The 51,151-nt window shown below is 26.2% G+C and carries 51 protein-coding genes and 1 riboswitch; of the genes, 38 read left to right on the top strand and 13 right to left on the bottom strand.

What is annotated here, in order from left to right; genetic code table 11:
- Window positions 1-373 precede the first annotated feature (373 nt).
- Window positions 374-1,111: an NAD-dependent protein deacylase gene (locus CSGHG_RS18640; RefSeq protein WP_010299562.1), complete on the top strand. Its 738-nt coding sequence runs from the start codon at window positions 374-376 to the stop codon at window positions 1,109-1,111.
- 355 nt (window positions 1,112-1,466) lie between these two features.
- Here CSGHG_RS18640 and CSGHG_RS18635 read toward each other — a convergent pair whose 3' ends face one another.
- Window positions 1,467-2,450 (bottom strand): phosphotransferase, encoded by a 984-nt coding sequence (locus tag CSGHG_RS18635; protein ID WP_010299559.1) that lies wholly within the window; start codon window positions 2,448-2,450, stop codon window positions 1,467-1,469.
- Between the two features lie 44 nt (window positions 2,451-2,494).
- Window positions 2,495-2,950 carry an Lrp/AsnC family transcriptional regulator gene (locus tag CSGHG_RS18630; RefSeq protein ID WP_010299548.1) on the bottom strand — a complete coding sequence of 152 codons (456 nt, stop codon included), beginning with the start codon at window positions 2,948-2,950 and terminating at the stop codon, window positions 2,495-2,497.
- Between the two features lie 149 nt (window positions 2,951-3,099).
- Here CSGHG_RS18630 and CSGHG_RS18625 point away from each other — a divergent pair, with 149 nt between their 5' ends.
- Complete coding sequence (locus CSGHG_RS18625; RefSeq protein ID WP_010299545.1) at window positions 3,100-3,933, top strand: aldo/keto reductase; 834 nt, start codon at window positions 3,100-3,102, stop codon at window positions 3,931-3,933.
- 99 nt (window positions 3,934-4,032) lie between these two features.
- On the opposite strand, the gene CSGHG_RS18620 is transcribed toward CSGHG_RS18625, so the two are convergent.
- From CSGHG_RS18620 to CSGHG_RS18605, 4 genes are read right to left on the bottom strand one after another with little or no spacing between them, the layout of a single operon-like run.
- Complete coding sequence (locus tag CSGHG_RS18620; protein ID WP_010299544.1) at window positions 4,033-4,359, bottom strand: CGGC domain-containing protein; 327 nt, start codon at window positions 4,357-4,359, stop codon at window positions 4,033-4,035.
- A gap of 60 nt (window positions 4,360-4,419) precedes the next feature.
- A complete protein-coding gene (locus CSGHG_RS18615; RefSeq protein ID WP_010299543.1) occupies window positions 4,420-5,184 on the bottom strand; it encodes an ABC transporter ATP-binding protein in 765 nt (254 codons plus the stop codon).
- Window positions 5,185-5,190: 6 nt separating this feature from the next.
- Window positions 5,191-6,270 (bottom strand): FecCD family ABC transporter permease, encoded by a 1,080-nt coding sequence (locus tag CSGHG_RS18610; RefSeq protein ID WP_010299542.1) that lies wholly within the window; start codon window positions 6,268-6,270, stop codon window positions 5,191-5,193.
- 7 nt (window positions 6,271-6,277) lie between these two features.
- Entirely contained in the window at window positions 6,278-7,333 is a 1,056-nt protein-coding gene (locus CSGHG_RS18605; RefSeq protein ID WP_010299537.1) for an ABC transporter substrate-binding protein, read from the bottom strand.
- A 109-nt stretch (window positions 7,334-7,442) separates the two neighbouring features.
- Window positions 7,443-7,597: riboswitch (cobalamin riboswitch) on the bottom strand.
- A gap of 660 nt (window positions 7,598-8,257) precedes the next feature.
- Between CSGHG_RS18605 and CSGHG_RS18595 the strand changes: the two genes are divergently transcribed.
- The 13 genes from CSGHG_RS18595 (at window position 8,258) to CSGHG_RS18530 (ending at window position 18,481) form a co-directional block, all read left to right on the top strand.
- Window positions 8,258-8,629: a GntR family transcriptional regulator gene (locus tag CSGHG_RS18595; protein WP_010299533.1), complete on the top strand. Its 372-nt coding sequence runs from the start codon at window positions 8,258-8,260 to the stop codon at window positions 8,627-8,629.
- A gap of 14 nt (window positions 8,630-8,643) precedes the next feature.
- A complete protein-coding gene (locus CSGHG_RS18590) occupies window positions 8,644-9,513 on the top strand; it encodes an ABC transporter ATP-binding protein (RefSeq protein WP_010299529.1) in 870 nt (289 codons plus the stop codon).
- Between the two features lie 36 nt (window positions 9,514-9,549).
- On the top strand, window positions 9,550-10,191 hold the full coding sequence (locus tag CSGHG_RS18585) for an ABC-2 transporter permease (RefSeq protein WP_010299526.1): 642 nt from the start codon (window positions 9,550-9,552) through the stop codon (window positions 10,189-10,191).
- 12 nt (window positions 10,192-10,203) lie between these two features.
- Window positions 10,204-10,881 (top strand): ABC-2 transporter permease, encoded by a 678-nt coding sequence (locus tag CSGHG_RS18580; protein ID WP_010299523.1) that lies wholly within the window; start codon window positions 10,204-10,206, stop codon window positions 10,879-10,881.
- A gap of 18 nt (window positions 10,882-10,899) precedes the next feature.
- Window positions 10,900-11,274, top strand: coding sequence for a GntR family transcriptional regulator (locus tag CSGHG_RS18575; RefSeq protein ID WP_010299521.1), 375 nt, complete (start codon window positions 10,900-10,902; stop codon window positions 11,272-11,274).
- Between the two features lie 49 nt (window positions 11,275-11,323).
- Window positions 11,324-12,175: an ABC transporter ATP-binding protein gene (locus tag CSGHG_RS18570; RefSeq protein ID WP_010299518.1), complete on the top strand. Its 852-nt coding sequence runs from the start codon at window positions 11,324-11,326 to the stop codon at window positions 12,173-12,175.
- Window positions 12,176-12,201: 26 nt separating this feature from the next.
- Entirely contained in the window at window positions 12,202-12,840 is a 639-nt protein-coding gene (locus CSGHG_RS18565; RefSeq protein ID WP_010299515.1) for an ABC-2 transporter permease, read from the top strand.
- A 289-nt stretch (window positions 12,841-13,129) separates the two neighbouring features.
- A complete protein-coding gene (locus CSGHG_RS21465; protein ID WP_010299511.1) occupies window positions 13,130-14,176 on the top strand; it encodes a hypothetical protein in 1,047 nt (348 codons plus the stop codon).
- A 25-nt stretch (window positions 14,177-14,201) separates the two neighbouring features.
- Window positions 14,202-15,089 carry an ABC transporter ATP-binding protein gene (locus CSGHG_RS18550; protein ID WP_010299508.1) on the top strand — a complete coding sequence of 296 codons (888 nt, stop codon included), beginning with the start codon at window positions 14,202-14,204 and terminating at the stop codon, window positions 15,087-15,089.
- Between the two features lie 20 nt (window positions 15,090-15,109).
- Window positions 15,110-15,895 carry an ABC transporter permease gene (locus CSGHG_RS18545; protein WP_010299505.1) on the top strand — a complete coding sequence of 262 codons (786 nt, stop codon included), beginning with the start codon at window positions 15,110-15,112 and terminating at the stop codon, window positions 15,893-15,895.
- A gap of 21 nt (window positions 15,896-15,916) precedes the next feature.
- Window positions 15,917-16,123 (top strand): zinc ribbon domain-containing protein, encoded by a 207-nt coding sequence (locus CSGHG_RS18540; RefSeq protein ID WP_010299503.1) that lies wholly within the window; start codon window positions 15,917-15,919, stop codon window positions 16,121-16,123.
- A gap of 210 nt (window positions 16,124-16,333) precedes the next feature.
- Window positions 16,334-17,053 (top strand): response regulator transcription factor, encoded by a 720-nt coding sequence (locus CSGHG_RS18535; protein ID WP_010299500.1) that lies wholly within the window; start codon window positions 16,334-16,336, stop codon window positions 17,051-17,053.
- Window positions 17,054-17,056: 3 nt separating this feature from the next.
- Window positions 17,057-18,481 (top strand): HAMP domain-containing sensor histidine kinase, encoded by a 1,425-nt coding sequence (locus tag CSGHG_RS18530; RefSeq protein WP_010299488.1) that lies wholly within the window; start codon window positions 17,057-17,059, stop codon window positions 18,479-18,481.
- Between the two features lie 91 nt (window positions 18,482-18,572).
- Here the strand turns inward: CSGHG_RS18530 and rlmD are convergent, their stop codons facing one another.
- Window positions 18,573-19,928 carry a 23S rRNA (uracil(1939)-C(5))-methyltransferase RlmD gene (gene rlmD, locus CSGHG_RS18525; RefSeq protein ID WP_010299487.1) on the bottom strand — a complete coding sequence of 452 codons (1,356 nt, stop codon included), beginning with the start codon at window positions 19,926-19,928 and terminating at the stop codon, window positions 18,573-18,575.
- Between the two features lie 11 nt (window positions 19,929-19,939).
- Window positions 19,940-20,383 carry an RDD family protein gene (locus CSGHG_RS22255; RefSeq protein WP_010299486.1) on the bottom strand — a complete coding sequence of 148 codons (444 nt, stop codon included), beginning with the start codon at window positions 20,381-20,383 and terminating at the stop codon, window positions 19,940-19,942.
- Window positions 20,384-20,747: 364 nt separating this feature from the next.
- Here CSGHG_RS22255 and ucpA point away from each other — a divergent pair, with 364 nt between their 5' ends.
- The 4 genes from ucpA (at window position 20,748) to CSGHG_RS18500 (ending at window position 24,324) form a co-directional block, all read left to right on the top strand.
- A complete protein-coding gene (ucpA, locus tag CSGHG_RS18515; protein WP_010299484.1) occupies window positions 20,748-21,539 on the top strand; it encodes an SDR family oxidoreductase UcpA in 792 nt (263 codons plus the stop codon).
- A gap of 234 nt (window positions 21,540-21,773) precedes the next feature.
- Window positions 21,774-22,820, top strand: coding sequence for a helix-turn-helix domain-containing protein (locus CSGHG_RS22250; RefSeq protein WP_010299481.1), 1,047 nt, complete (start codon window positions 21,774-21,776; stop codon window positions 22,818-22,820).
- Window positions 22,821-23,067: 247 nt separating this feature from the next.
- On the top strand, window positions 23,068-23,502 hold the full coding sequence (locus CSGHG_RS18505) for a MarR family winged helix-turn-helix transcriptional regulator (protein ID WP_010299480.1): 435 nt from the start codon (window positions 23,068-23,070) through the stop codon (window positions 23,500-23,502).
- Between the two features lie 45 nt (window positions 23,503-23,547).
- Window positions 23,548-24,324, top strand: coding sequence for an EFR1 family ferrodoxin (locus tag CSGHG_RS18500; RefSeq protein WP_010299479.1), 777 nt, complete (start codon window positions 23,548-23,550; stop codon window positions 24,322-24,324).
- A gap of 129 nt (window positions 24,325-24,453) precedes the next feature.
- Here CSGHG_RS18500 and CSGHG_RS18495 read toward each other — a convergent pair whose 3' ends face one another.
- Window positions 24,454-24,804 (bottom strand): winged helix-turn-helix transcriptional regulator, encoded by a 351-nt coding sequence (locus tag CSGHG_RS18495; protein WP_010299478.1) that lies wholly within the window; start codon window positions 24,802-24,804, stop codon window positions 24,454-24,456.
- Window positions 24,805-24,932: 128 nt separating this feature from the next.
- Here CSGHG_RS18495 and CSGHG_RS18490 point away from each other — a divergent pair, with 128 nt between their 5' ends.
- The 3 genes from CSGHG_RS18490 (at window position 24,933) to CSGHG_RS18480 (ending at window position 26,548) form a co-directional block, all read left to right on the top strand.
- Window positions 24,933-25,433 carry a nitroreductase family protein gene (locus CSGHG_RS18490; protein ID WP_010299477.1) on the top strand — a complete coding sequence of 167 codons (501 nt, stop codon included), beginning with the start codon at window positions 24,933-24,935 and terminating at the stop codon, window positions 25,431-25,433.
- 156 nt (window positions 25,434-25,589) lie between these two features.
- Complete coding sequence (locus tag CSGHG_RS18485; protein WP_010299476.1) at window positions 25,590-26,219, top strand: flavodoxin family protein; 630 nt, start codon at window positions 25,590-25,592, stop codon at window positions 26,217-26,219.
- A 41-nt stretch (window positions 26,220-26,260) separates the two neighbouring features.
- The gene (locus CSGHG_RS18480) at window positions 26,261-26,548 is read left to right on the top strand and encodes a putative quinol monooxygenase (RefSeq protein WP_010299475.1); all 288 of its coding nucleotides are present in this window, start codon (window positions 26,261-26,263) and stop codon (window positions 26,546-26,548) included.
- 122 nt (window positions 26,549-26,670) lie between these two features.
- On the opposite strand, the gene CSGHG_RS18475 is transcribed toward CSGHG_RS18480, so the two are convergent.
- A complete protein-coding gene (locus tag CSGHG_RS18475) occupies window positions 26,671-27,111 on the bottom strand; it encodes a hypothetical protein (RefSeq protein WP_010299474.1) in 441 nt (146 codons plus the stop codon).
- Between the two features lie 186 nt (window positions 27,112-27,297).
- Here CSGHG_RS18475 and CSGHG_RS21450 point away from each other — a divergent pair, with 186 nt between their 5' ends.
- The 4 genes from CSGHG_RS21450 to CSGHG_RS18445 all read left to right on the top strand — a co-directional run bounded on the left by CSGHG_RS21450 (window position 27,298) and on the right by CSGHG_RS18445 (window position 31,406).
- Window positions 27,298-28,410, top strand: a complete 1,113-nt coding sequence (locus CSGHG_RS21450; protein WP_081496356.1) for a serine/threonine protein kinase — start codon at window positions 27,298-27,300, stop codon at window positions 28,408-28,410.
- Window positions 28,411-28,532: 122 nt separating this feature from the next.
- On the top strand, window positions 28,533-29,219 hold the full coding sequence (locus CSGHG_RS21445; RefSeq protein WP_010299472.1) for a hypothetical protein: 687 nt from the start codon (window positions 28,533-28,535) through the stop codon (window positions 29,217-29,219).
- 26 nt (window positions 29,220-29,245) lie between these two features.
- The gene (locus CSGHG_RS18455) at window positions 29,246-29,599 is read left to right on the top strand and encodes a hypothetical protein (protein ID WP_010299471.1); all 354 of its coding nucleotides are present in this window, start codon (window positions 29,246-29,248) and stop codon (window positions 29,597-29,599) included.
- A 259-nt stretch (window positions 29,600-29,858) separates the two neighbouring features.
- The gene (locus CSGHG_RS18445) at window positions 29,859-31,406 is read left to right on the top strand and encodes a chitinase (RefSeq protein WP_010299469.1); all 1,548 of its coding nucleotides are present in this window, start codon (window positions 29,859-29,861) and stop codon (window positions 31,404-31,406) included.
- A gap of 558 nt (window positions 31,407-31,964) precedes the next feature.
- Here the strand turns inward: CSGHG_RS18445 and CSGHG_RS24480 are convergent.
- Both CSGHG_RS24480 and CSGHG_RS23795 read right to left on the bottom strand, forming a co-directional pair.
- Window positions 31,965-32,234 carry a hypothetical protein gene (locus CSGHG_RS24480; RefSeq protein ID WP_235700179.1) on the bottom strand — a complete coding sequence of 90 codons (270 nt, stop codon included), beginning with the start codon at window positions 32,232-32,234 and terminating at the stop codon, window positions 31,965-31,967.
- Window positions 32,191-32,949 (bottom strand): hypothetical protein, encoded by a 759-nt coding sequence (locus CSGHG_RS23795; protein ID WP_207635881.1) that lies wholly within the window; start codon window positions 32,947-32,949, stop codon window positions 32,191-32,193. Before CSGHG_RS23795 ends, CSGHG_RS24480 begins: the two co-directional genes overlap by 44 nt.
- A 1,111-nt stretch (window positions 32,950-34,060) precedes the next feature.
- Between CSGHG_RS23795 and CSGHG_RS22245 the strand changes: the two genes are divergently transcribed.
- From CSGHG_RS22245 to CSGHG_RS18370, 12 genes are all read left to right on the top strand, one after another.
- Window positions 34,061-34,648 (top strand): transposase, encoded by a 588-nt coding sequence (locus CSGHG_RS22245; RefSeq protein WP_010299464.1) that lies wholly within the window; start codon window positions 34,061-34,063, stop codon window positions 34,646-34,648.
- Window positions 34,617-35,543 carry a hypothetical protein gene (locus tag CSGHG_RS21430; protein WP_010299463.1) on the top strand — a complete coding sequence of 309 codons (927 nt, stop codon included), beginning with the start codon at window positions 34,617-34,619 and terminating at the stop codon, window positions 35,541-35,543. Before CSGHG_RS22245 ends, CSGHG_RS21430 begins: the two co-directional genes overlap by 32 nt.
- 298 nt (window positions 35,544-35,841) lie before the next feature.
- The gene (locus tag CSGHG_RS18415) at window positions 35,842-36,063 is read left to right on the top strand and encodes a type I restriction-modification system subunit M N-terminal domain-containing protein (protein WP_010299462.1); all 222 of its coding nucleotides are present in this window, start codon (window positions 35,842-35,844) and stop codon (window positions 36,061-36,063) included.
- Between the two features lie 215 nt (window positions 36,064-36,278).
- Window positions 36,279-38,252 carry an HsdM family class I SAM-dependent methyltransferase gene (locus CSGHG_RS18410; protein WP_010299461.1) on the top strand — a complete coding sequence of 658 codons (1,974 nt, stop codon included), beginning with the start codon at window positions 36,279-36,281 and terminating at the stop codon, window positions 38,250-38,252.
- 2 nt (window positions 38,253-38,254) lie between these two features.
- Entirely contained in the window at window positions 38,255-39,529 is a 1,275-nt protein-coding gene (locus CSGHG_RS21425; protein WP_010299460.1) for a restriction endonuclease subunit S, read from the top strand.
- A gap of 4 nt (window positions 39,530-39,533) precedes the next feature.
- Window positions 39,534-42,590, top strand: coding sequence for a DEAD/DEAH box helicase family protein (locus CSGHG_RS18400; protein ID WP_010299457.1), 3,057 nt, complete (start codon window positions 39,534-39,536; stop codon window positions 42,588-42,590).
- 211 nt (window positions 42,591-42,801) lie between these two features.
- Window positions 42,802-43,227 (top strand): IS200/IS605 family transposase, encoded by a 426-nt coding sequence (tnpA, locus tag CSGHG_RS21420; protein ID WP_235700178.1) that lies wholly within the window; start codon window positions 42,802-42,804, stop codon window positions 43,225-43,227.
- Between the two features lie 506 nt (window positions 43,228-43,733).
- Window positions 43,734-44,423 carry a response regulator transcription factor gene (locus CSGHG_RS18390; RefSeq protein ID WP_010299454.1) on the top strand — a complete coding sequence of 230 codons (690 nt, stop codon included), beginning with the start codon at window positions 43,734-43,736 and terminating at the stop codon, window positions 44,421-44,423.
- Window positions 44,420-45,487, top strand: coding sequence for a sensor histidine kinase (locus tag CSGHG_RS18385; RefSeq protein WP_010299452.1), 1,068 nt, complete (start codon window positions 44,420-44,422; stop codon window positions 45,485-45,487). The genes CSGHG_RS18390 and CSGHG_RS18385 overlap by 4 nt, the downstream gene beginning before the upstream one ends.
- 233 nt (window positions 45,488-45,720) lie before the next feature.
- Entirely contained in the window at window positions 45,721-46,395 is a 675-nt protein-coding gene (locus CSGHG_RS18380; RefSeq protein WP_010299449.1) for an ABC transporter ATP-binding protein, read from the top strand.
- 5 nt (window positions 46,396-46,400) lie between these two features.
- Entirely contained in the window at window positions 46,401-48,992 is a 2,592-nt protein-coding gene (locus CSGHG_RS18375) for an ABC transporter permease (RefSeq protein WP_010299445.1), read from the top strand.
- A gap of 328 nt (window positions 48,993-49,320) precedes the next feature.
- Window positions 49,321-50,088: a sugar phosphate isomerase/epimerase family protein gene (locus tag CSGHG_RS18370; protein WP_010299442.1), complete on the top strand. Its 768-nt coding sequence runs from the start codon at window positions 49,321-49,323 to the stop codon at window positions 50,086-50,088.
- A 118-nt stretch (window positions 50,089-50,206) separates the two neighbouring features.
- Here the strand turns inward: CSGHG_RS18370 and CSGHG_RS24475 are convergent, their stop codons facing one another.
- Window positions 50,207-50,803 carry a YdcF family protein gene (locus CSGHG_RS24475; protein ID WP_235700177.1) on the bottom strand — a complete coding sequence of 199 codons (597 nt, stop codon included), beginning with the start codon at window positions 50,801-50,803 and terminating at the stop codon, window positions 50,207-50,209.
- Window positions 50,804-51,151 lie beyond the last annotated feature (348 nt).

The raw sequence follows: 51,151 nt of genomic DNA, 5'->3' as shown, positions 1-51,151 counted from the left end.
TGTTATATTTATTAATTTATTTAAAAAAATTTTGTTGAAAAATTTTAAATAATTACTGTTTGATTTTAAGAATTTATGGATTATAACCCATAGAAAGTTTTTTAGATTAATGAATAAGATGAGTAATAAAATAAATAATAAGTATATGTAGATTTTAAATTGAAATTTTAATTCAAATGAAAATTTTATATTCATGTTAAATAGAATATATTAATTTAGAAATTTGGAATGCATAAAAGACCTTTGGATGTAATTTATATTAAATAAAATTTAAAAATATTAATAGAAATTGATGCATAATTTTATTTGGTTATATATAATATTTATATATTAAATTCTAATTTGATATATAAAAAATTTGAGTGAGGGTTTTATGGATAAAATAGAATTATTAAAAGATATTATAAAAAATAGTACTAACATTGTATTTTTAGGAGGAGCAGGAGTTTCAACGGAAAGTAATATTCCAGATTTTAGATCTAATCAAGGAATATATAACTCTAAAAATAAATATAATTACCCACCAGAAGTAATGCTTAGTCATAGCTTTTTTAAGAGTAATACTGAGGAATTTTTTAGATTTTATAAGGATAAAATGATTTTTAAAGATGCCAAGCCTAATTTAGCACACAAAGCATTAGCTAAACTAGAAGAAGTAGGAAAGCTAAATGCTATTATAACTCAAAATATTGATGGGTTACACCAACTAGCTGGATCTAAAAATGTTTTAGAGCTACATGGTTCGGTTCATAGGAATTACTGTATGGGATGTAATAAATTTTACAACTTGGATTATATGTTAAAAAGTAATAATAACATACCTGTATGTAAGGTTTGTGGTGATACTGTTAAGCCAGATGTAGTTCTATATGAAGAAAGTTTAGATAGTGATATTTTAAGAAAGTCGATTTTATCAGTATCACAAGCAGATACATTTATTGTAGGTGGAACTTCTCTAGTTGTGTATCCAGCAGCAGGATTATTGGAATATTTTAAAGGAAAAAATTTAATTCTTATAAATAAAGAAGCCACACCATATGATAATAAAGCTAATTTAGTTATAAAGGATTCTATTGGAAAAGTATTAAGTGAAGCTTTAAAAGAATTGTAATAGAAATTTGATAAATGGATTTAAATTTGAGCTTGTTTTCTTATGGAATAATTAAAATTAATATTAAATACATACTAAGTATTTTATAAATATTTAGTATGTATTTAAGTTTATAAAATATAAAAACTATTTGTAATTATTGTACTTATTTTCTTTTGATTGTTCACAGATTCCTATTAGTTCATATACATTTTCATGTAAGACAGAATTAAAATATTATGTTCAGAACGTAATTTAATTTATCATAAAAAAATAAAAATAATATGGTTATAATAGTACATATTAATAAAACTTTGATTTACATAAAAATATTAGGTTCAATAAATATAGAATACTACTTCTATATAGTTATTATTTATATTATTATATCAGAAATTACACAGTTATCTTTCTGATTAACATAATCAAGTAGTTCATCAGCTAATTTATTGGCTCTTTTTAAATAGTAGTGGTAATAATGATCTTTTTCTTCATTTGGATTATTAAAATTATATTCCAGAAATTCAATGAACTCATTTAGCATTGAAAGTTTTATGTCAAAAATATATTGACTATAAGTTAAAGTTTCTGTATTTAGCAGTTTGTATAGTTTTTTTACAAATAAATTTCTTAAACCATTTGTCATATAAAAGGGGTCATCTATTTCTGCTCCATGAGATATCAATCTAGCAATATCTAATGAATAGGGCATAATTCCGCCAAAGCCCCAATCAATTATTAAAACATCATTTGAACTATTTATTGCATTTATTTGCATTAAATCTCCATTGCAAAGTGTACGAGGACAAGTTAGTTGCCTTTCTAAAAAACATTTATAAGCTTTTGATAAATTAGCATGATGAGTTAAGCATTTTGATCTTTTAATTATTCGAGAATAATATTTTTCAAATCTATTATCTAGTTTATGTTTATCAAAATCATTTTCTACCCAATACTTATTAAAAATTTTAGATAAACTAATAGAGCTATTTAAAGCTATTTGTTCATTAAACTTTTTCAAATCAGCTCCCTCTATATACTCAATTAAAATCCAATATTCATCATATTCAAAAGTATAACCAAACATTTTGGGGGTAGGTAAATTTTTACTCTCTAGAAATGTTTTATATATAAAGATTTCGCTCTCTTCTGACTTTTTTAAAACAAAATTTTCAGAGTTTATATTTATTTTATAAACAGTATATATTCTTTTTTCATCGGACTCACTTATAACATCTTGAAAGGAAGTTATAATAATTTTATTAAGGTCTTTTTTATATTTAGGTTTTAATCTAATAAAAATCGTTAATAATTTTTTATAATAATCATTATTTTCTATAGAATTTATATTTGATTCCATCAAATTTTCCTCCCTAATAAATATAATAATTTATAATAAAAATATTAAGTAGATTGAAAAAATTTTTCAATGCTTTTATTGGTAGGAATCTGTGAAAATATAATATAGGTAGAGGTGATAGCATTTAAAGATGCAACAGAGTCAACAAATTCTTCAATTTCTAAAATAGATTTAGCACTTAATTTTACAAGAATACAGGAATGACCAGCTATTCTATAACAAAAATTTACACGAGGGTGATTATAAATAAAATTTTTGAATTTTTCAAATTCACTATTTTTAAGATCAATTTGGATAATACATTGAAGATTTAATCCTAAAGCTGTTTCATTTATTTTTATAGTATAACCTTCAATTATTCCGCTATCTTCTAATTTTCTTATCCTTTCTGCTACAGAAGGAGGAGATAGGTTTACTCTTTTAGATAATTCTCTAATAGATAAACGACTATCTTGTTGAAGTTCTTTTAATATTTTAATATCTGTATCATCAATTTTCATATGCATAGAAATTGCCTTTCTTTTGTTTTATTTAAAATATATTTACTTTAAAATAATATCAAATGATAAGGAAATTTTACCATATATTCATTATAATATAAATGATATTAAAAAACTTATTTAACACATATTTAGAAAGGATAATTAAAATGAAAGATATAAAAAGTTACACAACTTTAAATAATGGAGTAAAAATGCCTTGGCTTGGATTTGGTACTTATAAGGTTGAAGATGGACATACAGTTATTGAATCAGTAAAAGAAGCGCTTAGAATTGGATATCGTAATATAGATACTGCTTCTTACTATGATAATGAGGAAGGTGTTGGCATTGCAATAAAAGAGAGTGGATTGTCTAGAGAAGAAATATTTTTAGTTAGTAAGGTTTGGAATTCAGACCAAGGTTATGAGAAAACTTTAAAAGCTTTTGAAACTTCTATAAAAAAACTTGGAACAAATTATCTTGATTTATATTTAATTCATTGGCCTAACCTATTACACAATGAATCATGGAGAGCTCTAGAAAAGCTTTATAAAGAAGGATATATAAAAGCAATAGGTATTAGTAATTTTACTGTTAAACATTTAAAAAATTTAATGGCAGATGCTGAAATTATGCCAATGATAAATCAAGTAGAGTTTCACCCGTTACTAATTCAAAATGAGTTAAGACAGTTTTGTAAAAAGAATAATATACAATTAGAAGCATGGTCACCTTTAATGAGAGGTAAAATCTTTGACAATAAACTCTTAAAGGAGCTTGCAAAAAAATACGGAAAAACGATAGCTCAAATTGTACTAAGATGGGATTTGCAAATGGGTGTTGTAACTATTCCTAAATCAACAAATATAACAAGAATAAAAGAAAACTCACAGATATTTGATTTTGAGATAAATGAAGGGGATTTATTCAAAATTCAACAATTAGATAAAGGGATAAGGATAGGCTCAGATCCTGATAAAGTTTATAAATATGGAATATAAAATAAGAAGTTTTAGAAATATTTAAGATATTAAATAAAGAAGTTAAAAAGTAGGTATATATATGATACCTACTTTTTATAATGTTTATAATATATGTATTTACTTATGGGTTCCATGTATTACTTTAAAGCCATTAGCTTTTAATATTTTTTCATGTTTAGAGTAGTTATCACATTCGACCTCTATGCAAAGAGCAATATGAATAGTATCAACATTTTTATTTTTTAATTGATTTATTTTATGTTGCCAATCTTCATCACTTCCGAATGTACTTGAACAGCCACTACAATAGAAAAAACTAGCCAAAGTCTCCTTTTTATTTTTATAAATAGTAAAAGCATCTAAATCGTTATTAAAAGCATTAAGGCATCCAGTTCCAGCGCATTTACCAATTAGTTTTCTACAAGACATAATTGCTATTGACATAAAAACACCTCCTTTAGGTATAATCAAATAAATGTGTAGTCTCTTATTTTTTCATATTCATCAAAAGTCTTCAAAAGTTATATAAATTGAATTTTTATTTGGATATTTGTGAATAGTACAGTCTACTTCATAAACATCTTTAATAAGCTCTTTTGTTAATATTTCATTAGGTGCTCCAGTTGCAGCAATATTACCATTATGCATAACATATAATTTATCACAATAAGAAGCAGCTAAATTTAAATCGTGCAATGCAGCAATTACAGTAATACCTAAAGATTTTGTTAACTTTAATATTTGAAGTTGATACTTTATATCAAGGTGATTAGTGGGCTCATCAAGAATAAGTAATTTCACTTGTTGAGCTAGTGCCCTTGCAAGTAGAACACGTTGTTTTTCACCACCAGATAAAGTTAAAAAACTTCTATATCTATAGTCAAACATATCAACTTTTTTAAGCATTTCATGAGTTATGTCAATATCCTTATCGTTATCAATTTCAAGAAGACCTTTATGAGGGCTTCTACCTAGTAAAACCATTTGTTCTACAGTCATATCAAAAGCAAGATTGTTGAATTGACTAACAACTCCTAAATTTTTAGCAACGTCTCTAATTGGTATATTTAAGAGGTTTTTTCCATTCAAAAGCATAACTCCAGATTTAGGAGAATATACTCTGTAAATAGACTTTAAAAGGGTAGATTTACCACTTCCATTTGGACCTATTAATCCAACAAACTCACCATTTTTTACAGTTAAAGAGACATTATTTACAATAGTTTTATTACCAAAAGCAACATTTAAATCTTTAATATCTAAATTCATAATAAGCTACCTTTCTCCAAATCCGTAAGCACGTGTTATCATAATATAAATAAAAAATGGTGCACCTAAAAGTGAAGTAATTATGCCAATAGGCATTTCCATATTTTTCAGTATTATACGGGATAGCACATCTGCCCAAACTAAGAATATAGCACCTAGAAGTACAGTAGTTGGTAAAAGTTTCTTATGGTCTGAACCAACTAAACTACGGGTAATATGAGGAATAACTAATCCTACAAAACCTATCATTCCACAACATGAAACAAGAACCCCTGATAAAATTGAAACGCTAATTAAATAAAACTTTCTATATTTATTTAAATCTATACCTAAAGTTATAGCAGTTTCATCACCTAAAAGCATTACATCCATAACCCTAGATTGTATAATAAAGATTATAATAAAAAATACAACTACGATTGTAGGTATCAATAAGTTTGTCCATTTAGCACCAGTTAAAGAACCCATACTCCAATATGAAAGTGAGTGAAGGGCACTGTTATCGTTTGTAAGATAAATCATAAAACTTGATAAGGCAGAACATATTAAGTTAACTACCATACCAGAAAGAACTAATTTTACAGATGTAGCTCTTCCACCTAAATTAGAAAGTTTAAAGACTACTATTGAGGCGAGTAAAGCTCCTATAAAAGCCCAAAAGGTTACACCTGTATTTTGTAAAACTCCAGTAAATAATGTGGAGGCACCAATTAATATTGAAAAAGTAGCACCTAGTGTGGCTCCGGAGGAAATCCCTAAAAGATATGGATCAGCTAATGGATTTTGCACTGTAGCTTGCATAACCGTTCCACCAAGAGATAATCCTAACCCAGTTATTACACCAAGAAAAACTCGTGGCAATCGTATTTGCCAAACTATATCAATAGATGCCTGTGGAATTGACTTTCCTTTTAAACTTGTACCAAAAAGTTTATTTAAAATTATACTATAAACATCAGTGGCAGGAAGTTTTACAGAACCTATAGACACTGCTAAAACTATAGATACTAATAAAAGCAACATTAAAGCAATAACTATTAAATAATTATATTTACTTAGTATATTTGAAAAGTTTTTATTTTTCATAAATCACCTATTTATATAATTCAGGATATAATTCTTTAGAGTAGCGTTCAATAGCATCTACTACACGAATTCCACCGGCCCAAGTTTCAGCAAGCCCAGTAACAACTATTGCATTATTTTTAACGGCAGTTACATTTTTCAAGGCCTCATTAGAAGTGAAAATTTTAGCAATTTCAGGATCGTGAATATCTTTTCCATCGCCATCATGGATAAGAAGAATAGTGTCAGGATTTAAACTAACTATATTTTCTAAACTTACAGTTCCAGATTCTTCACCTAAATTTTCTAATCCAGCTTTTAAAGCCATATCACTTACAAGATCATTTTTGCCATATAATCTAAAATCACCTTTTTCTTCAGATTCTAAAATTAATGTTGTTTTTTTCTTGTCAATAGAATTTGTTTTTTCTTCTATTTTAGTTAATCTATCTTTATTGTCTTGTATATATTTATCTGTTTTATCCTTTATATTAAATATAGTTCCTAAGTCATCAATATCTTTAAATAAATTTTCAACAGTATAATTTCCAACGGATTTAACGGTATTACGCTGAGCAAATGTATTAGTACCTCTGCCTATCCATTCGCTTACATCACCAAGTGTTTTATCGGCAAAGACACTTTTCCATCCAAATATAAAATCGGGATTTAAAGATAAAACTTGCTCTTTAGTAGGATACTTTTCAGATACAACTGGAATTTTTGCATATTTATCTTTAACTTTTTCTGATATAGGGTTGTCCAAATAGCATGTACCAATTAGCTTATCTTCTAATCCTAAGTCTAGCATCAATTCAGTTGTAGTTTGGTTAGTTGTTAAAACTCTTTCTGGTGCCTTATCAAAAGTAATTTCAATTTCTTCGTTATTCACATTATAATTTTTTATAGTTACAGGATAGCTTGAATTTTTATTTTCCTTGGTAGAACTGTTTTCAGTAGATACACTATTTGTATTAGTAGACTTATTATTACTAGAACAACCCATAAATGAAACTGTCATAGCAATGCAAAGTGTAGTACATAAAGTTTTCATAATTGTTTTTTTTATATTTTTTGATCTCATAAATAAAACTCCTTTAATTTTTATAAATAAAAAAACCTATTTAACCTTAAGTGGCTAAATAGGTATAAGTACAAACTTATATAAACACTATCCCCATCTCTCGTAGGCTATTGTAGTGAAAAAATAGGCAGGTATTCTGGCTAAAGATTATTGATATAGAAAAAATAATCTTTTACAGTGGCGGGACCGCGCGGGATTTACACCCAACTTCCCCTTTTATATAAAAGTAAAATTACTTTTATAACCTATTCTAAAAGTAAGTTAAATTGAATTTAACTTAAAATTTTATTGAATTATCATTGAAAAGCTTATCATAAATTAAAAAATATGTCAAATAATTTTGAAATGATTAATTTTTATAACTAATTGTTCAAATATATAGTGTTCCAAGTTAATTTTTAAACTTATTCAGTTATCAAGTGAGAAAACTCAAATTAATATTTTATCAATAACTAACAGATTATTTCAGTTAAAAGTTAATAGTGAACAGTTAAATAGTTGTGGTGATTATTACTAACTATGTTCCTAATAATACTAAACGTACTTTTTTAGAATCAGCTTTGATTGCTTTAGGTTTTATTTATATTTTTTCTTAACTGATAACAAAAATTTGATGTATAAATTTAAATATTTTTATAGAAGATAATTATAATTACAAAAAATTAATTTAAATTTTTATTGACAAGGTGTGTATATAGAGTATATACTGTGTATATAGGATATATACAAGTTAAAAATAAAATTTATAAAGGAAATAGGATTTATGAAAATTATGTTTATAATTATAATGTTTTGTATAGCTATAGTTTTGGAGCATTTAATTTTCTTTAAAAAACGAGAAAAGATAGAAAAATAATTTTTTTACTACAACTGTATATAGTGAGTATACTCACTATATAAATAATGTTGAAGAAGAGGGGTATTATGAATATTGTAATTGATAATTCTTCTGGAAAGCCAATATACTCACAAATAGAAGAACAAATTAAAAAATCAATATTTGAAGATAAACTTATATTAGATGATATATTACCATCTATAAGGGCTTTGTCTCAGGAATTAAAAATAAGTGTAATAACGACTAAAAGAGCTTATGAAGAATTAGAAAAGCAAGGATTTGTTTATACAGTTCCAGGAAAGGGAACTTTTATCTCAGATAAGGATAAAGAATTTATAAAATATACTATAATGGATAATGTTAAAAAATATCTTTTAAAAGGCATAAATGAAGGGAAAAAAATAAATTTATCCTTAGATAATATGAAAGAAAAATTAGAAATTATATATAAGTATTAAGGGAGTTGAGGAGTATGAAAAATGTTTTGGAGATAAAAAATATAACAAAAACCTATAAAGATTTTAAATTAGATGATGTATCTTTTAATTTAGAAAAAGGATATATAATGGGATTTATAGGTGAAAATGGAGCAGGTAAAACTACAACAATAAAATTAATAATGAATTTATTAAAAAGAGATAGTGGAGAAATTAAAATATTTGGAAAAGATAATGTTAAGTATTCTAAAGAAATAAAAGAAAAAATTGGTTTTGTATATGATGATTGTTTTTATTATGAAAAATTATCTATAAAGAAAAATGCTAAAATAATTTCTAACTTTTATAAGCAGTGGAGTTTTGAAACTTTTAGCAAATATTTAAAGATATTTAGATTAAATGAAGATCAAAAAGTAAAAGAACTTTCAAAGGGTATGAAAATGAAATTTGCAATTGCTATAGCACTTAGTCACAATGCTGAGTTTTTAATAATGGATGAACCAACTGCAGGTCTTGATCCAATTGTTAGAGAAGAACTTTTAGATATATTTCAAAAGGTAATTCAAAATGAAGATATAGCTATTTTAATATCAACACATATAACATCAGACCTTGAAAGAATATCTGATTATATAACTTATATTAATAAAGGAAAAATAGAATTTTCTAAACCTACAATTGATGTATTGGAAGAATATCGAATTGTAAAAGGTGATAAAAGTTTATTAAATGATGAAAATAGAAAAGCATTTATATCAATAAATATAACGAATTTTGGATTTGAAGCTTTAACTAATAATGTATCAAAAATAAACGCTATATTTAAAGATAGTGTGATTTTGGAAAAGCCAACATTAGAAGACATTATGGTATTTAAAAGCAGAGAAGCAGTTGAAAATATATAATAACGAATTTAAAGATGTAATGGGGAGCGGATTAAGATGTTAAATGTAATAAAAAGAGATCTAAAAATACAGCTTTTATCATTAAAAGGTTCACAATTTATAGTGTTATTGATAAGTATGACAGTAATAGCTATGACACAAGGACAAGATTTTATAAATTATCTTATTATGGTTTTTGTAATAGGAGGACTTAGTTATACAGAACTTGAAAATAGAGATGGTGTTTATAAGTCTACACTTAGTTATCCTTGTACAAGAAAAGATTATGTTTTAGGTAAATTTATAGCTTCAATAGTAGTGGCAATGATAGGATGTATAGTATCAATAATGTTAAATGAGATTTTATTAATAGCAATTCCTACAAAGTTTGCAGGCGTAAATATACATTCATTAAAATCAATATTGCTTTATTCATTAGTAATTTTATCAATGTATTATTTTTCATATTTCTCATTAGGAATTAAAGCAGCTAAGATAAGTTACTATGTAACACTTGTAGTTTTTATGATAGGATTTATGTTTATAAATAATATTTTTAAATTTAATCAAGGCAATATAACAAAATTTATTTCTAATACTAGTATTCAATTTAATATAATACTTATTGTGGGGGTATTAGCTATAACTGGAATATTAGCTACTTTATCTGTTGTAATATATGAAAAAAGAGATTTATAGGAGGTATAATATATGAATGCATTACTTAAAAAAGATATGATAACTAGCAAAAATCCATTAATTATAATGAATTTACTTGTAGGATGCGTTATGGTAGTTTTAACGATAATTGGTGCTAAAGCACCAGTTTATTTTCCAATATATATATTTGCAACTTTATTTATACCAATAATATTAAATAAATTTACAGCAACAGAAGAGACACGTAAATATTATGATATGTTAATAAATAGTTTTCCTGTTGATAGAAAAGATGTAGTAATAAGCAAATATACTTTTTACTTGTTAGTGTATTTTATAACATCAATATTTCTATTGTCTATAATTTTTGTTTTGGGGAAAATAAGTGGTGAAGATTTAAAGATGTTGTTGTTTTCTCAATCATTCTCATTTTTATATTATGTAGTGATCATATGCGTTCCAAACTATATTTTTTATAAAGCTAGTTATGATGTGGCAGTAAAATATAGTGGATTTACACTATTAGGAATAATATATTTACCAATGTTAGTGATTTTTTTAGCAGAAAAGATATTTCCATCGGCTTCAAAAAAAGTTGTAGGTTTCTTTATGAAAAGCATAGAAAATGGATTTTTAATAATACCATTAATATTTTTAATAGGGTTAGTGATTTATGGGATAATAACGACTTTATCAATAAAGGGATATTGTAATAAAGATTTATCATAAACAGTTAGGAGGAGGAAGATGAATATAATAATAAACAATTCCTCAGGAGAGCCGATATACTCTCAAATAGAAAAACAGATAAAAGATGATATACTTATGAATAAATTATCTGCAAACGAACCATTACCTTCAATAAGAGCTTTAGCTAAGGATTTGAGAATAAGTGTAATAACAACAAAAAGAGCTTATGAAGAACTTGAAAGAGATGGTTATATTTATACATTACCTGGAAAAGGGTCTTTCGTTTCGGCTCAAGATAAGGAGCTTGTAAAGGAGCTAATTATAAGAAATATAGAAGAATATTTTACAAAAGCAATAGAGGAAAGTGAAAAGATACAGCTTTCATTAAAAGAAATGAAAGAAATACTAGAAGTTTTATATGAAGAAAAGTAAATAGGTTACAAAACCTATTTACAGATATAGTTAGAAGGAGAGAGCTTATATGGAAAATATATTAGAAGTAAAGAATTTAACCAAGACATATAAAAATTTTAAATTGGAAGATATATCATTTACTCTTCCTAAAGGATATATCATGGGTTTTATAGGACAAAATGGTGCAGGTAAAACTACAACTATAAAGCTTATAATGAATTTAGTAAAAAAAGATAGTGGAGAAATAAAAGTTTTTGAAAAAGATAATTTAAAATTTGAAAAAGAAATAAAAGAACAAATAGGATTTGTATATGATGAAGGATATTTTTATGAACATTTATCAATAGAAGATAATGCAAAACTTGTAGCACCATTTTATAAAGAATGGAGTTTTGAAGCCTTTTATAAATATTTAAATAAATTTGGACTTAATAAAAGTCAAAAGTTTAAAGAACTTTCTAAAGGGATGAAAATGAAATGTTCACTTTCAATAGCCCTTAGCCATAATGCAAAATTTATAATAATGGACGAGCCAACAGCAGGATTGGATCCAGTTGTTAGAGCAGAGGTTTTAAATATATTAAGGGAATTAATACAGGATGAAAATGTAGGTGTATTGTTATCTACTCATATAACTTCAGATCTTGAAAAGATAGCAGATTATATAACTTATATAAACAATGGAAAAATTGTATTTTCTAAAAGTAAAGAAGAAGTGTTAGATACTTATAAAATAGTAAAAGGAGATATAGGTCTTTTAACTAAAGAAAATGAAAAATATTTTGAAGGAATAAGAAAAAGTTCTTATGGATTTGAAGCTCTAACTTCTGATGTAGAGGGTGTAAAAAAAGAATTTAAAGATAGTGTTTTAATACAAAATGCAACGTTAGAATTAATAATGATATTAAAAAGAAAATAGAATATAATGATTTGGTAGGTTAAAATATGATGATTAAATCAATAGGCAAAGAGGTTAAATTACAAATTTTAAATTATAAAGGTTATTTAAATATAATGTTTCTTTTACTGCCTATAATTTTGATGTTGTTAACTAATAAAGGAAATTATTATAATTATTTAATTAGTATGGTGGCAATAGCTAATATTGCCACTATACAATATGAAGTAAGGCAAAAAAATCATATATTATTTTTAAGTATAGGTATGTCTAGGGATGAATATATAATATCAAAGTTTTTAGGGTCAGCAATAATAATTATTATAGGAGGAATATTAGGATTTGTTATTAATGAATTATTAGATAAATTTATTATTAAATTACCTATGGATATATTTATAAAAGATGCAATAATAACATTAATAATATTATTATTATCAATAAGTATTTACTATTTAATATATTATACATTAGGAAATAATGTTGGTATGGTAGCTTATTTTATGGTCTTTATGGTGATAATTAACATTATGTTTGAAAGTAAATTTAGTCAATACTTAAAAGTGTTTAATGGTGGACAATTACTAAATAATATTCAACTATTAATATTTATAATATTAGCCATAGTTATTTTTATGGCTATCATGTATATAACAGTATTTTTTTATAGAAAGAAAGATTTTTAGACATACAATTAAAAACTAAGGATTTAAAAAGGATTTGGAAGTGTAAGAAATGGTAAAAGAACCTATAGTTTTTGTTATTGCACTTGTACTAGTTTGTATAGGTGGGATAGTTTCTAGCTTAACAAAAACTATTATTAAAAATTATATAATGCATATTTAATAAAATAGAATTTAATTCTAAACAACTAGGTTTACTAGTTGTTTTTTTTATTTAAGGTTTATTTAAGTTTATGGTTACTTAAGTGTAAGGTTAAATATTTAAAATTATATTTGTCAGGAGGAGATAATATTGTTTAGATTAGAATTAAATAAATTGATAAAAAATAAGAATGGAATAATTGCATTGGCAATATTTATAGTTTTATCACTTGTCATGGTGTTTTTAAATCCACAACTGGAAAGTGAGAGATCTTATTTAGAACAAGAAAATTATGGTTTTGTAGATATGAGAGAGGGCAGTGTTTTAGCATCAGAAAATTTTGAAATAAAAATTAATGAACTTGAACAGTTAGCAAATCAATCTGCAAATGATAGTAGTAGCAAAAAAATGAGAAATATGGCTCAGGAAAAATTAGATAAAGTAAAGGTTATGAACTATAAGGATGTGGATTTTTGGAAGGTATATAACCATAAAGTAGCTCATCCATTAGCATTAATAGGATTATTGTCTATAATTGCAATGTTAATTTGCAATATATATAGTGATGAAGTGGTTTCATCAATGGATACATTAATACTAACATCTAAAAATAAATATAAGGCACTTAGTTCTAAAGGGATGTTAGCAATTGTAGTTCCAATAGTAACATACGTAGGGTTTTTAGCTATAACATTCATTGAGACATTCTTAAAGTATGGGAGACCTATTAACGGAGATTTACAAGCTTTTAGAATTGTTGATAACCTTATGATGCTAGAGGGTTCTTTTACCATAATGCAATACGTAGCTTTAAAAATAGTTTTTGTATTAGTTTTACTTTTAAGTTTATCGATTATAGGGGCGATAATATCATTTAAAACAGAAAGTTCTATGGCATCAATATCTATATTTGGTGTATACATAATTTTAGGCAAAATATTAGTATTTTTAATAAAGCCTATAAGTAAGTTTTTAACTCAAATAGGGGGATCAGACATAATTAGTATATTAAGTTTTGGTAATTATCCAGACTTAATATTTCAGGGGAATAATTTAATAGGAATGTACTTAGGTGATATAAGTGTATTTGGATATGATATAAGTTTAATTAAAGCCATATTAGCTATATTAGTAATGATAACTATAGCAAGCATTGTATATATGTTTAATAGTTTTAAAAGAATAGAAAGTAAATAATAGAATTTTAGGAGGTATTTATATTATGAATAAATTAGAAATAAAAAATTTAAATAAAAGCTTTGGGAAAAAAAGAGTAACTAATGATTTAACAGTTACATTAGAAAGTGGTGTTTATGGTCTTTTAGGACCTAATGGAGCAGGAAAAACAACACTTATGAAGCAAATAACAACATTACTTACAAGTGATAGTGGAGAGATTTTATATAACGGTGAAAATATAAAATCATTAGATGAAAAATATAGAGATGTTTTAGGGTATTTACCACAGCACTTTGAAGGTTATGGTAATTTTACAGCAAAACAATTCTTAAATTATATGGCAGCGTTAAAGGGTATTTCAAAAGATGGGCTTAAAGAAAAAATAGATGAAATATTACACTTAGTTGGATTATATGATGTTAGAAATAAATCATTAAAGAAATTTTCTGGTGGTATGAAAAGAAGAGTTGGTATAGGACAAGCATTGTTAAATAATCCTAAAATATTAGTTCTAGATGAACCTACAGCAGGTCTTGATCCTCAAGAGAGAACACGATTTAGAAATTTATTAAGTGAAATATCTAGAGATAAAATAATAATTTTATCAACTCATATAATATCTGATATAGAGTCTATAGCAAGAGAAACAATAATAATTAAAGATGGAACATTACTTGTAAAGGGCAGTCATAAAGAAATTCTAGAAAATATGAAAGATAAAGTATATGTAATAAATACAGACAATGAAGATATAATTAGAGATATTCAAAATAAATATAAAGTAGTAAATATACAAAGAGGAATAGATAAAACTGAAATAAGAGTAATAGCAGATAAAGAACCAGTTTATAAAGAAGTGCATAAAATAGAGCCAAAATTTGAAGATGTTTATATGTTCTATTTTGATATTGAAGATGCAAAAGAAGTTTAGTAGTTTAAAGGAGAATTAAAATGTATAATTTAGTAAAAAGTGAATTAAGAAAAGTACTACTTAAAAAAAGAGTATTTTTAGTTTGGATATTAGGAGCGTTATTATCTTCAGTACTTGTAAGATTTGATAGCTCATATCCCAATTATATATTAGAAAATTATGCTTCTGTATTTGATAAAACTTATGGAATAGCACCAATAATGGGGATGCTTATACTTATAATAACTTCATCTATGTATAATGTTGAGTATAACTCATATATGACTGATTTGATAAACTCAAGTAAAAATGGAAAGAAAAAAGTTGTTATGGCAAAAAGTATAGCAGGGAGTATAGCTACATCAATAGTATTATTGTCACTATATTTAATTATTGTATTTTCTGCTATACATTACTCAGGTGCTGAAGGTTTAAATTTACAATTAAAAGAATTATGGTATTTTGGAAATAGTGGTTCAACAATAACAGTTCTTCAAATGATTATAATATTAGGAATAACAATGGTAATGGGATGTATATTCTTTACTCAGATAACACTTTTATTATCATCTATAAGTAACAATGCAATAATGCCCTTTATGGTAAGTGGATTATTCATGGGAATACCATATATAGCAGCAAACTTTTTACCAGCACAAATTCAAAAATATGCAGGACTGACTCCACTATGGGCCATGTATTCATCGACTTTTATAAGGTATAAAACACCTATGTTCATAGCAGGAATAGATTTACTAATGTTTATATTAGTGTTAATAATAGTTCCTAAAATAACTTATAAAAACTTTGTTAGTGAAAAAAGATAAAATATATAAAGGAGATTAGATATGAAAAAACAATATATTTGTCCTAAATGTGGATGTAATGAATATGAAAATGATGAATTTCAAGCTACTGGAGGAAATTTAGCTAAAATATTTGATGTTCAAAATAAAAAATTTATTACAATAAGTTGTGCTAGATGCGGATATACAGAATTATACAAATCTAAAACAAAAGCAGGATGGAATATACTAGATTTCTTAACATCATAATTTAAACCAATATAATATATAATTATTTTATAAAACTGTTTCAATATAAAGATTTAATATATTGAAACAGTTTTTTTAAACTAAATTGTAAAAGTTAAATTTATTTATCCATAGGAATTATATTAATTTTAAAACATTTATATTTAGTTGTTATATGTATATAATAAAAGATATAAATATATGGTTTTAATTAAGAAAGGATGAGGTAGTGTGGAGGATATATCAATTAATAATAAAAAAATACTTTTAGTAGATGATGAAGTTGAAATATTAAAACTTTTATCAACAGTTTTGAAAAAAGAAGGATTGAATCATGTTTTTACTGCAGAAACAGGAAGTAAAGCATTAGAAGTTTTTAAAAGAGAGCTTCCTGACTTAGTTATATTAGATATAATGCTTCCAGATATGGAAGGATATGAAGTATGTAAAAAAATGAGAGAAAAGGCTATGGTACCTATATTATTTTTATCTGCTAAAAATGAAGAATTGGATAGAATATTAGGTTTTGCTATAGGTGCAGATGATTATATAACAAAACCTTTTAGTCCTAAAGAGGTAGCATATAGAGTTAAGGCTCATTTAAGAAGAAGTGTATATGTTGAAAATATTAATAAAGAAGAAAATGTAATAAAGTTTGGTCCATTTGTATTAGATGAGGAAAAATTTGAATTAAGAAAAAATGGAGAGATAGTAGAATTAAAAGCAAAAGAATTTAAATTATTGGCTTATTTAGCTAATAATAAAAATCAAATAATAAGTAAAGAAAATATATGTGATAGAGTATGGGGCGAAGATTACATTGGATTTGATAACACTATAATGGTTCATATGAGAAGGCTTAGAGAAAAAATAGAAGAAAATCCATCTAAACCTCAGTATTTAGTAACTGCTAAAGGTCTTGGATATAAACTTGTTGTAAAGGATGAGTAATTTATGAATATAAAACTTACTGCAAGATTTGTTATAACAATAGTTCTTATAAATGTGTTTATATTTTTTATAAATGTAACATTAGGAATGGTATCTATAATTAAAAATTCATCACAAGGATTTGTATTAGTGGAACCGATGACGTATAAAGAAGTTAAATTAGATCCAGAAAGTTTTACAAGGGTTTTTGGGGATAATATAGAATTAACTAATGATGAAATAATTATAAGAGATGAAGGTAAAAAAAGTTTAGATGAAAATAATCTTTGGGTTCAAGTATTAGATGAAAATGGAAAAGAAATTATAAATTATAAAAAGCCTAAAGAGGTACAAAATGAGTATGCGCCTGTAGATATTGTTAATGCTTATAAATACACAGGTGGTGCAGAGGGATTAGAAAACATATTAGTATCAAGTGTTGATATAGGAGATAGAAAGTTAAGTTACATAATTAATTTTCCAATGAATAAATTGAGTAAAACAGTTATAATGTATAGCCAAAATATTATGGGAAATCTAATTAAGGACATATTAACAGGGGTATTAATCATGGATAGCTTAATTGCTATAATAGGTGGATTGTTATTTAGTAGAAGGCTTACAAAGCCAGTTGGAAGAATTATAGATGGAGTAAAAACTTTATCTATGGGAAATTATAATTTAACATTTAAAGAAAAAGGTATTTATTCAAATGTATTTAGAAACCTAAATGCCTTGTCTTCTATTCTTAAAGAAAATGAGGCTGAAAGAAAGAAAAATGAAAAAATGAGAGAGGAATGGATAGCAAATATATCTCATGACATAAAAACTCCACTAGCTTCTATAAGAGGTTATTCAGAACTTATAAATGGTGATTATGATTTTACAGAAGAAGAAATACAAGAATATGGTGAAATTATATATCAAAAATCTTTATATATAACAGAGCTAGTTAATGATTTAAATTTAAGTACTCGTCTAAAAAATAACGCATTATTTTTAAAAAAAGGTAGGGCCAATTTAGTAAGCCTAACTAAAGAAGTTATAATAGCTATATTAAATGATAACAAATATAGTAATAGAGATATTGAATTTATTCCTAAAACAGAAGTTGCAGAAAAAGAAGTAGATATTCTTTTATTGAAACGTTGTTTAACAAATTTAATTTTTAATGCAATAGTCCATAATGATGAAGATGTAAAAATTAGAGTTGAATTAGAAAAAAGAGAAAGAATATATATAACGATAAGTGACAATGGAAAAGGTATAAGTGAAGAAGACTTAAAGCATATATTTGATAGATATTATAGAGGAACAAATACAGGTGAACTTCACAAAGGTTCAGGTCTTGGAATGGCTATTTCCAAGGAAATAATTAAAAATCATGGCGGAGATGTAAAAATTGAAAGTAAATTAAAAGAAGGCACAAAAATAACAATAATTTTATAAAAAATATAATATAAGATAAACTAAGTTATTAATAAGTTACATTAAAAAAGCTAAGCAAACTTTTGCTTAGCTTTAATGTAACTTATTATAATTACTTATATAGTCTACATACAGTTTCTACGTGAGGTGTATGTGGGAACATGTCTTTTAATTTTATCTTATCTATTTTATATCCAGCATTAGTAAGAACTTGTAAGTCAGTTACCAATGATTTTGGATTACATGATACATAAATTATTTCTTTAGCATCAAATTTTATTACATAATCTAATGCAATAGGGTGAACTCCAGCTCTTGGTGGATCTAGAATGATTATATCTGGTTTAATTTTTACATCTTTTATTACCTTAGCTACATCACCTGCTATAAATTCACAGTTATCTAAATTGTTTAATTTAGCATTTTCTTTAGCAGCATCTACTGCTTCTTCAATTAATTCTATTCCTAGGACTTTTTTTGCTTTTGGGGCTACTATTTGACCGATGGTACCAGTACCACAATATAAGTCAAAAACTATTTTATTTTCAGAGTCCCCCATAAAATCTCTAACCATGGAATAAAGTTTTTCAGCACCCTTTGTATTTGTTTGGAAGAATGCAAAGGGATTAATTTTAAATTTTAATCCTAATAAGTCTTCAACTATGTAATCTTTACCGTATAAAACTTTTATTTCATCAGCTTGAACCACATCAGATAGTGAGTCATTTAATGTATGTATAATGCTTACTATTTTTCCATTAAGATTAAGAGATTTTAATTCTTCAACAAATTTTGTTAAATCATAACTATTTTGAGTTGTAGTTACTAAATTAACAAGTATTTCGCCGGTATTTATAGCTTTTCTAACTACTAAGTTTCTTAAAAAACCTTCATGCTTTAGAACTTTATAATATGGAAGCTCTGTGTTTTTAAAATGATTTAATGTAGTTGTTAATATAGTTCTAAAATCATTATCAACTATTTTGCAGTTATCAACAGTTATTATACTAAAGTTTCTGTTTTTAACATGCATTCCTAACGTTAGCTCTCCGCCTTTTTCCATATCTCCAAAGGTAAATTCCATTTTATTTCTGTATTCAAAAACAACAGGACTTTCTTCTATACCTAAGAAGTCATAATCTTTAATATTACCCTCATCTAAAAGTTTTTTAACTTGTTCTGTTTTAAACTTTAATTGAGTTTCATAATCTAAGGATGCATGACTACAACCACCACATTGATTAGAAATATCACAATGTGGCTTTATTTTATAATCTACATCCTCTAATACTTCTATAAGTTTTGCTTGAACGCCATTTTGACTACTTTTTTTAGTAACTCTAGCCTTTACCTTTTGTCCTGGTAATGTGTTTTTTATAGCAACTTTTTCGCCTTCATAAAAAGCTATGCCTTTTCCAGGAAACTCAGTTGTTTCTATTAAAAATTCATACTCTTTTCTTTTTCTCAAGTAAATCGCTCCTAATTTTTATTTTTTGTTAAACGTATGTTTGATAGCTTTTGACCAAGTGTCATTTTGTTTTTCATTGTTGTCATTAATACATTATATAATATAAGTGCAGGAATAAACAATATAACTATAAATAAAAATTTGTCGCTTATATAAAATTTAAAAATTCTTAGAATAAAGTCTATAACAATGGTTCCTAATATAGATATACTAGCAGTTATAAGTACATCTATAAGTTGACTTTGTAATGCATCTTTAAAAGTAATTGAATCGGTAAAAGTGTTATTATTAAGTTGAAGTTCTTCACCTTGTAATTCCTCAGAGTTTTCATTATTAGTAGCTATAGTTTCAATAGTATCATCAGATTCTGTAAACTCATCTAAGGATGCGTCATTAGATAGTTGCATATCCTCTTCTAAAGGTTTGTTACCATTTTCATTATTTTTTAAATCCATTTTAAATCCTCCTAAAAAACTTATTATTTATATTAAACATTAAAAAGTTTTATGTTTTTAAATATACCCATTAATTGGATTTTCATAACTTACTATATTATAAATTCAAAAGGTTACAGTATAATGACAGATATATTTAATATATTTCCATATATAAGTTAAAAATTAAATCATAAAAAAGAGCATGAATTTTATTATTTAAACTGGAATTGGAATTTATTTCATTATAAGTATAACAAAGAGTGTAAATAAATACTAATATAGATTTAATTTAAATAGAAAAGTGTTTCGCTAATTTATGGAATATAATGTATATGTATATTATAATTGATGTAAAAATCATAGGTTTATTAGGAGGAAAGTTATGGGGAAATTAGAAGGTAAAGTTGCACTTATAACAGGAGCATCTAAGGGAATTGGAGAAGGAATTGCTAGAACTTATGCAAAGTATGGAGCAAAAGTTGTACTATTGGCAAGATCTTCATATGTTGATAGCTTAGCAGATGAATTAAATAAAAAAGGGTTTGAGGCTTTAGCAGTTAAAGCAGATATAGCTAATAAAGGAGAAGTAGAAAATGCAGTAAAAAGTGCTGTTAGTAAGTTTGGTAAAATAGATATATTAGTAAATAATGCAGGAGTTTGTAAATTAGGAAATTTTTTAGAAATGACAGATGATGATAGAGATTTTCATATTGATGTAAATATAAAGGGAATATGGAATGTCACAAAAGCGGTTTTACCTTTAATGATTAAAGAAAAGTATGGAAAAATAATTATAATGTCATCAGTTACAGGGGATATGGTAGCAGATGCAGGTGAAACTGCTTATGCTACTACAAAGGCTGCATTAGTTGGTTTTACTAAGTCTTTAGCAATAGAGGTGGCTAAACATAACATAACAGTTAATGCTATTTGTCCAGGTTATGTAGAAACACCAATGGCAAAGAGTATTGCAATGCAATCAAATGGGGAAAATCCAGAAGAAGTAACTAAAGGAATAGAAAATGCTGTACCGTTAAAAAGATTGGCAAAACCAGAAGAGGTTGGAGAACTTGCTGCATTCTTAGGGTCAGATGAGTCATCCTATATTACAGGAACACAGGTTGTTATAGATGGAGGAAGTACTCTGCCAGAAACAGTTAGTGTAGGTGTTTAATTTATAAATAGATAAAGTAGATCATAAGTTATTTCAAATTAACTGAAAAAGTACAAACCTAATTCATTGTATCTGTTTAAAAATAATTATAAAGGGTAAACCACAAGAAAAATTTTTATCAACTTATAGGTTAGTTATGTAAAAATACAAGTTATTGTATATAAGATTGCAAGAATCTATAATTAAATTAATTCATGAATTAACTAATTATAGGTATAGGTGGAGGAGACTTTTATGGTTATTGAAATTGGAAAACAGATAAAAAATTTACGTATAGAAAAAGGAGTTACTCAAGAAGAATTAGCTAATCATTTAGGAATTTCGTATCAAGCTGTTTCTAAATGGGAAAATAATATTACAGCACCAGATATTCAATTACTTCCTATGATTTCAGTTTATTTTGGGATTACTATAGATGAGCTTTTTGTTATACCATATGATGCTCAAATGAAAAGAATAGAAAACATGTTATATAATGAAAGAATAATAAGTGAAGAGGTTTTTAATTATGCTGTTAATTTCCTTGAAGGAATTATTAATAGTGAACCTAAAAACGCTAAAGCATACTATCTTTTAGGAGAGCTTTATAATCATAGGGCTGAAAGTGATAATAAAAAGGCATCGAATTATATAAAAGAGGCTTTAAAATATAAACCATATGAAAAGAACTATCATACTGCACTTATTCATGCAGAAAAAGGTGTATTTGGAGATGAATATTATAATAGACATGATGATTTAATTAAGTACTATGAGGAGTTTACACAAAATCACCCTAAATATTGGAGTGGACATTTGTTTTATTTAGACCAATTAATTAGAGATGGTTATTATAAGAAAGCTAAAAAAGTATTAGAGCATGTAAAGCAATTAAATCATACCTGTTTAGATTTTATGTATGAAGGTGATATTGAGTTACAACAGGGGAATATAGAAAATGCTTTAAGATTGTGGAATAAGGGAGTAAGTGAATTCCAAGGAGATTGGAGAGCTTATGTTTCACGAGGAGATCGTATGATGAGATTAGGTGAGTATGATAAAGCACTTAAATACTATGCAAAATCTATGGAATTACAAGAAAAACCTCGTATTGTGGATCCACTTGAATTTATGGCTAAAGTATACGAAACACTAAAAAAATATGATAAGGCTATAGAAGTTTTGCAACAGGAGATATCAATTATACAGAATGAATATAATGTCTTTACAGGAGAAATGGTTGATAGACCTAAAAGAGAAATTGAAAGATTAAAAAAGCTTTATGAGAATAAATCTTTATAAGTTAAAATATTTAAACAATTATATAGATAATTAATTTAAAAATAATATTAATTTAATTTAAATTTTTAAGCTCATAAGTTTTTCTTGTGAGCTTGTTATTATATAAATATTAAAAAATATTTATGTATTTAAGTTAAATATAATGAAGGGCTAATGTACAGTTCATAAAATAGAAATTTTACAATATTTTTTAGTTGCGTGCACAACTAAAATGATTTATAATAAATCTACAAAGGAGAAAAATGATATGAACGATTATAGAGAAATAGGCGATTTAATTTATTTTATTTCAAAAGAAACTAAAACACGAATGGATGAAGGTGTTAAAGAAAATAAATTAGGTCAAGGGCAAATGCTTACCATAATGAATTTAATGAAATTAAAAGATAATATACCGATAAGTCAAGAATTGCTTGCTGAAAATATGGGAATTAATAAGGGGAATATAAGCAGAAATTTAATGAAACTTAGTGAAAATGGATTTATAGATATTATTCAAGATAATGACGATAAAAGAAAGAAGAATATAATATTAAAAGACACCTTTTTTAATGAATTTATTGAAATTAGCAAAGTTTTAGAAGATATTTTTAAAGATATGATAAAAAATATAAGAGAAGAGGACCTTTTAATTACATTAAAAGTTTTAAAACAAATGAAAAATAATTTATATAAAAAATAATGCATTGCACTTATATTAATATATAAATTTTCAGGAGGATAAGATATGAAAATTTCGATAATGTACTTTTCAGGTAGTGGTAATACAAAATACATAGCAGATAGGTTAAAATCAAAATTAGAGGATATAGGATTTAGTGTTAAAGCTAATAGTATAGAAGAAAAAATAAGTTTTAATGATGATATAGATTTAATTGTTATTGGAGGACCTATTTATGCTGGAAATGTTCCAGAAAAATTAATAAAGTGGTTATTAAGAAATGTGCCTAATACTATAAATAAGACAAAAGCTATAGTTTATTCAACATCGGCAGGTTTAATAAACGCCAATGGTGTAGATTCATTAGCATCAAAATTAGAAAAAAAGGGATATGAAGTTATAGGAAAAGAAACATATGTTATGCCTAAAAATTTTTATTTTGGTAAATATAAAAGGAATACAGAAGAAGAAATTGAGGTTATGTTTACAAATGTGGAAAGTCAAATAGATGTTTTAGTTAAAAATATAGAAAATAACAATATAGAAAAGATAAATAATAATAAGAGCATAGTTTCAAAGGATATTTTAGCAGAAGTATTTTCTATTATGGCTAAGTTTATGGGCAAAAGTTTTTCAACAAGTGATATGTGTAATGGATGTGGATTATGTGCTAAACAATGTCCACAAAATAATATAATTATTAAAAACAAAGTTGTTAAATTTAAAAATAAGTGCATGATGTGCACTAGATGTATACATAGTTGTCCTAATAATGCTATTAGATATAAGAAACAACAATACCCACAGTATAAAATAGAAAGTTATATTAATAAAAATAAATAAATAAATATATAATAATTAAAGCACTTTGGAAATATTATTTTCTAGAGTGCTTTAGTTATAAAGAAATAGTTATTAAATACGTATAAAAAGGATTTTATGCATACTATAAAGAAATAGAACATGGAAATATTAAGTATTTGATTTATAGTATTCATCGCCCCAATTACACATCATTTTAAGAATAGGCATTAAACTTTCACCTAAATTTGTTAAGGAATATTCTACTTTGGGAGGAACTTGAGGATAAACTTTTCGATTAATTAAATTATCAGATTCTAGTTCTCTTAGTTGCTGAGTTAGCATTTTTTGAGTGGTGTTAGGAAGCAATTTTTTTAATTCATTAAATCGTAAAATTCCTTTAGTACCTAAATGCCAAATTATAATTGGTTTCCATTTTCCACCGATTAAATCTACTGTAATTTCAAAGGTACATGTATAATTTCTATTTTTGAATTCTATAGTGTTACAACTAGAAGTCATATAAATCATCCTTTCTACAGTACCCTTTTAGGTACTATGGTACAAAATAGTGCGTACTTGTTATATATAAACTGATTTTTTATAATGATAGCATAACTTTTAACCAAAAACAATTAGGAGGAATATATATGGATGCAATATTAAAAAGAAAAAGTATAAGAAAGTATAAAGACATAAAGATAGAAGATGAGATTATTGAAGAATTGTTAAGGGCAGCAATGCAAGCACCTTCTGCTGGAAATGAGCAACCTTGGGAATTTATAGTCTTAAGAGATAAGGAAATTATGAGAAAAATTACTGATATTCATCCTTATTCGAAAATGTTATTAAATGCAGATGTGGCAATTGTAGTTTGTGGTGATGAATCAAAGGAAGTATTTAAAGGATATTGGGTGCAGGATTGCTGTGCTGCGACAGAAAATATATTATTAGCCGTTGAAGATAAAGGATTGGGAGCCGTATGGTTAGGGGTTTATCCTATGGAAGATAGAGTGAATGGTTTAAGAAGAATTTTAAATTTACCAGCTAATGTAACTCCATTATCAATAATCCCAATTGGATATCCAAATGAAAATAAAGAAGCAGTAAATAGATTTGATGAAACAAGAATACATTATGATAGATGGTAAATAAATTGTTTAGTGAATGCTAACTAAGTTAGTATTTTATTAATCAATTTAATATACAAGGACATGAATAAATTATATACATTATAAAAAATTATTAGATATTAAAATAAATCAGAAGTAAAAAATAGAAAACTTAATTTTACAGGAGGTAATTTTATGAAGGTTGTTGCATTTAACGGAAGTCCTAAGAAGGAAGGAAACACATATAATGCTATAAGGATGGTTGCAGAAGAGCTTGAAAATGAAGGAATAGAAGTTGAAATTGTTCATGTAGGTAATAAAATAATAAGAGGATGTCTTGCTTGTAATGCTTGCGCAAAAAATAAAAATGGGAAATGTATAATTGATAATGATGAAGTAAATGAATTTATACAAAAGATGAAAGAGGCAGATGGAATAATATTAGGTTCACCGGTACATTACTCAGGTATAGCTGGAACTATGAAATCATTTTTGGATAGAGCATTCTATGTTGCAAATGATGGGGCTTTAAGACATAAGGTAGGAGCATCTGTAGTTGCTGTTAGAAGATCAGGAGGAGTTGCTACTTTTAATCAATTAAATAATTATATTAATTATGCGGAAATGCTTATGCCAAGTACAAATTACTGGAATGTAATACATGGAGCAATGCCAGGTGAAGTTTCAAAAGATGAAGAAGGAAAACAAATAATGAGAGTTCTTGGAAAAAATATGGCTTGGCTTATGAAAACAGTTGAAAATGGCAAAAAAACAATTAAAGAACCGGAAAGGGAAAATAAAATACTTACAAACTTTGTTAGATAATTGATAATTCAATTATAAAAAATTAAAAGGTAGGGATTTAAATGATAAAGGTAGTTGCTAGAAATGTTGCTAAAGAGAATAAAATTACTGAAGTTATTCAACTTTATAAAGAACTAGTAGGATTAACAAGGAAAGAAGAAGGATGTATAAAGTATGAATTGTATCAAGATGAAAATGATCCTACAATTATTACGATGATTGAAGAGTGGGAAAGTAGAAAGGCTTTGGATGAGCATTTGAAATCAGAGCATTTTACTAGAATTGTTCCAAAGATAAAAAAGTTCATGACGAAACAAACAGATATGAATGTATACAATAAATTAATTTAATACTTGTGATAAAAATTGGACAACTTTACGCAAAGTCAATATTAATTTATGTATGAATAATATGTTAAAATAAAAAACTTCCAACATTGTAATCTAGGTTAATGTGTTGGAAGTTTTTTATTTTAACAATCGCCTAATAAATCAAAATTTAAATCGCTTAATAAATGATTAGTAGTAGTTACATTTAGCTTCTTTTTTATTGCAAAAATTATAGCTGAATCTCTTGAATCTTTTGCATATAATTGTCCTATGTTTCCAAGGGTTAAAATTCTTTGTATTTCTTCAAGACTTAATTTAGCAGCAATGCAAAGTTGTAAAATTTTATCACGGCTAGGTTTTTTCTTTCCGCTTAAAATTTGATAAGCATAAGTTCTATCAAGATTAGAGTCATCTATGATTTTACTTTTTTTAAGTTTTTTTTCATGTAGAATATTTTCAAAATAAGTGCAAAAATCTAAGTTGTTAAAAGCAGTTTTAGTTTCATTTATGTATGTATTTAATCTGGTTGTATCATCTATTGAATTTAATATATCTAAAAGTTCAGAAGTTTTTTTATCTTTCATAAGTATAATCCTCCTCAAAATTCGCTGGTATGATTATCATAATTATACCAGTATGATATAATTTTCATTGGAGAAAAGCAATGATTAAAGGGGAGTTTTAATGGAAGATTTACTTAAAGAATATGCAGAATATAGATTATCAAACTATAAAATATTAACTAAGCTTAGTGAAAATAAAAAAGTAAGATTTTTTTAGTACAACATGTTGAGACAAATGTTATTTATGTAAAAAAAATTCTTATTAATTACGATATAGAGGTTTATAAAGAAATACAAAATATTAGAAGTATATATACACCATATATTTATGAGGTTTTAGAATATAGTGGTAAATTAATATTAATAGAAGAGTTTATAAATGGTTCTACATTAGAAAAAACTTTAGAAAATATTAGTGAGCCTTTAAGTGAAATTAAAACTATTGAATATATAATTTGTCTTTGTAATATACTAGAAAAACTTCATAGTTTAAAAAAGCCTATAATTCACAGAGATATAAAGCCATCTAATATTATTATAAGTAATGATGATGTCTTGAAATTAATAGATTATGATGTGGCAAGGACTTATAAAATAGAGGAAAATCATGATACAGTTATTATGGGTACACATGAGTATGCACCACCAGAACAATTTGGATTTTCACAAACAGATTGTAGGAGTGATATATATTCTATAGGAATATTAATGAATTTTATGACAACAAAGGATTATCCTAAAAATAAAAAAAATGATGGAATTTTAAAAGAAGTAATAGAAAAGTGTACAAAATTTTTACCAAATGATAGGTATCAATCAATTAGGGAATTACAAGAAGAATTAAAATTAAAACTAAGTGCATATAAAGAAGATTCTATATGTAGAGTAAATTTGTCCAATATGGGATTATCAGAAATAGAACCTTTAGACTTAAAGGAAAAGGTTGATGTATTTGGAAACATTTTCGATAAGGAGATAGAAAATTATAAGTATAAACCGGATAATATGACTTTAAAAAATTTTTATAAGGCTATTCCAGGGTTTAGAAGTGGCCAAACTTGGAAAAGCATTATAGCATGTATTTGGTATATATTTTTAATGCTTATAGTGGTAATCATATTTCCTACTTCAAAAAATATTTATGAAGATGCAATGATGTTTTTCATGTTTATAGTATTAACAATTTTATATACAAATTTTTTAAATATAAGAAAATACATACCTATAATAAATAATTTGAAAATTTATATAAGAATTTTAGGTTATGTATTATATACATTTATAATTATAATGATAACAGGAGCACTTTTAAATATTTAAATTAAAAAATATTTTTTTACCCTCTTTGTATGCTTACAGCATACCAAATAAAATAATATAAGTTTTATAATAAATCTGTCGCAATAAGTTATGTGACAGATTTATTTTTGGGGTGATGTAATATGAACAAAGGAAAAGTTAAAAAGAAAATTTATAAAAAATGGTGGTTTTGGACTATAGCAATTATTTTTATTTTAATCTTAGTAAATCCACTTAATAGCAAAACTGTTAAAGAGAAAAATATTGTTGAAAGTGATAAAAAGAAATCAGAGGAAAAGGTAGTAGAAGATAAAGCTAAAACAAGAGATAACTCAACTGCAGTAGAAACGGTATTATCAACAGGAATTTTTATAGTAGGACAAGACATACCTAAAGGAAGATATGTATGTACTGGTGATTCAAGTGGAAATTTTATTATTTATGATAAGGATAATATTCCAGTAGTTAATGAAATTTTAGGGGATGAAAATTTTGGGGTTACAAAAGTGACTGTTGATATTAAGGATGGCGAAAAAATAGATATAGGTGGAATTAAAAATGTTAAATTTACTCCAGCAAATACTGAGTTATTACAGGAGTTAACTACAGGAATATGGGAAGTTGGTCTTGATATTAAAGAAGGTAGATATGTTGCATCATCAGCTAAGGGACAAGGGAATTTTATAGTTTATAGAAAGGGTCTTCCAATAACTAATGAAATATTATCTGATTCAGGAGAGTTTGGAGTTCCTAGTATAACACTTGAAATTAAAAATGGGGATTTAATTCAAATAAGTGCATTAGAGAAAGTTATATTTAATTCAAAATAAAGCTAATAATGGAGGTTAATTAAGTAATGAAAAAAAGTAAAGCATTAGTTATATCAGCAGTATTAGGTATGATATATTCAATTTATTTAGTAAGTTATTTTGGTGGAACAATATTTGGAGCTGGGTCAGGAGCTGAAGCTGTAGGTGGTGCAATTGCAACAGCATTAGTTACACCACATATGATATGTATAGTTTTAGCTACAATATTTAATACACTAGGTGCATTTTTAAATAAATCAGGGTTTGCATTGACAGGTGCAATACTTTATTGTGTTGGTGGTGTTGTATTTATAATGTATATATTCTTTGTTATACCAATGATAGTGCTAAGCTTTGTTGGATACGGAAAAGTTAAAAAGAATATGATTTTAAGTAAATAATAAATTGGATAAAAACTGTATTAAAATGGGATTTAAATTCTAGTTTAATGCAGTTTTTTAGTATGTATAAAAATATATGTAATATTACATATTTTTTTATAGATAAACCAAATAAATACTTATATTTCAATTTAAATTTTAAAACAACTATAAAAAATATTAAAGTTTTCATAAATGATAACGAATTCATTATTGTAGAACAAAATATAAAAATATTAGGAAAATTGAGAAATGTTAATTTATTTTTAGGAGGTATATTATGAAATCACAAAAACTTGCTGCAATTATGTTATCAGCAGTAGTAATATTAGGGGCTGCTAGTCCAATTTTAATGGAAGGTACTACAGTTCAAGCTAAGGAGATAAGCACTAAAAATATACAAACAAAAATATCTACTAATATTGGAATTGGTCAAGAATCATGGGGTTCTACTGTATTTGCTCCATATGTAGATGCTTGTTCGTATCCTGTATTTTCTCTTACTGATTATGCAAAGGCAACAGGAACAAAACACTTTATATTAGGTTTTGTAGTTGATAAAAATGGACAACCATCTTGGGGAACATATTATGATATGGAGGAAGGTCCTACAGATTATCAAGGCGGTAGTTTGTTAAAAGAAATTCAAGGTTTAAGGCAAATGGGCGGAGATGTAATGGTTTCTTTTGGTGGAGAAGCTAATGTACCATTAGCATCATCAATTAAAGATGTTAATAAATTAAAGGATACTTATAAAAAAATTATTAAGGATTATGGATTAACACATGTAGATTTTGATATTGAAGGGGCATGGACAGCAGATTTTGATTCTATAGAAAGGCGTTCAGAAGCGCTTGCATTACTTCAAAAAGAACTTAAAGCTGAAAATTATCCTCTTGAAGTGTGGTATACACTGCCAGTGTTACCTTCAGGAATGACTAATGGAGTAGACGTAGTAAAAAGTGCAGTTAAACATGGCGTAGACTTAAGTGGTGTAAATGTAATGACTATGTGTTTTGGTAGCAAAGTACCAGACGGAACTATGGGAGATTTAGTTATAGATTCAGCTAAAAGCGTTCATAAACAATTAAAAAATATATATGCTCAAGCTAATATAAAGAAAAGTGATGCAGATATTTGGAAAATGATAGGAGTTACTCCTATGAATGGTTTAGATTATAGTGGAAATATAGTTGATCAAAATGAAGCAAAGGAAGTTTTGAATTTTGGTAAAACTGTAGGAATGAGACTTATAGGTATGTGGTCTGTAAATAGGGATTTCCAAAATTCTCAAGGAAAGACTAATTATGTTTCTATAAATGATAGTTCTATATTACAAGAAAAGTTTGAGTTTGGTAAAATACTTTCAAAATATGATTCAAATGATGGAACAGAAGTAATAGAAAAACCAGATACAGAAGATCCAGGTGATGGTGGTGAAGTAGATGGAGTTTCTGCATATAAAACAGATAGAGCATATGTAGCAGGAGAGCAAGTAAGTTATAAAGGAAAGATTTATGAAGCAAAATGGTGGACAAAGGGAGACTTGCCAGATGCAAAAATAAGTAATTCATGGGAAACACCATGGAAATTAATTAAAGATGGTACAGATGTAGAGACTCCAGGAGAAAAACCAGATGAAAAACCAGGAGAAGATGGAGAAACATCAGAAGATGCACCATTATATAATTCTGATAAGGAATATATAGCAGGAGATAAAGTAACTTATAATGGAAAAGTATATAAAGCAAAATGGTGGACAAAGGGAAATTTGCCAGATACAAAAGTAAGTAATTCATGGGAAACACCATGGGAATTAGTAGGGTAGATAAAATATAAATAATAAATTATAAGCTGTCTTAAAGATAAAATTAAGATGGCTTTTAGTTTATAAAAATGTATAAAGAAATAAATTTAAACTAAAATTATACTAAAGTACATAAATAAGAGAAAGTAGCAGAAGTTTCGCATCTAATTTCCATCAAAAATTTTATTTTTGATGGAAATATTTTTTACCTATAATTTGAAGGACTGGAAGTACCTAAGCCGTCAGGCTGGATTTTTAAGTATAGTTCCTCCTTTCCTTAATAATATACCGAAGTTATTTCCAACGCCTTTCGACAATATTAAATTTTAATAATTTATCAAGTTGTATCTAAAAAATATCCATTTTTACTTTTATAAATAAGCATTTCATCCCACAAATCTTCGATTATATCTATCTGTAATAATCCTTTTTCTTGAAAATTTCTTAGACATCTTGTAATAAATTAAATGCTGTAAACATGAATAGAACTATTGCTTCTGTACCCGTAGGATCATGAAAAAAACAATGATCTAAATGCCATTCCGTTTTCAAATGATGAAATCCATTATTTTCAATATGTCATCTTTTATGCATCATTTTCCAGACTGTTTTACTAGAAATACCTTTATTCAGAGTAGTTATTAACCACATTTCTTTTGTTTCATGTTCTGATTTTTCTACAAAACGTATAAATCTCACTTCTGAATCCATTCCTGTCATTTTAAAATAATCATCCCATACCGATACTTCTATAGGTTTATTTTTACTATTATGACTTTGCCATACTTCATGTGCATTTTGATTCTTAAATAAACCTATCGCATCTTGTACTATTAAAGAGGTTTTCATCTTTAACCCTAATAACAGCATCCATTCCTAAATCTAATATTTCATTTATCCAAGGAGCATTCATATATAATGCATCAGCTACTATTACATCCGCAAAATGTTTATATTTATCATGTAATTTCTTGATTAGTCGTTTACTACCTGTAAGTTCACCTTCATCTTTTTCAGAGCTATCTTTTTTTCGATTTAACATTTCTTGACCAATAATTATATTAGGTTTGATTCCAATCATCATACAAACTATAGATTTATGAAAATAATGTATCTTGCCATTTTTATCTTTTCTTGTAAGACATTCATTACAATGTTTTTCAGTGCTTTCAAATAATTCAACACCATCTATTGCTGCAACTCTAAAATCATCAATGGTACCTTTAATAAAAACTTTATTTTTCTTTATTGTTTTTATTACATTATCATACATATTATTAAGAGTATCTAAATCAAATTCACTCAAAGAATATCTAATGGTATCAATGCTTGGAAGTTTAGTTCCTCTTTTAAAAAGCCTTTTGAATTTATCCTTTTTAGTCCATTTATTCAATCTATTAAAACTTCTCATTTGAAGCATAAAACCCATTAAAACTAAAAATGAAACTGTTGAAGTTGCAACCTTCGGTTTTGGTCTTTTATCTTTTAACCCCTTGATTTTTTCACTAAGATCATATACTTTATTAATATAGGTGAGTAATTTATATAAATGCTTTTTGCTCATCTTAAAACATCCTTTTTATTTTTGTTTTCGCAAATTTCATTATAAAAGGGATGTTTTTATTTTGCAAACAAGTATTTACTTTTTTACCAATTAAAATAGGATTTTGTACATTTTTTAATCAATTCATACAATACCTTATAATTCAACAGTCTAACGCCCTAAAAGATTTTAAGATGCGAAACTTCTGACCGGAGGTTGCATTTCAATGTAATTGTGTAGAGGTAGCTTAAGTTTTAAATAATAGATATGAATTAACTAAATATATTAAATTTTAATGAGTAATATAAATAAACTTTTAAGTAAAAAATCAACCCAGATAATGACTAGAATCATAATTCTAGGGAGAAGACCTAGTTTAAGAACATTAGTCATATTCTAGCTATAGAGATAAGGTACGAAGGAATTTAGGACATAGATCCAATGAGACATGAGAATGTAATTAGCTATAGTTACTAAGGAAAAAGCAGGGTGACATACAGGAAAAAAATGCCACTGCAATTGGAGGGTTTATTTCTAATACCTAAAATATTATAGCCAAAGATGATTTAGCACTTTTAACCTAGAAGTTTAAACCTTCGCATATTAAACTCATATAAAAATTAAAGGTAATAGAAGCATAATTGAGTATTTCAATTAAAAAGAGAGAATATGGTGAGAGTGCATTGAGTGATATTTATAGCTGTATTGATGCAGATGTTTATATGGATTTTACATTTTATCCATCAATAAATGAATGGAATGGTAACAGAAGTATTCAGATAATAATAAATAGTGTTAGGTAATTTGGTATAAAAAGATTAGTTATTTTTCATAAGAATTGAATATATGAAAAATAGATAATTTTATTTGCTTATAATTTTAATTGGTGAGTTTTTATGAAGATGTTTAAGCTTAAGTTTAAATTTAAAAGTGCTATTTATAGGTATAAATTTTTTGAGTATAATAAACATTTATATCCTCCTTAATAATTTTAATATTATTAGTCGCTTGCAGAATTCCACAAGCATTGATTAGCCTAAATTTTTATCCGGTAGGCTTTTATATTTTCATCCACTGCGGCATAATAGAAATACACCACATAAATCCAAAACATCACAGGGAGGGTTTTAACATGTTTTGTCTTAATAAAATTAAACAACTAAATATTTTTGAACAGCAGTCTGAATTAAACCACATGATTAGCAAGCAACCCATAGGGTTCATTAATTTACTTGGTGACAACTTTGATATTGATACTTTTATTCCTAATTCATTTAAAGAACATTATTATGCTGACTTAGGAAAAGATAGAAAGTATGAACTTTCTTCTATATTATCAGCATTGTTAATCATGCAAATATTTCATATCCCAACTACTGTTTTATTAACAATTTTCCTTGTATTTTCTATTGAATTAAGAGAATTTTGTTGTTTTTATGAATCTATTCCTGACCAATCCTTTTTTAGCAGATTTAAAACCACATTCGAAAGTGATATTGCTAACTTATTTGATTCAATGGCTCTTAAAGTTATAGATGTCTGCGAAGATATCTATAATAATCTCCCTGAACATTCGCCTGACAAAAACCTTAATTCCATGCTAATATATGATACTTCTGGCTTAAAAACAAGAGTTAAAGAAAATAACCCCAAAACTCTTACAACTGAAATAAAGAAACAAAAGGTTTATGCTAAAGCTACAAATAAAAAAAAGTCATAATCCGTATGCTGCCGCATATAAAAACATTCCTAAATTTGCAGAAGCTAATCCTAATATTAGATTAGATTTTGTTAATGGACATTTTGGTTATTTCTATAAATTTGGTGTTTTAACTAATGGATGGGGAGTACCCTTAGGTATAAAATTCTTTGATTTGGATTTTTACAAATCTGTAGATAAAAAAGATTTCAATACCCCTGAAGAACAAAAATATTTTTATGATAATGCTTCATTAAAACCAGTAGTTATGCCATTTTTACAAAATTTAAAAGCTAATTCTAATTTTGAATTTAAAGCTTTTTTAGGTGATTCAGAATTTGATAGTTATGATAATTTTGGTTTACTTAAGCATTTAGAATTTAAAAAAGTATTTATACCTCTTAATTCTCGTAATCAATCCAATAATAAAATTGGAGAGTTAGAATATAATACCCAAGGTATTCCTCTTTGTCCATTAACTAAAGAAGAATTTAAATCCGAAGGATCTTGTAAAGGTAAAAATAGAAGTCTTAGATTTAAATTCACATGTCCAAAATCTTATAGAGATAAAGAAGTCAAATGTTATCATACGTGTGAAAACCCTTACACTGACAATAAAAGTGGTCGTATGACTTATGTTTACCCTGATAAAGATTTTAGACTTTATCCTGGTGTACAGAGAAACTCAAAAGAGTGGGATGAAAATTACACAATTTGTGCATCTATTGAAAGAAGTATATCTTCTCTTAAGTTTAATCCGTGTATTGAACACCCAAGAACAGTAAACACAATAACTATGAGTGCTGATTTATATTTAACTGCTATATCTAAACTTATAAACGTTATCCTAGCTTACGCTATAAATAAGCCTAAATATATAAGAAGCATAAACAAACTTCTTAAAATAGTAGCATAATTAACATATTCACAATTAAATATCAGTTCAAATGCTACGCATACCTTTTTTCAAAAGGCTTTTTGTCGTGAGCTTTTTTTCCATATTTTTAATCAAAATATAAAAAGTTATCCACAATTTTTAATTTTCAATTTTGCAATCATCTAAATTTTAATATTATGTATGATTAAGTATATGAAAGTTTAGGAGAATAAATAACTACAACTATTAAAAGATATACCGTATTTGCCTTTAAAAGTTATTTATTTTATAATCAGAATATATTGTTGAAATGCAGGAAAATAGAGGAGAATAATCGATGTGTAAAATTGGAATTGTATATGACGAAAATATAAATCAAATATCAAATGTAGCATTTATTGATGACATTGCAAATATCCTTAGAGATTCGAAAGATAAGGAAGATGGTTATTTGCCAGAGGAATATAAGAATGTAATTATTCCTATGCTTGTTATTACAAGATTAGACATGGTACTTATGAAAACAAAATCAAAAGTATTAAAAAGAAAAAACAGTTAAATGATAATAAAATAACTGATATTGAAACAAAAAATAAAGCACTTTTAGGTGCATCAGGAAAGAAGTTTTATAATATAAGTGAATTTACATTAGAAAAATTAATTACAAGTGATAAAGAGAATTTATCAAAGAATTTTCATGAATATTTAAAGGGGTTTTCTTATAATATTATTACTCTTTTAAAAGCGTTTAAGTTTGATGATGAGATTGATAAAATGAAAAGATGTAGAGTACTTAATACAGTATTAAATAAGTTTTATGAAAATAGAGATAAGTTTGACCCTTTAAAAACTGGTGATATGGAAGTTGGAAATATGTTTGAAATGGTTATAAGAAAGTATTTTGCAACATCATCAAATGGACAATTTTTTACTCCAAGAGAGATAATAGGACTTATGATGAATATAATGCTTAATAGTACAGATATAAGTGATGACTTATTTAAAGATGGTGCGGTTGTAAATGTACTAGATATGGCATGTGGTACGGGTGGAATGCTTTCTATAGCACAAGAAACATTAAATAAAGTTAATAATAAGATAACAGTTAATTTATTTGGTCAAGAAGTTGACCCTAAATTATACTCTGTTTGTCTTTCGGATATTTTATTAAAAGGTCAAGATGTAGATAATATTAAATGTGCTAATACTCTTTATGAAGATGCATTTCCAAAGGATGAGATGGATTTTATTTTAGCAAATCCGCCATTTGGTACTTCTTGGAGACCGAGTGGTTCAAAAAAAGATAACAAAGCAGATAACTTGAAAGAACAATATTTAAGGATTAAAGAAGAAGAATCAAAGGGAGAAAAAGGAAAGTATGAAGCAGGAATAGCTTCAGATGGAACTGATTGTCAAATAATGTTTATACAGCATGCTCTGTATAAATTAAAAGAGAGTGGTAAGGCATGTATTATTTCTAATAATAAACCACTGATGGCTGGAGAAGTTGGAAGTGGTGAAAGTGATATTCGTAAATGGATTCTTGACAAGGATTATATTGAAGCTATTATCAAATTGCCAGGACAGATGTTTTACAATACAGGTATAAATATATATTTAAATATATTTAATAAAGGTAAGGCTGTTGAGAGAAAAAATAAAATTTTACTCATTGATGCATCTGATGAAGATGGAAAGTTTGAATTTCATTCAATAGCAAAACGTTCTATAGGTGATAAGAGAAATGAATTGACTAAAAAGCATATTGAAAAAATTATTAAATTGTATACAAACTTTAAGGCAAGTAAGTTTTCAAAAGTCATTTCAAGAGATGATTTTATAAATATGAAATTTACAACAAAGCAAGCAATGCAGTGTGATTTTTCAATTAATAGTGAACGTTTAGAAAGTTTTAAAAATGGAAAGTTATATAATATTTTATCACATGGGACAAAGCTAACAGAAGAACAAATTAATATCTTATTAAGACAAGATGAATTTAATGAGAATGAGAAGAGTAATATAGAGAAACATAATATAGGTATTGATATATTCAAAAAAATATATAATGCTTTAGTTAAAAACAAATCAGATAAAGTGTACATAGATATTGAAGATTTTATTGAATTTATTAAGGCAAGTTTAGGTTATAAACAAGTTGAAGTTCAAGATGGAGAAAAAAAAGATAAGAAAGGTAATTACAAAAAGAAGAAGATATGGGTATTATCTGAATGTGGTGATATTACATTAAATGGGATAAAATCAAGCTTTTTAAAGAAGTCTTTTAATGATTTATTTAAAATTATTGCTTTTGATTTGGCACAACATAATGAGGAAGCTGACATTATTACTGATAAAGACGGAAATATTCTATTTGATGATGAATCAAAGGATACAGAAACTATTCAGGTTTCATCAGATTTATCTCTTAATATAACTTGTAAATTAGAGAAATCAGAAAATGAGGAAAGTGAAAATATAAAATTGACTGCTAAGAAAAAAAATCTTTTATATGGTTCTGAGTGGGAGAAAGAGGTTCTTGAAAGTTATCTAGAAAAAGAGGTTCTTCCATATGCTAAGAATACTCATGTGATTGATAAGGTAATGTATGGTGCTAAATATGATTTTGATAAACAGTTTTATGTATATAAACCATTAGTTAAATCTAATGAACTTTTAAAAAAGTACCAAGAAATTGAAAAAAGCATCAGCAGTGATTTAAATGAATTATTAGAAGGGATAAAGTAAAAATGATTACTAATATTGAATGGCTACCAACTATCCCTGATGGATGGAAAATTCGTAAAGTCAAGAATATATATAAATATCAAGCGGGAGGAACACCAGATACATCAAACTTTGAATATTATGATGGAGATATTAATTGGATTACTATTTCAGATATGCAAGATAAGTTTATAGATAAAACAAAGTCTACAATATCAGAATTAGGGAGGGAAATGGCTAATATAAAATTATCTCCAGCAGGTAGTTTATTATTTAGTTTTAAACTTTCAATTGGAAAGGTTGCATTCTGCTTGAATGATACATATACAAATGAAGCTATTATTACATTGAGTAAATGCAATTGTACAGAAAATTTAAATTTCCTTTATTATGCATTACCTATTTATGTAGTTAGAAATGCAAAGAAAAATATGTATGGTGCATATTTGCTTAATAAAAGTTTGATAATGAATGCTAAGGTTGTATTGCCATCCCAAAATGAACAAAAATTAATTGCAGATTTTCTTGATAAGAAAGTCTATCAAGTTGATAAAGTTATTAATGGTTTAAAGGAAGAAATAAAAGTTTTAGAATTGGCTAAGAAATCATTGATTACTGAATGTATAACAAAAGGCTTGAATTATAATATAGAAATGAAAAATAGTGAGGTAGATTGGATTGGTGAAGTACCAAAATTGTGGACTATAACTAAGATAAAATATGTAACTAAAATTCAACGTGGTGCATTTGGACATAGGCCAAGAAATGACCCAAGATATTACGATGGAAAATATCCTTTTATTCAAACTGGAGATGTTGCTGGTGCAGGGAAATATATAACTAATTATTCTCAAACGTTAAATGATTTTGGTAAAGAGGTTAGTAGAAAGTTCCCAAAAGGAACTCTTACTATGACAATAGCAGCTAATATTGGTGATGTATCTATTTTGGGATTTGATTCGTATTTTCCAGACAGTGTGGTAGGTTTTATACCTAAGGAAAAAGTGAATGCAGAATATCTGTATTATATTTTTTCAGCAATGAAGGATATTTTTATAAGTAGTGCAATTGAAAATACACAATTAAATTTAAATATTGAGAGAATAAAAGATATATATATACCTATTACTTATTGTGAGAAAGAGCAACAACAAATTGTAGACTATCTTGATAAAAAGTGTACAGCTATTGATAATGTCATTGAAGCAAAGAAAATGGAAATTTTAAATCTTAACCGATATAAGAAATCATTTGTCTTTGAGTATGTTACGGGGATTAAAAGAGTTAAGGGGGAGTAGATAAATGCCAATTAAAGTAGAAGAAGGAATTTTTCATCCTGCATTTGCTAATGGACTTATTACAAATGGATATAAAGGGGTAAATTTGAAACATAAATTTTCGAAGGGTATGCAAAATGAATTTGATGAATCAGAAAATGAGTGGTTCATGGAAATATATGATAAAGAAAATTGCATTAATCCAGAGATTGTTATTAGATTTATAAAAAGAACTCAACAAGATAAATATGATAAATTGGTATCAAGTTGTGGAAGCGATACAAATATAATTATTATAAAATCACTTGTTAAAGAAATTGAAGAAAAGAGTGTATTGGATGTATTGAAAAATGGATTTAAAATAAGAGGTTTACCTTTTAATATTTTATTTGAGATATTTGCGAAAAAACCAACTGACTATTCTGTTGGAATACAAGAAAAAAAAGATTATGAAATGAATGAATTTTGGTGTGTTCACGAATTAAAATATTGTGAACTGAAGCCATTAGATAGGATTGATTTTGTAATTTTTCTTAATGGATTACCATTATTTGATTTTGAATTAAAAGACATGTTGGCTGGAAGTCAATATACGTATATTGATGCGATTAATCAATATGAACAAAGGGTTAGGGATACAACAGTAAATAATAAAATTCATAAGTACTGGTCAAATAAGACAGGTCCATTGGTTCATTTTGCAATAGATAATGAAAATATATATATTTCTACAGAATTGAAAGAGAAAAATTCTTTATTTATGCCATTTAACATGGGACAAGGTGAGGGTAAAAGCAAGAGAAGTGGAAATCCAATGTCTAAAAGTGGATACAATATAGAATACTTATATAAGCATTTTGAAGCAAATGATATTATAGAAAATGATTATATAGATAATTTGCTTTCAAAAGATAATGTATCAGATATTGTTAATAATTTTATATATTATGAAGGTGATAAATTAATATTTCCCAGATATCATCAATTAAATGTTGTGCTGCGGGTGGAAGATGATTTAAAAAAAACTGTTAGAGACTGTGGGGTTAAAAGTAAAAACTATCTTATTCAACACTCTGCAGGAAGTGGTAAAACTAAATCAATTACATGGTTGGCATATAAAAGTCAGGCGTTAAAACAACATGATGGAACTAATCTATTTGGAGCAATAATAATACTTACAGATAGAAATATAGTTATTGGACAATTAGGAGATTCTATTTGGTCTAATGATAAAAGAGAAGATGGAATGATTGAGAGGATAGAAATGTATAATAATAAATCTGATTCTTTAAGAAATGCCTTGAAATCAGGGAAAAGAATCATAACATGTACTATTCAATCATTCCTTAACCTAAGCAATAAACAAAATTTTGATAACAATAAAAGATACCTTATAATTATTGATGAATCCCATTCTTCAACAAATGGTGAAGATATAAAGGCTGTAAAAAAATCGTTAAGTTTAGATGGAAATGGAGACAATATTTCTTTTGTAGGATTTACAGCTACTCCAAAAGAATCTACGTTAACTTCTTTTGGTATATATAAAGGGAAAATTAAAGATAATCATGGAAGATATAAGGATGAATATATACCTTTTGATGTATATTCAATGCGTCAAGCCATTGAGGAGAAGTTTATTCTTGATGTATTTGATGCTTATAAAACAATTGATACTCTCTGTAGATTAGTACTTATATCAGATGATAGAGAAGTTGAAAGAAATGCTGCTCAAACAGTATTAAATAATATTGTTGATAATAAATCTGTATATCTTGAGAATAAAGTGGATTTCATTATAGAAGATTTTTATATGAATTTTTATAATTGTCTGAATGGTGAGGAAAAAATAATGATTCTTACTAATTCAAAATCTGATGCTGTAAGGTATTACAAAACCATCAATGAAAAATTAAGAAAAAGTATGCATAAAGAAATGCATAATATAGGGGTGCTGATTTCGTATTCTGGTACAGATGATTATGGAAAAGAAGAAAATTACTACAATAATATACCTAAGGGGCAAGATATACCTAAGTATATAGATGAAAATAAAAATATAAGAATACTTATATTAGTTGATAAATATCAGACGGGGTATGATCAACCTAAATTGGTAGCAATGTATATTGATAAAGATTTAGAGTCTAGAGTACAAATTGTACAAACACTATCGCGATTGAATAGGCCTTATTATATTGATGGTAAAATAAAACCTATTTCTATTGTTGATTTTAGAAATGATTTTGTAAAGATAAAAGATGCATTTCAAATTTATTATGAAACTACATATTTAGAAAGAAAGGTTATTTCTGTTGATGACCTAAATGAGATAAAATTTAAGTTATATAAAAATAAAATTTTGAATTCACAGATGGTGAAAGATGTTGTTAATAATAAATATGATGAGATAGCGAAAATAGGAAAAGGCATTAGAGAATTAAAAAAATCTAATAATACTGTTGATAGAGATAAGGGTAATGAGTATGTTTCAGATATTTATTCTTATATAAGATTATATAAGATGTTAATGGAAGATAAAATTCAAAAAGATAAAATTGTAAATAATAATTATCAATTAGAGTATTGCTGTCTTAATAGACTAAAATATTATGTTAGTTCTTTAGTAAGGCCAAAGATTAATAGAAGACAAATAGAAGAGGAAATTGAATCAGAGGTTGGTACATTTATTACAGTACAATCGGTTGATGGACACGATGAACAGAAAAATATAGAAAGTGGAGGACATCTAAATCAAGGATTTTTAGAAAAGAAAATAACTAATGAAGTAAATGAAAAAGAAAAACTATCAAAGTTAATTAAAGAATTTAATGGTGATGATGATTCTGTTTCAAGGTTGGTAGAAATATTATCTCATAAACCGATTTTAAGAAGTTGTGCAAATAATAAGAGCAATTCAGAAAATGATTTTAATAGGACATTTGAAGATATATTTACACAGTCTATTGAAAACTTATTGAACGAAGATAAAATTGTGTTTAAACAATATATTATTTGTATTAATAATTGGCAACAACTATCTGAGTTGACATATAAGAGAATATTGAACACGAAGGTATAACAGGGAGCCTTGAATAAGGCTCTTTTTATTATTGTTTTAACATGTTGATGGCGTGATAATGCCCGAAACTAAAAACAGCCCGCTATGCGGGTGAGATTAAGTTCTTAAGAAAAAAGCATCATACTTTTGTTATAATAGTGATTGTTCAAGCCACTATTATAATAGAAAGGAATGATGCTCCATGGCACAAAGTTTAGCACATATAAAGTGAATGTGCAAGTATCATATAGTATTCACACCAAAATACAGAAGAAAGATAATATATTATAAGTTAAGAGAAGATATAAAGGAAATAATAAAAGATTTATGTAAATGGAAGGGCATAGAAATATTAGAAGGACACATGATGCCAGATCATATACATATCTTAGTATCAATTCCACCAAAGATAAGTGTATCAAGTTTTATGGGATATCTTAAAGGGAAAAGTGCAATGATGATATTTGATAGACATTCAAATTTAAAATATAAATTTGGAAATAGGCACTTTGGGGCAGATGGATATTATGTGAGTACTGTAGGTTTAAATGAAAAAACAATAGCAAAATATATAAGAGAACAAGAAAAATATGATCAAATAATGGATAAGATTACAACAAAAGAATTAGAAAACCCTTTTAAGGGTATAGTTAAGTAATCAGTCCACAATGGCTTGAATGAAATAAGCTAACACCATTTAGGTGTTGGAAGTAATACGCCCTTATAGGGCTTGAGCAAGTCACCCGTTTTACGGGTGGTTATGACTTGTCAGTAAACGTATGTGAGAGGATTGGTTAAATATTATTAATAATAACGTTTTAAATATAGTATTTACTTTTGATATATTATATTTTGGGGTATACTACTAAATGTGATAAAATTGTATAAAAAATATTAATCAGTATTTAAAATTAACAAATGTGATGACTTTGTTAAATAAAAATAGCCAAATAAAAATATCTAAAATTATTATTTTAGATTAATCCAAGGAAACATTGTATATATCTATGTTTTCGATGTATGGACAGTTGATTAAGTTGTTATACTATGATGTTGAATAAAAATAGTTTATTATACATTAAGTAAATTAAAATCTATTCAATTCATTTAAATATACAGTGATAAAATATAATGTTAAAGAAAGATATGGTGGGGGTATGAAATTTGTATAAAATATTGATAGTAGAGGATGATGTGATCTTAAACAATGGAATTAGTTTTAATTTTAAAATGGATGGATTTGAAGTATTTTCAGCTTTTACATTAGAAGAAACTAAGATTATTTTATATAAAGAAGATATTGATATTATTATATTAGATGTTAACTTACCAGATGGAAGTGGATTTGAATTTTGTAAGGAGATAAGAAAAACTTATTCTAATCCAATTATATTTTTAACAGCTTGTGATATGGAATTAGATGTTATAACAGGACTAAAAATTGGTGGTGATGATTATATTACAAAACCCTTTAGTTTAAATATATTAAGGGAAAGAGTTTTAGCAGTTTTAAGAAGATATGGCAAAAGTAAAAGTATTATTTTAGATATATTAAAAAGTGGTGAATTTGAATTTGACTTTGATAATATGACTATATATAAAAATGGAGAAACAATAGATTTGCCACCAACAGAATATAAAATTTTAAAAAAATTAGTAACATCAAAAGGTGAGATTTTAACAAGACAAACATTATTAGAATCCATATGGGAAGATGATAGGTATATAGAAGAACATGCATTAACAGTAAATATTAATAGACTTAGAAGAAAAATAGAAGATAATCCATCAAACCCCAAATATATTAAAACTATTTATGGTGTAGGATATTGTTGGGGTGGTGAAGTGAATTGAAAAGTGTAAAATTACTCTTATTAGATAATTTATACAAAGTATTTATTATGATTATTTTAATTATAAGTAGTATTTTTCTTTTATGTACTAAATATAAATTAAAAAATGTTGTAGATGTAAATATAGATTTAAATGAATTATTAAATTATATTTTTATTATGAATAGTATATTTATATTTACTATTTTCATACTTATCACTGGATTTGTATATTTATTAAGGAATAAGGTTTTAAACTTTTCTAATAGAATGAGTGACATTATTGATAAAATTATATGTAATGAGGGAAATATTGTATTTGATACAGATAAGGAAACTTTACTTTCAAAACTTGAAAATAAATTAAAACAACTTGTTGATATAATAGAAACTGATAGAAAAAAATATTTTATGGAAAAAGATAGTATCAAATCTTTAATTTCAGATATTTCACATCAAATAAAAACTCCAATAGCTAATATATGTATGTACAATGATACATTAATTGAAAGAGAATTAGATGAAAATAATGAAAAACTATTTTTAAGTAATATGAGAAATCAAGTTTCAAAGCTCCAATGGTTAGTACAAGCCTTAATTAAAATGTCTAGACTTGAAAGTAATATAATTACGCTTAATAATAAAAATACTTTTTTAATGGATACGATAGCAAGTTCTTTAAAAGAAATTTATTTAAAGGCAGAAAATAAAAATATAAAACTTACAGTTAGCTGTCCACAAAAGCTCAAGTTATGCCATGATAGAAAATGGACCAGCGAAGCAATATTTAATGTTATTGAAAATGCAGTTAAATATACTGAAAATGGAGGGGAAATTCAGATTAAGGTAGATGAGTGGCAACTATTTACCAAAATAGATATTACAGATACAGGTATTGGTATAGAAAATAAAGATATAAATAATATATTTAAAAGATTTTATAGAGGTAGAGAAGTAACTGAATTTGAAGGTGTAGGAATTGGATTATATTTAGCAAATGAAATAATAACAAAACAAGGTGGATATATTAAAGTAATTTCTAAAAAAGGTAAGGGTAGTACTTTCTCAATATTTTTAAAGAATTAAAAGTAGCAACATTTTTATTATGCTGCTTTTTTTTGTATAGACATTCAAAACAAATCACAGATTTATTAACTTAAAAAAGTAACAATATTAAAATTGAAAATTAAAAAGTGTATAAATATGAATATCACTAAACTGTTACTTTTAGACTTTAGAATATCTCAATTTTGTGAGGTCTGTAGCAATATAGTAGTGATATTATGATGCTAACAGGTATTTGAGAGGAGATAAAAGATATGGGTATATTAAAAGTAGAAAATTTAAAAAAGTATTATGGTAAAGATGAAAATTTAGTTAAGGCCTTAGATGGTGTTAGCTTAGAGATAGATAAGGGGGAGTTTGTTGCCATAGTAGGAACATCAGGCTCTGGAAAGAGTACATTATTGCATTTAATAGGGGGATTAGATAGGGCCAGTAAAGGTAAAGTTGTTATTGATAATAAAGAAATATTTTCAATGAATGATGATGAACTTACAATTTTTAGACGTAGAAATATAGGGTTTATATTTCAAAATTATAACCTTGTTCCAATTTTAAATGTATATGAAAATATAGTATTACCAATAGAACTTGATGGAGAAAAAGTTGATTCTAAATATGTTGATGAAATAATAGAAACTTTAGGATTAACAGATAAAATTAATAGGCTCCCTAACAATCTTTCAGGTGGTCAACAACAAAGGGTAGCTATTGCTAGATCATTAGTAACTAAACCCTCTATTATACTAGCAGATGAACCAACAGGAAATTTAGACTCTAAAACAGAGCAAGAAGTACTAGGACTTTTGAAATTTACAAGCAATAAGTTTAATCAAACTATAATCATGATTACTCACAATGAACAAATAGCACAGATGGCAGATAGAATAATTAGAATTGAAGATGGAAAAATTGTTGTGAATAGGGGGTAGAAATTATGTTGCAAAATAATAATAGAAATTCTGTTAATAAATTGAGTAAAAAAAGCTTGAGAGCTAATAAAATGAGAAATGTATGCGCAATACTTGCAATAATATTAACTACCATATTAATAACAATTACTATATCAGGAGGTATAACATTTTATAAAACTAACAAAATTTATGATATAGTTTCTAATTATAATGTTAATTGTGATGGATATCTTAACATAAACCAAGAAAGTGAAAAAAAGTTAAATTCAGTAGATAATGTTGATAAGGTAGGAATTATTCAATTAGCTAGTGTTGAAGGGGTTAAAAATAAAGAATTATTAAATGAAAATATAGCTTTAGAGTCGGTGAAAAATAAAATTGCATTTGATATGATGGCTGTAGTTCCTATAGAAGGGTCTTACCCTAAAAAACCAGAGGAAGTTTTTGTTCCAACTTGGATATTAGAAGTTTTAGAGGTAGAGAAAAAAGTTGGAAAAAAAATAAATTTAGATGTTGAAATTAACGGTGAAGTTAAGACTATAGAGTGTGTTTTAAGTGGTTATTATGAGTCTTTAGTACCAAGGGGTTCAAATCAAACAAAAATTTTTGTGAGTAATGAATTTATAGAAAAGTATAATAGTGAGATAATAGATAAAAAAAATACTAAGGTAGCCTTTATTAATCTTAAAAATTTAAATGATGAATCTTCATTTAAGACAGCTAAAGATGAAATACAAAAGATAGGACAAAAAATAGGAGCGTTAAGTTATAAAGCAAACCCTAAATATGATAAAGAAGAAAATGGAATGTTTCAATCAGACAACATGGAACAAGTCATAGCTATAAGTGTTGGATTATTAATAGTTATGATTACTGGATATTTAATAATATATAATATTTTTCATATATCTGTAGCTAGAGATATTAGATTTTATGGTCTTTTAAAAACAATTGGAACTACATCAAAACAACTAAAAAAAATAATACTAAAACAGGCAATTAAACTTTCTATTATAGGTATACCAATAGGACTTATTTTAGGATATATTGTGTCAATAATTATTGTTCCTATGGCACTTAAATTTACTATATTTGGTAATATAACTGTGGTTTCCCATAGCTTAAGTATGTTTTTAATATCAACAATTTTTTCATTAATAACTGTTTTAATAAGTTGTAATAAGCCAGCAAGAATGGCAGGGAAAGTTTCACCGATTGAAGCAGTTAGATATGTAATTTCTGATAATAAATCAAAGAAAAAGGTTAAAAAAGGTGCCTATGGAGCTAAAATTTACAAGATGGCATGGAGTAATATTATAAAAAATAAGAAAAGAGTTATACTATCTATACTTTCAATTTCATTAAGTGCCTTAACTGTTATATTCACTGTAAATGCAACTATGGGGTTAGACCCTAAAAAGCATGCAGATGCTCAAATGGCATCAGATATTTCAATTGAAAATCTTGTATATAATGGTATTCAGTCAGGAAAAGGATATGAACCTATAACAGAAGAATTCATAGAGAAAATTAAAGAGTTGGATATGGTAGAAAGTGTAACGCCTTATTATAGTGGAATTTCGCCAGAAAAGGATGGAACAATAATTAGGTTTTGGAGTAAAATTAAAATTGATGAAAAATTTAAAAAAGAACTACAAAGTTATGGTGACCCTAGCAAAAAATATATAGGATTTAGTATTGATCCAATAGATAAAAATACAATATATGCAAGTGTTAGAGCTTTAAAGGCTGATATGATAGATAAAGAAGTAGAAAAATTAAAGATTATTGATGGAACTATAGATAAAAATGAATTTAAAAAAGGAAATTATATTATATATTATCCTACATCAGAAAAAGATAACTCTGTAAAAGCTGGAGATGCTTTACCTTTAACTTTTGAAGTAGTAGATGAAAATGGGAAGTTAAAAGAAGTTAAAAAAGATTTTAAAGTTATGGCTGTTGTTTCACGTCAAGATGGTGAATTTGCATCAAATAATCTAAAATTTTTAAATATAGAAGAAAATGCATTTAAAGAAATATTTACCAATTACAAAAATTATATAGATTGTCTTAATATTAAATTAAAAGATGGAACTGATTTAAAAAATGCAGACAAAGTTATATCAAAACTTATTATTGAATCTGGCAATAGTTCTTTAAAATTAAGCTCCAAAAACTTTTTTATAGAAGGACTAAAAAGTATTAAAGTAACATTTTTAGCAATTGGAGCTATTATTTCAGGAATTTTAGGTTTAATAGGTATTATAAATGTAATGAATACAGTTCTAACAGGTATTTTTTCAAGAAGAGTAGAATTTGCTATGCTTGAATCTATTGGTATGACAAAAAAGCAGCTTAAAAAGATGATATTATTTGAAGGTCTATATTATATAGTATTATCATCATTACTCATAATACCATTAGGAATTGCTGTGTCATATGTAGCACCAATGATGTTACCGATTTATGGAGGATTAAATATTTCTATATGTATAATATCGATTTTAGTAGCTATAATAATTATAGCCATATTAATAATGATAATTCCAATTATCGGATATAAATTAGTAAGTAGAGAAAGTATAGTAGAAAGACTTAACTTCGTAGAATAGAATAAAATTAATTTTAGAGGTGTAATATAGAAATAACGCCTCTAATTTTTATTGAAAATATTTCAATTTAAAAAATAGTGTTAAATTTAAGTTTTTAGGAAAGTATAGGGAAACAAGCTCGAATTTAAATTTATTCAATAACTTTAAAATATTTTCATACAAAATGTAGTGTTGAATTCTAAGCAATTCGGAGCATGTCTCACTATTTTAGGTATCCAAGTTTTGGAATGGAAAATTTTAAAAGTCAACTTGGAACCCTATATAAATTGAAAATTTCGTTAAAAACTTATATTATAAAGCATATAAAGTTTTACAAAGGAGTATCATTATGAAAAAAATATATTTATCACATCTTTTAGAGGATAAAGATATGGAGAAAGTTTTGAAAAATTATCCTATTGGTATAGAAATAATAGAGTTTGGCATTGGTCAATCATTAGACTGTAAAGAAGAAAGTTTGAAAAACTATAAGGAAAGATTAAATAAAATAATAAAAAAGCCATCACTTTCAGTACATGGACCTTTCTTAGATTTATGCCCTGCAAGCTTTGATAGTTTAATAAAAGATGCTACTATGAAAAGGTTTGAAAGTTCCTATTGGATGGCAAAAGAAATAGGTGCAGAACGTATAATTTTTCATACGTGCTTTAATAAAATGGTATACTTTAAGAGCTCTTGGGAATATAATTCTAAAATATTTTGGAAAGAATTTTTATCTAATAAAGATGATTCAATAAAAATACATATAGAAAATGAATATGATAGTGATTATGAGCATATTGCAAATCTTATAGATGGAGTAAATCATCCTGCATTTTCAGCATGTCTTGATATAGGTCATGCAAACTATTGTTCTAAAATACCATTAGAAGATTGGATAAAAGGGCTTGGGAAAAGAATTGGTCATGTACATTTACATAATAATTATGGAATAAAAGATAATCATAATGGAATTTTAAATGGGGACATTTCTATCTTAGATGTCCTAAACAAAATTAATGAAACGTCTAAAGATGCAACATGGACCTTAGAGGTTGGCAAATATGATGAAATAATTAGTTCGTTAGAATGGTTAAAAGAAAATAAATTTTTATAAAAACTTTATATATTTAAATTATATTATAAAAAATCCTCCTTTCGGTTATAAGTAGTTGGTTTTTATACCAATACTTAAAATACAAAGGAGGATTTTATATATAAATTACTATGCTTTATTACAAATATGGAGTAATAAAATAGTGTTGTATTAAAGCTAACATTAAATTAAAGATTAATATTAAAGAAATAATAATTATATGACGTTTTTTATGCATTACTACAATAGCTATATATTCTCTAATTAATGCATTTGGCAAGAAATAAAGTGCTGTTTTAGAACCAATTCCTTGGCTTTTTAAACCGGCCATTTTTGCATATAGAGCAGCACGAAATAAATGAAAATTATTTGTTGTAAATATACTATTGTATTTATTACTTAAATTATCCATTATGTTTTTTGAATATGTCATATTTTCAAAGGTAGTAGTTGATTTATCTTCTAAGATTGTATCTTCAAATGGAATACCTTTTTCAACTGCATATTTTTGCATAGCTAAGGATTCTGAAATTTTTTCATCATTTCCTTGTCCGCCAGAAAAAATAATTTTCGGAGGAGTTGTAACAATACTTTGCTTATTATAAAATTCAATTGCTCTATTAATGCGACTTGCCAATAGAGGTGGAACCTTATCTCCAATTAATCCACTACCTAAAACAATAATAAAATCTTGATTTAATTTTGGATGATTAAATTGATATAGAAATGATATCATCAAAAAATTAAAAACATCAAAGAAATAATATAATGAAATTATAATAAAACTACTTAAGAAAATATTTATTTCTTGAGAAAATAAATTTGTTGATAAAATAAAGGAGCCAATAAGGAATAATATTAATCCAATAGCTATAAATAAAGTTAATAAATTAGAAAAACGTTTCCCCTCACGATTTATAAGAATTTTAGTATTTATGAATAAGCCTACTATTAATGCATGAATACCAAATATAGGAATCAACAATAAGAAAAAATAAAAATAAGGGCTATAATAATTAAAAAACGATTTTGTGTTGAAAATGCAGCATATATAGATGTTATTATAGCTGAAAATAAAATATAT

This window comes from Clostridium senegalense JC122 (assembly GCF_000285575.1).
GTDB classification, from domain to species: domain Bacteria; phylum Bacillota; class Clostridia; order Clostridiales; family Clostridiaceae; genus Clostridium_J; species Clostridium_J senegalense.
Note: the sequence above shows the minus strand (reverse complement) of the source record. Positions and strands in the feature narration are given on the sequence as shown.

Coding starts and splice junctions, on each gene's coding strand:
- CSGHG_RS18565 (WP_010299515.1), top strand. CDS start 12,202: ATGATGATTAAATCAATAGGCAAAGAGGTTAAATTACAAATTTTAAAT.
- CSGHG_RS18605 (WP_010299537.1), bottom strand. CDS start 7,333: ATGAGATCAAAAAATATAAAAAAAACAATTATGAAAACTTTATGTACT.
- CSGHG_RS18480 (WP_010299475.1), top strand. CDS start 26,261: ATGATAAAGGTAGTTGCTAGAAATGTTGCTAAAGAGAATAAAATTACT.
- CSGHG_RS23795 (WP_207635881.1), bottom strand. CDS start 32,949: ATGAGCAAAAAGCATTTATATAAATTACTCACCTATATTAATAAAGTA.
- CSGHG_RS18620 (WP_010299544.1), bottom strand. CDS start 4,359: ATGTCAATAGCAATTATGTCTTGTAGAAAACTAATTGGTAAATGCGCT.
- CSGHG_RS18415 (WP_010299462.1), top strand. CDS start 35,842: ATGTGTAAAATTGGAATTGTATATGACGAAAATATAAATCAAATATCA.
- CSGHG_RS18505 (WP_010299480.1), top strand. CDS start 23,068: ATGAACGATTATAGAGAAATAGGCGATTTAATTTATTTTATTTCAAAA.
- CSGHG_RS18640 (WP_010299562.1), top strand. CDS start 374: ATGGATAAAATAGAATTATTAAAAGATATTATAAAAAATAGTACTAAC.
- CSGHG_RS18370 (WP_010299442.1), top strand. CDS start 49,321: ATGAAAAAAATATATTTATCACATCTTTTAGAGGATAAAGATATGGAG.
- CSGHG_RS18490 (WP_010299477.1), top strand. CDS start 24,933: ATGGATGCAATATTAAAAAGAAAAAGTATAAGAAAGTATAAAGACATA.
- CSGHG_RS22255 (WP_010299486.1), bottom strand. CDS start 20,383: ATGGATTTAAAAAATAATGAAAATGGTAACAAACCTTTAGAAGAGGAT.
- ucpA (WP_010299484.1), top strand. CDS start 20,748: ATGGGGAAATTAGAAGGTAAAGTTGCACTTATAACAGGAGCATCTAAG.
- CSGHG_RS18615 (WP_010299543.1), bottom strand. CDS start 5,184: ATGAATTTAGATATTAAAGATTTAAATGTTGCTTTTGGTAATAAAACT.
- CSGHG_RS18585 (WP_010299526.1), top strand. CDS start 9,550: ATGTTAAATGTAATAAAAAGAGATCTAAAAATACAGCTTTTATCATTA.
- CSGHG_RS18635 (WP_010299559.1), bottom strand. CDS start 2,450: ATGGAATCAAATATAAATTCTATAGAAAATAATGATTATTATAAAAAA.
- CSGHG_RS18540 (WP_010299503.1), top strand. CDS start 15,917: ATGAAAAAACAATATATTTGTCCTAAATGTGGATGTAATGAATATGAA.
- CSGHG_RS22250 (WP_010299481.1), top strand. CDS start 21,774: ATGGTTATTGAAATTGGAAAACAGATAAAAAATTTACGTATAGAAAAA.
- CSGHG_RS18455 (WP_010299471.1), top strand. CDS start 29,246: ATGAAAAAAAGTAAAGCATTAGTTATATCAGCAGTATTAGGTATGATA.
- CSGHG_RS24480 (WP_235700179.1), bottom strand. CDS start 32,234: ATGAAAACCTCTTTAATAGTACAAGATGCGATAGGTTTATTTAAGAAT.
- CSGHG_RS18630 (WP_010299548.1), bottom strand. CDS start 2,950: ATGAAAATTGATGATACAGATATTAAAATATTAAAAGAACTTCAACAA.
- CSGHG_RS18625 (WP_010299545.1), top strand. CDS start 3,100: ATGAAAGATATAAAAAGTTACACAACTTTAAATAATGGAGTAAAAATG.
- CSGHG_RS18445 (WP_010299469.1), top strand. CDS start 29,859: ATGAAATCACAAAAACTTGCTGCAATTATGTTATCAGCAGTAGTAATA.
- CSGHG_RS18400 (WP_010299457.1), top strand. CDS start 39,534: ATGCCAATTAAAGTAGAAGAAGGAATTTTTCATCCTGCATTTGCTAAT.
- CSGHG_RS18595 (WP_010299533.1), top strand. CDS start 8,258: ATGAATATTGTAATTGATAATTCTTCTGGAAAGCCAATATACTCACAA.
- CSGHG_RS21425 (WP_010299460.1), top strand. CDS start 38,255: ATGATTACTAATATTGAATGGCTACCAACTATCCCTGATGGATGGAAA.
- CSGHG_RS18590 (WP_010299529.1), top strand. CDS start 8,644: ATGAAAAATGTTTTGGAGATAAAAAATATAACAAAAACCTATAAAGAT.
- CSGHG_RS21445 (WP_010299472.1), top strand. CDS start 28,533: ATGAACAAAGGAAAAGTTAAAAAGAAAATTTATAAAAAATGGTGGTTT.
- CSGHG_RS18580 (WP_010299523.1), top strand. CDS start 10,204: ATGAATGCATTACTTAAAAAAGATATGATAACTAGCAAAAATCCATTA.
- CSGHG_RS18575 (WP_010299521.1), top strand. CDS start 10,900: ATGAATATAATAATAAACAATTCCTCAGGAGAGCCGATATACTCTCAA.
- CSGHG_RS18500 (WP_010299479.1), top strand. CDS start 23,548: ATGAAAATTTCGATAATGTACTTTTCAGGTAGTGGTAATACAAAATAC.
- CSGHG_RS18485 (WP_010299476.1), top strand. CDS start 25,590: ATGAAGGTTGTTGCATTTAACGGAAGTCCTAAGAAGGAAGGAAACACA.
- CSGHG_RS18570 (WP_010299518.1), top strand. CDS start 11,324: ATGGAAAATATATTAGAAGTAAAGAATTTAACCAAGACATATAAAAAT.
- CSGHG_RS18610 (WP_010299542.1), bottom strand. CDS start 6,270: ATGAAAAATAAAAACTTTTCAAATATACTAAGTAAATATAATTATTTA.
- tnpA (WP_235700178.1), top strand. CDS start 42,802: ATGTGCAAGTATCATATAGTATTCACACCAAAATACAGAAGAAAGATA.
- CSGHG_RS21430 (WP_010299463.1), top strand. CDS start 34,617: ATGCTAAAGCTACAAATAAAAAAAAGTCATAATCCGTATGCTGCCGCA.
- CSGHG_RS18550 (WP_010299508.1), top strand. CDS start 14,202: ATGAATAAATTAGAAATAAAAAATTTAAATAAAAGCTTTGGGAAAAAA.
- CSGHG_RS22245 (WP_010299464.1), top strand. CDS start 34,061: ATGTTTTGTCTTAATAAAATTAAACAACTAAATATTTTTGAACAGCAG.
- CSGHG_RS18530 (WP_010299488.1), top strand. CDS start 17,057: ATGAATATAAAACTTACTGCAAGATTTGTTATAACAATAGTTCTTATA.
- CSGHG_RS18495 (WP_010299478.1), bottom strand. CDS start 24,804: ATGACTTCTAGTTGTAACACTATAGAATTCAAAAATAGAAATTATACA.
- CSGHG_RS18545 (WP_010299505.1), top strand. CDS start 15,110: ATGTATAATTTAGTAAAAAGTGAATTAAGAAAAGTACTACTTAAAAAA.
- CSGHG_RS18410 (WP_010299461.1), top strand. CDS start 36,279: ATGAAAAGATGTAGAGTACTTAATACAGTATTAAATAAGTTTTATGAA.
- CSGHG_RS18375 (WP_010299445.1), top strand. CDS start 46,401: ATGTTGCAAAATAATAATAGAAATTCTGTTAATAAATTGAGTAAAAAA.
- CSGHG_RS18380 (WP_010299449.1), top strand. CDS start 45,721: ATGGGTATATTAAAAGTAGAAAATTTAAAAAAGTATTATGGTAAAGAT.
- CSGHG_RS24475 (WP_235700177.1), bottom strand. CDS start 50,803: ATGATATCATTTCTATATCAATTTAATCATCCAAAATTAAATCAAGAT.
- CSGHG_RS18475 (WP_010299474.1), bottom strand. CDS start 27,111: ATGAAAGATAAAAAAACTTCTGAACTTTTAGATATATTAAATTCAATA.